45 protein-coding genes, 2 tRNA genes, 2 rRNA genes, 2 pseudogenes and 1 riboswitch (1 of these 52 cut by a window edge) are annotated in these 57,671 nt (G+C 39.0%); of the genes and pseudogenes, 21 read left to right on the forward strand and 30 right to left on the reverse strand.

What is annotated here, in order from left to right; genetic code table 11:
* Together ftsE and ftsY are read right to left on the reverse strand one after the other, a co-directional pair.
* Positions 1–82 carry the 5' portion of a cell division ATP-binding protein FtsE gene (gene ftsE / locus K6J66_RS01180; protein ID WP_032824366.1) on the reverse strand. The gene continues 575 nt to the left of window position 1, outside the view, so only the first 82 of its 657 coding nucleotides appear in the window; it begins with the start codon at positions 80–82; its stop codon lies off the left edge, out of view.
* Between the two features lie 18 nt (positions 83–100).
* Positions 101–1,303 (reverse strand): signal recognition particle-docking protein FtsY, encoded by a 1,203-nt coding sequence (ftsY, locus tag K6J66_RS01185; RefSeq protein ID WP_192876823.1) that lies wholly within the window; start codon positions 1,301–1,303, stop codon positions 101–103.
* Between the two features lie 96 nt (positions 1,304–1,399).
* Between ftsY and rsmD the strand changes: the two genes are divergently transcribed.
* Together rsmD and trmL are read left to right on the forward strand one after the other, a co-directional pair.
* Positions 1,400–1,981: a 16S rRNA (guanine(966)-N(2))-methyltransferase RsmD gene (gene rsmD, locus K6J66_RS01190; protein ID WP_110442536.1), complete on the forward strand. Its 582-nt coding sequence runs from the start codon at positions 1,400–1,402 to the stop codon at positions 1,979–1,981.
* Between the two features lie 10 nt (positions 1,982–1,991).
* Positions 1,992–2,474 (forward strand): tRNA (uridine(34)/cytosine(34)/5-carboxymethylaminomethyluridine(34)-2'-O)-methyltransferase TrmL, encoded by a 483-nt coding sequence (trmL, locus tag K6J66_RS01195; RefSeq protein WP_005685948.1) that lies wholly within the window; start codon positions 1,992–1,994, stop codon positions 2,472–2,474.
* A 48-nt stretch (positions 2,475–2,522) separates the two neighbouring features.
* Here trmL and K6J66_RS01200 read toward each other — a convergent pair whose 3' ends face one another.
* Positions 2,523–3,359: a glycosyltransferase family 25 protein gene (locus K6J66_RS01200; RefSeq protein WP_192876824.1), complete on the reverse strand. Its 837-nt coding sequence runs from the start codon at positions 3,357–3,359 to the stop codon at positions 2,523–2,525.
* A gap of 26 nt (positions 3,360–3,385) precedes the next feature.
* Positions 3,386–4,033 (reverse strand): 3,4-dihydroxy-2-butanone-4-phosphate synthase, encoded by a 648-nt coding sequence (gene ribB / locus K6J66_RS01205; RefSeq protein WP_021034691.1) that lies wholly within the window; start codon positions 4,031–4,033, stop codon positions 3,386–3,388.
* Between the two features lie 88 nt (positions 4,034–4,121).
* Positions 4,122–4,299: riboswitch (FMN riboswitch) on the reverse strand.
* Between ribB and nadR the strand changes: the two are divergent.
* Positions 4,276–5,517: pseudogene (nadR, locus tag K6J66_RS01210) on the forward strand (multifunctional transcriptional regulator/nicotinamide-nucleotide adenylyltransferase/ribosylnicotinamide kinase NadR); the annotation flags it as partial. It overlaps the preceding riboswitch by 24 nt.
* Positions 5,514–6,194, forward strand: a complete 681-nt coding sequence (locus K6J66_RS01215) for a metallophosphoesterase family protein (RefSeq protein ID WP_005655549.1) — start codon at positions 5,514–5,516, stop codon at positions 6,192–6,194. The pseudogene nadR and the gene K6J66_RS01215, both read left to right, overlap by 4 nt.
* 218 nt (positions 6,195–6,412) lie before the next feature.
* Here K6J66_RS01215 and K6J66_RS01220 read toward each other — a convergent pair.
* The 5 genes from K6J66_RS01220 to mutY all read right to left on the reverse strand — a co-directional run bounded on the left by K6J66_RS01220 (position 6,413) and on the right by mutY (position 9,280).
* A tRNA-Asn gene (locus tag K6J66_RS01220) sits at positions 6,413–6,488 on the reverse strand.
* A 2-nt stretch (positions 6,489–6,490) separates the two neighbouring features.
* Positions 6,491–6,566, reverse strand: a tRNA-Phe gene (locus tag K6J66_RS01225).
* A gap of 239 nt (positions 6,567–6,805) precedes the next feature.
* Complete coding sequence (gene mltC, locus K6J66_RS01230; RefSeq protein WP_005648474.1) at positions 6,806–7,879, reverse strand: membrane-bound lytic murein transglycosylase MltC; 1,074 nt, start codon at positions 7,877–7,879, stop codon at positions 6,806–6,808.
* Positions 7,880–7,893: 14 nt separating this feature from the next.
* Positions 7,894–8,166, reverse strand: coding sequence for an oxidative damage protection protein (locus K6J66_RS01235; protein WP_005648477.1), 273 nt, complete (start codon positions 8,164–8,166; stop codon positions 7,894–7,896).
* On the reverse strand, positions 8,144–9,280 hold the full coding sequence (gene mutY, locus K6J66_RS01240) for an A/G-specific adenine glycosylase (RefSeq protein WP_005655543.1): 1,137 nt from the start codon (positions 9,278–9,280) through the stop codon (positions 8,144–8,146). Before mutY ends, K6J66_RS01235 begins: the two co-directional genes overlap by 23 nt.
* 176 nt (positions 9,281–9,456) lie before the next feature.
* Here mutY and rpmE point away from each other — a divergent pair, with 176 nt between their 5' ends.
* Complete coding sequence (gene rpmE / locus K6J66_RS01245) at positions 9,457–9,669, forward strand: 50S ribosomal protein L31 (protein ID WP_005625828.1); 213 nt, start codon at positions 9,457–9,459, stop codon at positions 9,667–9,669.
* A gap of 77 nt (positions 9,670–9,746) precedes the next feature.
* Here rpmE and K6J66_RS01250 read toward each other — a convergent pair whose 3' ends face one another.
* Complete coding sequence (locus tag K6J66_RS01250; protein WP_005652337.1) at positions 9,747–10,430, reverse strand: 2,3-diphosphoglycerate-dependent phosphoglycerate mutase; 684 nt, start codon at positions 10,428–10,430, stop codon at positions 9,747–9,749.
* Positions 10,431–10,605: 175 nt separating this feature from the next.
* On the opposite strand from K6J66_RS01250, the gene envC reads away from it, so the two are divergent.
* The gene (gene envC / locus K6J66_RS01255) at positions 10,606–11,838 is read left to right on the forward strand and encodes a murein hydrolase activator EnvC (protein ID WP_110442534.1); all 1,233 of its coding nucleotides are present in this window, start codon (positions 10,606–10,608) and stop codon (positions 11,836–11,838) included.
* A complete protein-coding gene (locus tag K6J66_RS01260) occupies positions 11,838–12,680 on the forward strand; it encodes a divergent polysaccharide deacetylase family protein (RefSeq protein WP_110442533.1) in 843 nt (280 codons plus the stop codon). The genes envC and K6J66_RS01260 overlap by 1 nt, the downstream gene beginning before the upstream one ends.
* Before the next feature lie 29 nt (positions 12,681–12,709).
* On the opposite strand, the gene murQ is transcribed toward K6J66_RS01260, so the two are convergent.
* The 3 genes from murQ to purL all read right to left on the reverse strand — a co-directional run bounded on the left by murQ (position 12,710) and on the right by purL (position 18,844).
* Positions 12,710–13,621, reverse strand: a complete 912-nt coding sequence (gene murQ / locus K6J66_RS01265; protein ID WP_110442532.1) for an N-acetylmuramic acid 6-phosphate etherase — start codon at positions 13,619–13,621, stop codon at positions 12,710–12,712.
* Positions 13,622–13,630: 9 nt separating this feature from the next.
* Positions 13,631–14,779 carry an anhydro-N-acetylmuramic acid kinase gene (locus K6J66_RS01270; RefSeq protein WP_110442531.1) on the reverse strand — a complete coding sequence of 383 codons (1,149 nt, stop codon included), beginning with the start codon at positions 14,777–14,779 and terminating at the stop codon, positions 13,631–13,633.
* Between the two features lie 171 nt (positions 14,780–14,950).
* Entirely contained in the window at positions 14,951–18,844 is a 3,894-nt protein-coding gene (gene purL / locus K6J66_RS01275) for a phosphoribosylformylglycinamidine synthase (RefSeq protein ID WP_192876822.1), read from the reverse strand.
* Positions 18,845–19,186: 342 nt separating this feature from the next.
* Between purL and K6J66_RS01280 the strand changes: the two are divergent.
* Positions 19,187–19,429: pseudogene (locus K6J66_RS01280) on the forward strand (hypothetical protein); the annotation flags it as partial.
* A 62-nt stretch (positions 19,430–19,491) separates the two neighbouring features.
* Positions 19,492–19,989, forward strand: a complete 498-nt coding sequence (gene tpx / locus K6J66_RS01285) for a thiol peroxidase (RefSeq protein WP_005666256.1) — start codon at positions 19,492–19,494, stop codon at positions 19,987–19,989.
* 217 nt (positions 19,990–20,206) lie between these two features.
* On the opposite strand, the gene dapF is transcribed toward tpx, so the two are convergent.
* Both dapF and lexA read right to left on the reverse strand, forming a co-directional pair.
* Complete coding sequence (gene dapF / locus K6J66_RS01290) at positions 20,207–21,031, reverse strand: diaminopimelate epimerase (RefSeq protein WP_005655521.1); 825 nt, start codon at positions 21,029–21,031, stop codon at positions 20,207–20,209.
* 142 nt (positions 21,032–21,173) lie between these two features.
* Complete coding sequence (gene lexA / locus K6J66_RS01295; RefSeq protein WP_005648504.1) at positions 21,174–21,797, reverse strand: transcriptional repressor LexA; 624 nt, start codon at positions 21,795–21,797, stop codon at positions 21,174–21,176.
* 254 nt (positions 21,798–22,051) lie between these two features.
* On the opposite strand from lexA, the gene plsB reads away from it, so the two are divergent.
* On the forward strand, positions 22,052–24,484 hold the full coding sequence (gene plsB / locus K6J66_RS01300; protein WP_110442529.1) for a glycerol-3-phosphate 1-O-acyltransferase PlsB: 2,433 nt from the start codon (positions 22,052–22,054) through the stop codon (positions 24,482–24,484).
* A 79-nt stretch (positions 24,485–24,563) separates the two neighbouring features.
* Here the strand turns inward: plsB and K6J66_RS01305 are convergent, their stop codons facing one another.
* From K6J66_RS01305 to ansB, 3 genes are all read right to left on the reverse strand, one after another.
* A complete protein-coding gene (locus K6J66_RS01305) occupies positions 24,564–25,898 on the reverse strand; it encodes an NAD(P)/FAD-dependent oxidoreductase (RefSeq protein ID WP_005655515.1) in 1,335 nt (444 codons plus the stop codon).
* A gap of 203 nt (positions 25,899–26,101) precedes the next feature.
* Positions 26,102–27,424 (reverse strand): anaerobic C4-dicarboxylate transporter, encoded by a 1,323-nt coding sequence (locus K6J66_RS01310; RefSeq protein WP_005663174.1) that lies wholly within the window; start codon positions 27,422–27,424, stop codon positions 26,102–26,104.
* A gap of 157 nt (positions 27,425–27,581) precedes the next feature.
* Positions 27,582–28,631, reverse strand: coding sequence for an L-asparaginase 2 (gene ansB, locus K6J66_RS01315; protein WP_005652322.1), 1,050 nt, complete (start codon positions 28,629–28,631; stop codon positions 27,582–27,584).
* A 225-nt stretch (positions 28,632–28,856) separates the two neighbouring features.
* Between ansB and K6J66_RS01320 the strand changes: the two genes are divergently transcribed.
* Together K6J66_RS01320 and secB are read left to right on the forward strand one after the other, a co-directional pair.
* Positions 28,857–29,303, forward strand: a complete 447-nt coding sequence (locus K6J66_RS01320; protein WP_005648518.1) for a rhodanese-like domain-containing protein — start codon at positions 28,857–28,859, stop codon at positions 29,301–29,303.
* Between the two features lie 13 nt (positions 29,304–29,316).
* Entirely contained in the window at positions 29,317–29,826 is a 510-nt protein-coding gene (gene secB / locus K6J66_RS01325) for a protein-export chaperone SecB (protein WP_005630575.1), read from the forward strand.
* A gap of 161 nt (positions 29,827–29,987) precedes the next feature.
* On the opposite strand, the gene K6J66_RS01330 is transcribed toward secB, so the two are convergent.
* A complete protein-coding gene (locus K6J66_RS01330; RefSeq protein ID WP_038440213.1) occupies positions 29,988–31,640 on the reverse strand; it encodes a phospho-sugar mutase in 1,653 nt (550 codons plus the stop codon).
* Positions 31,641–31,879: 239 nt separating this feature from the next.
* On the opposite strand from K6J66_RS01330, the gene dnaE reads away from it, so the two are divergent.
* Complete coding sequence (gene dnaE / locus K6J66_RS01335) at positions 31,880–35,359, forward strand: DNA polymerase III subunit alpha (RefSeq protein ID WP_038440214.1); 3,480 nt, start codon at positions 31,880–31,882, stop codon at positions 35,357–35,359.
* A gap of 38 nt (positions 35,360–35,397) precedes the next feature.
* Here dnaE and ilvA read toward each other — a convergent pair whose 3' ends face one another.
* From ilvA to K6J66_RS01350, 3 genes are all read right to left on the reverse strand, one after another.
* A complete protein-coding gene (ilvA, locus tag K6J66_RS01340) occupies positions 35,398–36,939 on the reverse strand; it encodes a threonine ammonia-lyase, biosynthetic (RefSeq protein WP_038440215.1) in 1,542 nt (513 codons plus the stop codon).
* A gap of 80 nt (positions 36,940–37,019) precedes the next feature.
* Positions 37,020–38,858, reverse strand: coding sequence for a dihydroxy-acid dehydratase (gene ilvD, locus K6J66_RS01345; protein ID WP_038440216.1), 1,839 nt, complete (start codon positions 38,856–38,858; stop codon positions 37,020–37,022).
* Between the two features lie 41 nt (positions 38,859–38,899).
* Entirely contained in the window at positions 38,900–39,292 is a 393-nt protein-coding gene (locus K6J66_RS01350; RefSeq protein WP_038440217.1) for an ACT domain-containing protein, read from the reverse strand.
* A 244-nt stretch (positions 39,293–39,536) separates the two neighbouring features.
* Here K6J66_RS01350 and K6J66_RS01355 point away from each other — a divergent pair, with 244 nt between their 5' ends.
* Positions 39,537–41,063, forward strand: a complete 1,527-nt coding sequence (locus K6J66_RS01355; RefSeq protein ID WP_038440218.1) for a sodium-dependent transporter — start codon at positions 39,537–39,539, stop codon at positions 41,061–41,063.
* Between the two features lies 1 nt (position 41,064).
* Positions 41,065–41,160 (forward strand): methionine/alanine import family NSS transporter small subunit, encoded by a 96-nt coding sequence (locus K6J66_RS01360; RefSeq protein WP_005648534.1) that lies wholly within the window; start codon positions 41,065–41,067, stop codon positions 41,158–41,160.
* 131 nt (positions 41,161–41,291) lie between these two features.
* On the opposite strand, the gene lpxH is transcribed toward K6J66_RS01360, so the two are convergent.
* A complete protein-coding gene (gene lpxH, locus K6J66_RS01365; protein WP_038440219.1) occupies positions 41,292–42,005 on the reverse strand; it encodes a UDP-2,3-diacylglucosamine diphosphatase in 714 nt (237 codons plus the stop codon).
* An 85-nt stretch (positions 42,006–42,090) separates the two neighbouring features.
* Between lpxH and K6J66_RS01370 the strand changes: the two genes are divergently transcribed.
* From K6J66_RS01370 to lptD, 3 genes are all read left to right on the forward strand, one after another.
* Positions 42,091–42,813, forward strand: a complete 723-nt coding sequence (locus K6J66_RS01370; RefSeq protein WP_005692671.1) for a 1-acylglycerol-3-phosphate O-acyltransferase — start codon at positions 42,091–42,093, stop codon at positions 42,811–42,813.
* Between the two features lies 1 nt (position 42,814).
* Positions 42,815–44,224, forward strand: a complete 1,410-nt coding sequence (locus K6J66_RS01375) for a multicopper oxidase domain-containing protein (RefSeq protein ID WP_038440220.1) — start codon at positions 42,815–42,817, stop codon at positions 44,222–44,224.
* A gap of 119 nt (positions 44,225–44,343) precedes the next feature.
* The gene (gene lptD / locus K6J66_RS01380; protein ID WP_110442590.1) at positions 44,344–46,683 is read left to right on the forward strand and encodes an LPS assembly protein LptD; all 2,340 of its coding nucleotides are present in this window, start codon (positions 44,344–44,346) and stop codon (positions 46,681–46,683) included.
* Between the two features lie 87 nt (positions 46,684–46,770).
* On the opposite strand, the gene proS is transcribed toward lptD, so the two are convergent.
* From proS to cyaY, 3 genes are all read right to left on the reverse strand, one after another.
* Positions 46,771–48,489 (reverse strand): proline--tRNA ligase, encoded by a 1,719-nt coding sequence (gene proS / locus K6J66_RS01385; RefSeq protein ID WP_038440222.1) that lies wholly within the window; start codon positions 48,487–48,489, stop codon positions 46,771–46,773.
* 84 nt (positions 48,490–48,573) lie between these two features.
* Positions 48,574–50,433, reverse strand: a complete 1,860-nt coding sequence (gene recQ, locus K6J66_RS01390) for a DNA helicase RecQ (protein WP_038440223.1) — start codon at positions 50,431–50,433, stop codon at positions 48,574–48,576.
* A gap of 1 nt (position 50,434) precedes the next feature.
* Positions 50,435–50,740, reverse strand: a complete 306-nt coding sequence (gene cyaY / locus K6J66_RS01395; RefSeq protein WP_005665067.1) for an iron donor protein CyaY — start codon at positions 50,738–50,740, stop codon at positions 50,435–50,437.
* A gap of 97 nt (positions 50,741–50,837) precedes the next feature.
* On the opposite strand from cyaY, the gene lptM reads away from it, so the two are divergent.
* The 3 genes from lptM (at position 50,838) to K6J66_RS01410 (ending at position 53,081) form a co-directional block, all read left to right on the forward strand.
* Positions 50,838–50,954, forward strand: coding sequence for an LPS translocon maturation chaperone LptM (gene lptM, locus K6J66_RS01400; RefSeq protein ID WP_005665069.1), 117 nt, complete (start codon positions 50,838–50,840; stop codon positions 50,952–50,954).
* A gap of 47 nt (positions 50,955–51,001) precedes the next feature.
* On the forward strand, positions 51,002–52,249 hold the full coding sequence (gene lysA, locus K6J66_RS01405) for a diaminopimelate decarboxylase (protein WP_038440224.1): 1,248 nt from the start codon (positions 51,002–51,004) through the stop codon (positions 52,247–52,249).
* 205 nt (positions 52,250–52,454) lie between these two features.
* Positions 52,455–53,081 (forward strand): response regulator, encoded by a 627-nt coding sequence (locus K6J66_RS01410; protein ID WP_005652269.1) that lies wholly within the window; start codon positions 52,455–52,457, stop codon positions 53,079–53,081.
* 61 nt (positions 53,082–53,142) lie between these two features.
* Here the strand turns inward: K6J66_RS01410 and K6J66_RS01415 are convergent, their stop codons facing one another.
* The 4 genes from K6J66_RS01415 to K6J66_RS01430 all read right to left on the reverse strand — a co-directional run bounded on the left by K6J66_RS01415 (position 53,143) and on the right by K6J66_RS01430 (position 57,643).
* The gene (locus K6J66_RS01415; protein ID WP_005648547.1) at positions 53,143–53,583 is read right to left on the reverse strand and encodes a DUF2489 domain-containing protein; all 441 of its coding nucleotides are present in this window, start codon (positions 53,581–53,583) and stop codon (positions 53,143–53,145) included.
* 3 nt (positions 53,584–53,586) lie between these two features.
* Positions 53,587–54,147 (reverse strand): Der GTPase-activating protein YihI, encoded by a 561-nt coding sequence (gene yihI / locus K6J66_RS01420; protein WP_005669942.1) that lies wholly within the window; start codon positions 54,145–54,147, stop codon positions 53,587–53,589.
* A gap of 177 nt (positions 54,148–54,324) precedes the next feature.
* Positions 54,325–54,440: ribosomal RNA gene (rrf, locus tag K6J66_RS01425) — 5S ribosomal RNA — on the reverse strand.
* A 193-nt stretch (positions 54,441–54,633) separates the two neighbouring features.
* A 23S ribosomal RNA gene (locus K6J66_RS01430) occupies positions 54,634–57,643 on the reverse strand.
* Positions 57,644–57,671 lie beyond the last annotated feature (28 nt).

Raw genomic sequence — 57,671 nt, forward strand, 5'->3', positions numbered from 1 at the left:
CTGGAAGATGAAAATTCAAGCCTTGTAAGGCGGGCTGCGTTGCACCATGATAGGCTTTAGAAACATTTGAGAACTTAATCACAATTCTTCCTTATTCTTTTTATTCTTCTTCATGAACGAATAATGCCTCAATAAATTCTTTCGCATTAAACTCACGTAAATCTTCAATTTTCTCGCCTACACCGATATAGCGAATAGGCAACTTAAACTGATCGGCTATGGCAAAAATCACGCCACCTTTTGCCGTGCCATCTAATTTAGTTAGAGAGATCCCTGTTAAACCCACTGCCTCATTAAATAACTTCGCTTGGCTAATAGCATTTTGTCCCGTGCCAGCATCCAGCGTAAGCATAATTTCATGTGGTGCAGTTTCATCATATTTTTTCATAACACGAACAATTTTTTTCAGTTCGTCCATTAAGTTATTTTTATTTTGTAAACGACCCGCCGTATCCGCAATAAGAATATCAATATTGCGTGCAGCCGCTGATTGCATCGCATCAAAAATCACAGACGCAGAATCAGAACCCGTGCTTTGGGCAACAACTGGAATATGATTGCGTTCTCCCCAAACTTGAAGCTGCTCAACGGCCGCTGCACGGAAAGTATCGCCCGCAGCAAGCATCACTGATTTTCCTTCAGCCTGAAATTTACGTGCGAGCTTACCAATTGTCGTTGTTTTACCCACGCCATTTACGCCCACCATTAAAATCACATAAGGTTTTTTCGTGCTATCAATCTTTAACGGCTGTGCTACTGGCTCAAGAATATCCGCCATTTCTACTTTTAATTGTTGATATAAAAGCTCGGCATCTTGTAATTCTTTACGACTTGCATGTTCAGTCAAATTTTTGATGATTTTACTTGTTGTCGGCACGCCAATATCCGCAATTAAAAGTTGTTCTTCTAATTCTTCAAACAACTCATCATCAATTTTCTTTCCTAAGAAAAAGCTACGAAAACCGGCGCCAATATTTTGTTTAGTTTTCAGTAACCCCTTAACTAAACGACTAAAAAAGCCCCCTTCACTTGGTTTTTCGCGAGTTTCAATTTCAACAACGGGCTGAAGATCATCTTCTAAATTTTTCGCTTCGATGATTTCTTCGACTGGCTCAAGTGCGGTTGAAATTTCCTGTATTTTTTCTTCTTCGACTAAATCATTAGCTTCAAATTTTTCAATAGACGGCTCGACATCTTTAATCTTTTCTTCTTCAATTTTCGGCTCAATTTTAGGTTCATCTTGCTTTTTATTACGCCCAAATAACGATGCCCAAAATCCGCCTTTTTTATTTTCTTCAGCCATAAAATGCTCTCTTAACTGTAATTCGATAAAAATGTCGTTTATTCTAGCAAAAAATCGTCTAAACTAAGCACAATTTTCAATAAAAATCGGATCTTTATGAAAAAAATACAAACGCCAAATGCAAAGGGCGAGGTTCGCATTATTGCTGGGCTATGGCGAGGTCGAAAACTTCCAGTATTAAATTCTGAAGGCTTACGCCCAACTGGCGATAGAGTGAAAGAAACGCTTTTTAATTGGTTAATGCCTTATATCCACCAATCTGAATGTTTAGATGGCTTTGCAGGGAGTGGTTCGTTAGGTTTTGAAGCTCTTTCTCGCCAAGCGAAAAAGGTGACTTTTTTAGAACTAGATAAAACCGTCGCCAATCAATTAAAAAAGAATTTACAAACGCTCAAATGCTCATCAGAACAGGCTGAAGTGATTAATCAAAATAGTTTGGATTTTCTAAAACAGCCACAAAATCAACCGCACTTTGACATAGTGTTTTTGGATCCACCTTTTCATTTTAATTTGGCAGAACAAGCAATTAACTTGCTTTGTGAAAATAATTGGCTAAAACCCAATGCGTTAATTTACGTAGAAACAGAGAAAGATAAACCACTCATCACACCAGAAAACTGGACGTTATTGAAAGAAAAAACCACAGGAATGGTAAGATATCGTTTATATCAGAATTAGAGAGAAAATTATGTTAGATATTGTTTTATATGAACCAGAAATCCCACAAAATACCGGTAACATTATCCGCCTTTGTGCCAATACAGGATTTCGCTTGCACTTAATTGAACCCCTAGGTTTCACTTGGGATGATAAACGCTTACGCCGCTCAGGTTTGGATTATCACGAATTTGCGGAAATCAAACGCCACAAGACTTTTGCAGCCTTTTTAGAAAGCGAAAAACCCCAACGTCTCTTGGCACTCACAACAAAAGGCAGTCCAGCACATAGCCAAGTAAAATTTGAACTTGGGGATTATTTAATGTTTGGCCCAGAAACTCGTGGCATTCCGATGTCAATTTTAAATGAAATGCCGCTGGAACAAAAAATCCGCATTCCAATGACAGCCAATAGCCGCAGTATGAACTTGTCTAATTCGGTTGCAGTAACGGTTTATGAAGCGTGGCGACAATTAGGCTATAAAGGTGCGGTAAATTTACCAGAAGTAAAATAAACAAAAAAGTGCGGTTAAAATTTAATAAGATTTTTAACCGCACTTTTGTTATTTAAATGGAACTTGTTTTCCGAATATCCGTCTTTTTATTCTAATTAGTTCATTTTTTATTTTATCTAAAGGTTTAGCTGGAATTTGGTTTTTATGTACTTTTTCTCTGCCATTATGCAAACTACTCTCAAAATAATTTTTATCATGCAGAATAAAACTTTGAGTGCATATTGCAGGGGAAAGTTGCATAACTTTATAATCTTTTTGGCTTAATAATTCATCAAAAATTAGAGTGTCAATAGCAAGATAAAGTTGTTTATTTCTTATGTTATTCAATAAATATCTAGCACCCTTAGCTGTGATTGAATAGCCAGCCATTCCAGTATGCTTGAATTTCAATCGGGAAATATTTCTATTACATTTTATTTGCTCACGCTTTCCATAAATTATTTTTCCATGAGCTTCTAACTTCAATATATCAGTATCTTCAGGTATATAATCAATATTCAATAATTCTTTTGCATTTTCTCCCAAATAAATATCGTCTTCAAAAATATTAATATAATCTAAATTATTTTCTAAAACGAAATTCCATAAAACGATATGGCTTAATGCACAGGCTATCTCAGCATCACACAAAGTTGCTTTTGATGAACGATCAAAGGTTATATTAAATTTTTTAGCGGTTTCTTCAATAATATCGGGCGTAATAGCATCAAAAAATTCGAAAGGAATATTCTGCTTACCGAATTCTTCGGTAATGTGTTTTCGGCGTTTTTGTTCAGTAGTTAAACTGATAACATAATTGTGCTGAGCTGCATTATGCATAATAAGTAACCCAAATAAATAAAAAGTTGGAACAGTATAATATAAAAAGTGCGGTAAAAAAATCATAGAAATTTTCACCGCACTTCTTCGTTTTAAATATTATGTGCTAAACGATATTCAACTAAATCTTCAATGGTTAGCACAGAATAACCAAATTTCTTTGCAAATTCTACAATATCGGGGGTGCGAGCCATTGTGCCGTCATCATTCGTGATTTCACAAATCACACCTGCTTCTTTAAATCCTGCTAAACGCGCTAAATCAACGGACGCTTCAGTATGTCCACGGCGAGTAAGTACGCCACCATTTGCTGCACGAAGTGGAAATATATGACCAGGACGATGCAAATCTGTTGGAAGTGCATTATCAGCAATCGCCGTTTGAATAGTAGTTACTCGGTCTGCGGCAGATACGCCTGTAGAAACACCTTTCGCGGCTTCGATCGTTACAGTGAAAGCCGTTTTGTTTACGCTATTATTGTGTTCTACCATTGGCGGTAAATCGAGTTGTTGGCAACGTTCATCGGTAATACATAAACAAACAATGCCACTGCCATAACGAATTAATTTTGCCATTTGTTCTGGCGTGATTGTTTCTGCTGGGAAAATTAAATCGCCTTCATTTTCACGATCTTCATCATCTAAAACTAATACGCCATTTCCCTTTTTGAAGGCATTAATTGCGTTAAGTACGCGTTCTTCAGCGGTATTGCCGAATGGAGATAAAATTGACTGATTCATAGTAATTTCCTAATTTGAGATTTCAATTAAATACCAGAATCAGGGCTGAGAAATGCAAATAAAATGAACGATTTGGGAACCCAATTCGTTTTATTCTCTTTCATCCAGACTTTACTGTCGGCTTTGGAATTTCACCAAATCTGCTGACTTTAAAAGTGAAGTTCAGGACAATTTAGCAAAAAAAATTTGCCAAAAATTGACCGCACTTTTAAACGCTCGTGGGCTTTACCACCGGTAGGGAATTTCGCCCTGCCCTGAGAATGCGCGCTAAGTATAACGCAAAATACCTAGGCACTAAATCAGAACGTGAAAAATATTTTCATTTATCCTACAATAAACACACTCAATTCTTACGCTATCAAGAGCGGATTATGTCAAAAGCAAAAGAAAAAAAAGTCGGTGTCATTTTCGGGAAATTTTATCCTGTACACACAGGTCATATAAATATGATTTATGAAGCGTTCAGTAAAGTCGATGAACTACACGTTATCGTGTGTAGTGATACGGAGCGCGATTTGAAATTGTTTTACGATAGTAAAATGAAACGTATGCCAACCGTGCAAGATCGTTTGCGTTGGATGCAGCAAATTTTCAAATATCAAAAAAATCAGATTTTTATTCATCATTTGATTGAAGACGGTATTCCAAGTTATCCAAACGGCTGGCAATCTTGGAGTGAAGCAGTTAAAACCCTATTTCATGAAAAACATTTTGAACCTTCAATCGTATTTAGTAGCGAACCTCAAGATAAAGCGCCTTACGAGAAATACTTAGGTTTAGAAGTTTCGTTAGTCGATCCTGACCGCACTTTCTTTAATGTGTCCGCCACAAAAATTCGCACCACACCATTCCAATATTGGAAATTTATTCCGAAAGAAGCTCGTCCTTTCTTTGCCAAAACGGTGGCGATTTTAGGGGGAGAAAGCAGTGGTAAAAGCGTGCTAGTTAATAAGTTAGCCGCCGTATTTAATACCACTTCTGCGTGGGAATACGGGCGTGAATTTGTATTTGAAAAGCTCGGTGGCGACGAGCAAGCGATGCAATATTCTGACTATCCGCAAATGGCGCTTGGTCATCAACGATACATTGATTATGCCGTGCGCCATTCTCATAAAATTGCATTTATTGATACAGATTTCATTACCACGCAAGCATTCTGCATTCAATATGAAGGAAAAGCCCATCCTTTTTTAGACTCAATGATTAAAGAATATCCCTTCGATGTCACTATTTTACTTAAAAACAATACTGAATGGGTGGATGATGGCTTGCGCAGCTTAGGCTCACAAAAACAACGCCAACAATTTCAACAACTACTCAAAAAACTGTTAGATAAATATAAAGTTCCTTATATAGAGATTGAATCACCAAGTTATCTTGATCGCTATAACCAAGTTAAAGCAGTCATTGAGAAAGTGTTAAATGAAGAGGAAATCAGTGAATTACAAAACACAACCTTTCCTATAAAAGGGACATCTCAATGATTTTATTTGCTGGTGATCCGCACGGAAGCTATGATCACATTTACCCTTTTATAAAAGAACAGGAAAATGTCGCACTGATAATTTTAGGCGATTTACAGCTCACGACAGCAGATGAGTTGGATAAACTTGCGCAACATTGTGATATTTGGTTTATTCATGGAAATCATGATAGCAAAACCATTAGTGCTTTTAATGCAATTTGGGGTTCTAAGTGGCAATCACGCAATTTACACAATCGCGTAGTTGATATTCAAGGAACTCGCATTGCGGGATTAGGCGGTGTATTCCGCGGGCAAATTTGGATGCCACCAAATCGCCCCATGTTTTTTGATCCTATTCATTATTGCCAATATAGCCCACAGGAGAAGATTTGGCGAGGCGGTGTGCCTTTGCGTCATCGCACGTCAATTTTTCCATCAGATATTGAAATCTTAGAAAACCAACAAGCAGATGTGTTGATTTGTCACGAAGCCCCTAAACCACATCCGATGGGTTTCCAAGTAATTAATGATTTGGCAATGAAGATGGGGGTTAAGCTAGTATTCCACGGACATCATCACGAAAACTTTACTTATCGAACAAAGTATCCCTACAAAATCACGAATGTAGGTTTCCGCAGTCTTGCTGATGCAGAGGGAAATTATTTGCTACAAACCATCGACGATCGTGAAAAATAAATCTATTCCAAAATAAAAGCCGATTCATTTTTCTTCTTTAAGTTAAACGCAAGCGACTTAGGTCGCTTGCTAACATCAAAAATAAGAAGGCTCTCGCTCATTGATACGCCATTTTGAATTTTGATGCCTAGTTATAGTTACAAGACTAGAGAAGATTATATATTTTATATATAAGAAAGCAAAAAGCCGCTAAATCTCTTTAGCGGCCTTTCTAAATTTGGCTCCTCCTGCGGGACTCGAACCTGCGACATATGGATTAACAGTCCACCGTTCTACCGACTGAACTAAGGAGGAAATGGTGCCTCGAGGCGGAATCGAACCACCGACACGGGGATTTTCAATCCCCTGCTCTACCGACTGAGCTATCGAGGCGTTATCATTATTGGCTACTGCCTGACAACGGGGCGTATTAAACTATTTTTTCGGTTTTCGGTCAATAACTAAATTCAAAAAAAATGGAAAAAACATTTCATTTGAATAGTTAATCATCAATATGTTTATTAAAACAACGAAATAATAAAAAACTATTTTAAAATTTGCCGCACTTTTTTAATAAAAAATGCTCAATGGTGTTAGCCAGCGAGCATTTTTGATTATCTGAAAAAATTCAATTATCGTCTAACACGGAATTTTTTCTGTGCCTTATCAACTTTCAACAAATAATTGCGTGCTTGTGATGATGGGTGAACTGTCGTTAGAATGCGATAAACTTGTTCTGGATACATTTGATTGATTTTGTAAATCGCCGTATCCTTATCATTATCAAAAACACGTAACACTGCGCCTGCACCACTATTATATGCAGAAATCATGGCAAAACGTTTTGAGGTTGGATTCGTAATTCCATCTAAATATTGATTTTGTAAAATCCACAAATAAGATACGCCAGCATCAATATTATTCGCAGGATCATATAAATAACGCGTTGATGGCTGTCCACCTTTGCCTTTCATTGCAAATACATCTCGACCTGCTGTATGAGGCACGACTTGCATTAATCCAATAGCATTTGCGTAGCTAATCGCATATGGGTTAAAACTTGATTCTGTTTGCATAATGCCCAAAATCAAACTTTCATCAATGCCATAACGTTGTGCAGCTTTACGAATTAATGGTAAATATTTTCGTGCACGCACCTCTACGTGGTTTGCAATCATAGGAACAGAAACAAATTGCACGGTATGCCCATTCTGTAACCGACGTGTTTGCAATTTATTTTGAATCAAATAAGTGGCGAAATTACTTGCGATAACTTGATTAGCAATTTGTTGCCCTTGATGATCTACAACCTGCCCCAAAAGAAATGGACGAGAGCTAATCGGCACATCACCAGATGCAAATAAATCAATACCTTTTGCATCCGCTCCCATTAACAAGGTATGAACAATAGCATTATGTAATCGATTTAAATCTTGCTGGGTTTCAATAACGATATTACCTTCATCAAAACTCACATGGCTACGCGTATAAAAAGAATCTGTATATTTCACATAATCTTTACGGCTTGCCACTAACAATTCATTGACGCCCCAAATTCGGTCAATATTATGCGAGAACTGCCCTGTGAGAATATCTAACCCTTGCGTGTCTTTAGCAAAGGCTTCATCATAGTTAATACCTTGATTCGATGAATTACTACAAGCATACAAAAAAGGCAATAATGCCAATAATAAATATTTTTTCATTGTAGGATAGATAACTAATTTGATGGTGGAACATAACCTTCAATATGAACATCTTTACCTTCAAACAAAAAATTAACCATTTCTTGTTCTAATAATTTACGGTGCTCTGCATTCATCATATTAAGTTTTTTTTCATTCACAAGCATCGTTTGTTTCTTAATCCATTCGCCCCAAGCCTGTTTACTTACTGAATCAAAAATACGCTTCCCCAACTCTCCTGGATAAAGTTGAAAATCTAAGCCTTCCGCTTCTTTTTTGAGATATTCACAAAATACTGTTCTTGCCATAATGATTCCTTACAAATTGTATTAAAAGATTTTTCACAGGCTGAGCCAGCCCGATCGGTTCAGGATTTTGTGGATCATACCAATATTTGACCGCACTTGATAGGTTTGATTGGTATTCTTTTGTGCTTTCCATCACTTTTCGCCAGTCTAAATTAGCCTGCTCTACGCATAAAGTACTCTCCATTTCAGCATAAATTGGATGAATATCTAAATGAAAATGGCTGAATGTATGTCGAAAACTCGGCCATTCTTGATAATGCGTGACTTTTTCTTGGGCTAAAAAATGAAGCAACGAGGATTTATCTTCAAATTGTGGAAAACAAAATAATCCGCCCCATAATCCTGAGTTTTCTCGCTGTTCCAAACATACTTTGCCATTTTTCGACAAAATTAAAAAATAGGTAGTTTTTTCTGGCATCGCTTTTTTAGGTTTTTTAGCTGGAAATTTTTCCCAGTTTGTATTTTTATAAGCCAAACAATCTATATTTAACGGACAAAGATCGCATTTGGGCTTAGTTCGCGTGCAAACCATTGCACCAATGTCCATCATTGCTTGGTTAAAATCTGCCACACGCGTCGTAGGTGTAACTTGCTCCGTTAATGTCCACAAGCGATTTTCTACTTTTTTCTCGCCACTCCATCCCTCAATAGCAAAATAACGCGCCAACACACGTTTAACATTACCATCTAAAATTGGATAAGGCTGATTTAAAACAGAAGATAAAATGGCACCAGCAGTTGAACGTCCCACTCCAGATAACGCCCAAACTTGCTCAAAATTTGTTGGGAAATTTCCATTAAATTCATCCCGTACTTTTTGAGCGGCTTTATGTAAATTACGCGCTCGTGCATAATAGCCCAAGCCTGTCCATAAATGTAACACTTCATCTTGTGAAGCATTGGCAAGTGCGGTGATATTTGGAAATGTTTTGATAAACCGCTCAAAATAAGGAATTACCGTCGCAACTTGCGTTTGTTGCAACATCACTTCAGAAAGCCATACACCATAAAGCGTTTTATTTTGCTGCCAAGGCAAATGCTTGCGTCCAAACTTGTCGTACCAAGCTAAAACAGATTTGGCAAATGGCGCATTGATGGAAGATTTTGCTAACATAAAAAGAAAAGTGCGGTTAAAAATGCTGATGATTTTACACGAAAATAGAGCTTGTTTATCTGCATTTTTTCAGTATAATTCGCAACCTATTTGGTGCCAATTATGGCGTATTATTCACTCACGCGGTGTGGGGAGAAAGTTCCTATAGCGGCGTGGCTTCATTTTGAGGTTTTTCTATGAAACAAGGTATTCATCCAGAATATAAAGAAATTACTGCGACTTGTTCTTGCGGTAATGTGATCAAAACACGTTCAACTTTAGGCAAAGACATCAATCTTGATGTGTGTGGTAACTGCCACCCATTCTACACTGGTAAACAACGTGTTGTTGATACTGGTGGTCGTGTCGAGCGTTTCAACAGCCGTTTCAAAATTCCAAGCACAAAATAATTTGGACTTGCTTAAAAACCCCGCTAATTTGCGGGGTTTTGTTTTATACAGTTAGAACAACAATACGTTGAACTTAATTAAAGATAGTAATGTTCTACGTAATTTAATTTATCATCAAGTTTTAAAACTAAAGGCTGGCCTGTTGGAATTTCAAAATCCATAATTTCAGCATCAGAAATACCGATAATATGTTTTGCCAACGCACGAAGTGAATTTCCGTGAGCAACCACTAAAACACGTTTGCCAGAAAGCATTGCTGGTGCAATTTGATCTTCCCAGAATGGTAATGCACGTTCTAATGTTAATTTTAAATTTTCTGCGTTTGGCACAACATCAGATGGAATATTTGCGTAGCGACGGTCATTGTGTGCAGAATTTGGATCTTGTGGATCTAAATCTGGTGGAGAAATGTCGTAAGAACGACGCCAAATATGAACTTGTTCGTCACCGTATTGCTCCGCAGTCGCTTTTTTATCTAAACCTTGTAAAGCACCATAATGACGTTCATTTAAACGCCAGTTTTTTACTTGTGGAATCCATAATTGATGGGATTCTTCTAACACGATGTTACAAGTTTTGATTGCTCGAGTTAAAACAGAGGTAAATGCGATATCAAATTCATAACCTTTGTCTAACAGTTTTTTACCCGCAGCTTTTGCTTCTTCCACACCACGTTCAGTTAAATTCACATCACGCCAGCCTGTGAATAAGTTTTTCGCATTCCATTCACTAAAACCGTGACGGATAAATACTAATTCCATAAGAATCTCCTAATTTTTTCAAATAAAAAGAACGCACATTTTATAGCAAAAAATCCTTAGCTTTAAAAGTTAAAAGGGATGATTTCCTGATCTTTAGCAAAAAATAACCATCAAACTTTTTCGCCTTTTAACAAATATGATAAGATTTGCGAGTTTTACGAATTTAGGATGAATTATGTTGCGTTTTGGCGTTAATCAAAAAACATCATTATTATTAACCGCACTTTTAAGCTGCGGTTTATTAATATTTTCGCCTGTCAGCCAATCTTCCGATCTCAATCAAATTCAAAAACAAATTAAACAACAAGAATCTAAAATAGAGAAGCAAAAACGTGAGCAAACTAAGTTACAAGCAAATTTAAAAAAACACGAGAGTAAAATTAACAGTGTTGCGAGTGAACTGCTTGAAACCGAAATAAGTTTAAAGGAAATTCGTAAGCAAATTGCCAATGCAGATAAGCAGCTCAAACAATTAGAAAAACAGGAACGTGAGCAAAAAGCACGATTAGCCAAACAAATAGATATAATTTATCGTTCAGGCATTAATCCATCGCTGATTGAACGAATGTTTGCCCAAGATCCGACAAAAGCAGAGCGAATGAAAGTTTATTATCAGCATTTAAATCAAGTTCGGATTGAAATGATTAATAATTTAAAAGCAACGCAAGCACAAATTGCAGTACAAAAAAAGGCGGTTCTCTCTCAACAAAAGAATCACCGAAATCAACTTTCCACACAAAAAAAACAACAACAAGCATTGCAAAAAGCACAGCAAGAGCATCAATCTACACTGAATGAACTCAATAAAAATTTAGCCCTAGATCAAGATAAATTGAATGCACTAAAAGCAAACGAACAAGCACTTCGTCAAGAAATTCAACGAGCTGAACAAGCAGCCCGCGAACAAGAAAAACGTGAAAGAGAGGCACTTGCTCAACGCCAAAAAGCTGAAGAAAAACGAACATCAAAACCTTATCAACCAACTGTGCAAGAACGCCAATTACTTAATAGTACAAGCGGTTTAGGGGCAGCAAAAAAACAATATTCCTTACCAGTTTCTGGTTCAATTTTGCATACTTTTGGTTCTATCCAAGCAGGCGAAGTACGTTGGAAAGGTATGGTAATTGGCGCATCAGCAGGCACGCCTGTTAAAGCAATTGCTGCTGGACGCGTCATTTTAGCGGGATATTTAAATGGTTATGGTTATATGGTTATTGTTAAACACGGCGAAACTGATTTAAGTTTATATGGCTTCAATCAAGCTGTATCAGTGAAAGTTGGTCAGCTTGTTTCAGCAGGGCAGGTTATTGCTCAAGTAGGAAATACAGGGGAAATATCACGTTCTGCGCTTTATTTTGGTATTAGCCGTAAAGGAACGCCAGTAAATCCTGCAGGGTGGGTTCGTTGATGAATATTTTGATAAAAAGTGCGGTAAAAAATTTCATTGTTTTTTCTACCGCACTTTATGCCTCTTTTTCTTTTGCTCAAAGTAAACTTGCTATTGTTATTGATGATGTAGGCTATCATCTCAAAGAAGATGCGGCAATTTTTGCGATGCCACGTGAAATTTCCGTAGCAATTATTCCTGCTGCGCCCTATGCTCGAGCACGTAATCAAGAAGCAAAATCTCAAGGTAGAGATATTTTAATCCATATGCCGATGCAACCAGTAAGTGCAGTGAAAATAGAAGACGGTGGGCTGCATTTAGGAATGTCTGCAACACAAGTAAATGATCGGGTAAATACAGCCAAAAATATCGTGAATTATGCAATTGGCATGAATAATCACATGGGCAGTGCAGCTACAGCCGATCCCCAATTAATGACTTATTTAATGACCGCACTTCAAGAAAAACATTTATTCTTTTTAGATAGTCGAACAATAGGAAAATCTGTAGCTGGGAAAATAGCAAAAGAACAAGGCGTGCGTTCATTAGATCGCCATATATTTTTAGATGATAGTAACGAATTCGCAGACGTTCAACGTCAATTTAAAGCAGCAATTCACTATGCTAGAAAACACGGCTCCGCCATTGCAATAGGCCATCCTCGCCAAAATACGATTGCAGTTTTACAAGCAGGTCTTCGTAATTTACCCGAAGATATTCAATTAGTCGGAATGGGCAACTTATGGCGAAATGAAAAAGTAATCCCGCCCAAGCCATTTATTTTATTATTCAGCGAAATGCCCGCGCCAACTTCTATAGAACCTTTTGAGCCTGTAGGATTATTGCGTGGAATTCCAAAATAAAAACCTAATTTTTCAATCAGATTTTTGTCTTATTTAGAAAGCGCATTTCTCAATTTACCTTGATGTCTTTCTAACAATACTTTCGCTTCTGATTTTGATAAAGTGCTTAAAATCATCATAATCGCCAGTTTGGCATTTTGATCTGCTTCAATTAATGTCTGCTCAGCAAGCGTTTTATCACAATCCGTTGCTTGCATTACGATACGCACGGCGCGTGCTTTAAGTTTCTCGTTACTGGCTTGTACATCGACCATCAAATTTTCGTAACATTTACCCAATAAAATCATACTTGCCGTAGTCAGCATATTCAGCACCATTTTTTGTGCGGTACCAGATTTTAATCGGCTAGAACCCGTCAGTATTTCAGGACCAACAATAGTTTCTATCGCAATATCGGCTATCTCAGCCATCGCAGATTTTGGATTACTCGCAATAGAAATTGTCAATGCACCAAGCGATTTTGCATACTGAAGACCTGCAATAACATAAGGTGTGCGGCCACTTGCAGCGATGCCAACTAATACATCATTTTTTGAGAAATTTATACTTTGTAGATCCTCAAGTACAGCTTTCGTATTATCTTCCGCACCTTCAACAGGATGACGAATAGCACTTTCGCCACCTGCAATTATTCCTTTAACCATTTCCGTAGACACGCCAAATGTTGGAGGGCATTCTGACGCATCCAATACACCAAGACGACCACTGGTGCCTGCACCAATATAAATTAAACGCCCGCCTTGTTGAAAAGCCTGCACAATTTGCTCTACCGCCAACGAAATCTGCGGTAAACAGCTTTCAATCGCAAGTGGCACAAGTTTATCTTCTTCATTCATTAATCGAACAATTTCTAATGCACTTTGACGATCAATATCAACTGAATTCGGATTTCTTTGTTCCGTAATTAACGTGGATAAACTTTTTAATATAATGTCATTCATATTTTGACCTTAGTCTTTAGGAAAAATAGCCCCCAAACTAACCGCACTTTTTGCCCCAGTTACACTTGGTAGATTTGCAGGTAAATTGTTCATTCGACAATAAGCTAACCAAGCAAAAGCAGCGGCTTCTACATAATCAATATCAAAACCTTGCTCTGTCGTTGTGCTGACCTGCCAATCGAGTAAATTATCATGCAATCCACGCATAATTAAGCTATTCTTGGCACCACCGCCACATACTAGTAAACGTTTTGGTAAATTTGTTTGGAGCTGATTTAGTGCATTAACAATGCTTGTTACCGTCAATTCAACAAGCGTCGCTTGCACATCCTCTGGGCGAAAAGACATTTCAACTGAAAGTGCGGTCAATTTTTCCCTTATTTTTGCTATTTTGTGATTTAACCAAACAAGGTTAAATAATTCTCTCCCAGTACTCTTGGGTGCAGGTAAAGAAAAGAAAGGCTCATTGAGTAATTCATCAAGCAGAACTTTATTCACGTTGCCTTTTGCTGCCCACTCGCCATTTTCATCATAACGAAGCCCTTGATGTTTTTCGATCCATTGATCTAATAAGGTATTGCCCGGGCCTGTATCAAAGCCGATGACAGCTTGATTTGGAAACAAAATAGACACATTACTAATCCCGCCAATATTTAAAACAGCTGTAGCAAAATTAGAATTTGAAAATACCGCCTCGTGAAACGCTGGCACAAGAGGCGCACCTTGCCCACCCCAAGCCATATCCTTACGGCGAAAATCCCCAATAACCGAAATGCCTGTTTTAGCGGCAAGTAAATTCATATCGCCTAATTGCATTGTAAAGGGAAATTGTGAATTTGGAGAATGCCATACCGTCTGCCCGTGGCACCCAATAGCCTGAATTTGATTTGGCAAAAAAGCATTTTTCTGCAGAAAAGCATTGACACAATCACTGTATAGCAAGGCAAGTTTATGATCCAGTTCACCTAAATTTTGTAGAGTTGTTCCACCTACTTGAATAAGTGTGGTTAATTTCTGACGTAAATCTTCTGGCATAGGAAAAAAATCAGATAGGATAAGTTGAGGATCTTGAGAAAAATCAACCAACGCAATATCCACGCCATCTAAGCTAGTACCCGACATCATACCAAGATAATATTGAGGTTTCATATTAATCATTTCTATATTTCTATTTTGATGATTATATCGCTAACTTAACAATAAAAATAATTAAATCATCAAACAAAAACACAACTAAAAACAATTACATAAAATTGAAAATACCGAAGCACAGTGAAAATCTGCTAGATTTCCACCGCACTTTTTTAACCTTCAAGTCCATTTATTTCTTTAAAATACCATTCTTGCATTTCTGAATAATCTCATCCACGCACCGTCTTCTGTCCAGTTTTCTGGGTGCCAAGAGTTACTCACAGCACGGAACACACGTTCAGGGTGTGGCATCATAATAGCAACTCGCCCATCAAGATTTGTAATTGCAGTAATGCCCTCCGCAGAACCATTCGGATTGGCAGGATATAGTTCAGTGGGACTACCGTTGTTGTCAATATATTGTGCGGCAATGATGCCTTGTGCTTTTAAGCCTGCAAACTGTTCAACTGATTTAAACTTAACTTGCCCTTCCCCGTGAGAAACCGCAATGGGCATATGTGAGCCTGCCATTCCTGCAAACCAAACTGAATCCACTTCATTAATTTTCACTAAACTCACACGCGCTTCAAAGCGTTCAGATTTGTTGCGTACAAAATGCGGCCAGTTTTCTGTACCTGGGATAATTTCCGCCAAGTTAGAGATCATTTGACAACCGTTACATACGCCTAAGGTCAGTGTGTTTGGATTGATAAAAAACTGGCTGAATTGCTCGTGTAATTTCGGGTTAAATAAGATGGATTTTGCCCAACCGCCCCCTGCGCCAAGCACATCGCCGTAAGAGAAACCGCCACAAGCAACCATTGCATTGAATTCGGCTAAATTACGACGACCAATCATTAAATCAGACATATGCACGTCAATTGCATTAAAGCCTGCACGATCAAACGCTGCTGCCATTTCATAATGACTATTTACACCTTGTTCACGTAAAATTGCAATGGTTGGTTTTACACCTTTATTGATAAATGGCGCAGTAATATCTTCATTCACATCGTAAGTCAAAAATGCGGATAAGCCTTTGTCGTCAGGGTTTTTCTTAGCTTCAAACTCTTGCTCAGCACACTCTGGATTATCGCGTAAGCGTTGCATTTGGTAAGTTAATTCTGCCCAAATACTACGTAATTCAGAGCGTTTTTCGCTGAATAATTTATGGCTGCTGCGGCTGATCTCAAAGCGATCATCAACAGTTACCGTACCAAGTTGGTGAGTAATACCAAGCAAATTGTGAGCTTTCAACACCTCACGTACACTTTCTAATTGGCTATCGGCAACTTGGATAACCGCTCCCAATTCTTCGTTAAATAATACCGCTAAATCGTTGTCGCCTAAAGCTGAAATATCAACTTCTACCCCACAATGCCCTGCAAACGCCATTTCTGCAAGAGTTGTGATTAAACCGCCGTCCGAACGGTCGTGATAAGCCAACAATTTATCTTCTGCCACTAAAATTTGCATTGCATTGTAAAAATCTTTTAAGCGTTGAACCTTTACCACATCGGCAGGCTTGTCTCCTAACTGTTTGTACACTTGAGCAAGTGCGGTCGCACCTAATCGATTATGCCCTTCGCCTAAATCAATTAGCAATAAACTCGAGAAACCTTTGTCGGTACGAAGTTGTGGCGTAAGCGTTTTACGTACATCTTCTACACGAGCAAAAGCGGAAATTACTAATGAAAGTGGGGCAGTCACTGATTTTTTCTCGCCATTATCGATCCAAGTGGTTTTCATCGACATTGAGTCTTTACCCACAGGAATAGTTAAGCCTAACGCAGGACAAAGTTCTTCGCCCACAGCTTTTACTGCTTCATAAAGTCCCGCATCTTCGCCTGTGTGACCTGCTGCACTCATCCAGTTGGCAGAAAGTTTAATACGTTTCATCTCGCCAATGTGGGTGCCAGCAATGTTAGTAATGGCCTCCGCCACAGCTAAACGTGCCGAAGCCGAGAAATTTAGCAAGGCAACTGGAGAACGTTCGCCCATTGCCATTGCTTCGCCGTGGTAGCTATCCAGTGAAGCAGTAGTAACAGCCACATCAGACACGGGGATTTGCCAAGGACCCACCATTTGATCTCGTGCCACCATACCTGTTACAGAACGGTCGCCAATAGTAATTAAGAAAGTTTTTTCTGCAACAACGGGTAAACGTAATACACGGTGGAATGCTTCTTTTAATTGAATACATTCTGTTTTAAGTGGTTGATTTTCCACTGTTTTTGACAAAACCTCACGCGTCATTTTCGGCGTTTTGCCTAATAACACATTCATTGGTAAATCAATTGGATTATTATCGAAATGACTATCGTGCAAGATTAAATGTTCTGCTTGTGTTGCTTCGCCAATCACTGCAAAAGGGGCACGTTCACGCTCACAAAGTGCGGTAAATAATTCGAGGTTTTCTGGCGCAACGGCTAATACATAACGTTCTTGCGATTCATTACACCAAATTTCCAATGGCGACATACCTTTTTCATCACAAAGAATAGAACGCAGATCGAATTTTCCTCCACGCTTGCCATCGTGTACCAATTCAGGCATTGCATTAGATAAACCACCCGCACCCACATCGTGAATAAACAGGATTGGATTTTCTTCGCCTAATTGCCAACAGCGGTCAATAACTTCTTGGCAGCGGCGTTCCATTTCCGGATTTTCACGTTGAACAGAAGCAAAATCTAAATCTTCTTTTGATTTACCACTGTCCATCGAAGAAGCAGCACCACCACCTAAACCGATGTTCATTGCTGCCCCACCCAACACGATCAATTTAGCACCGATTGGAATTTCGCCTTTTTGAACCTGTTCGCCACGAATATTACCGATTCCTCCCGCTAACATAATCGGCTTGTGATAACCGCGTACTTCTTTTCCTGCAAAACTATTTACTTTTTCTTCATAAGTACGGAAATAACCTAATAATGCTGGGCGACCAAATTCATTATTAAATGCCGCACTACCTAAAGGCGCATCTATCATAATATCTAAGGCAGAAGCAATGCGATTTGGTTTAGACAATGGATTTTCCCAAGGTTGTTCAAAGTTTGGAATAACGAGGTTAGACACCGAGAAACCTGTTAAACCTGCTTTGGGTTTTGCCCCACGCCCCGTTGCCCCTTCATCACGAATCTCCCCGCCAGAGCCTGTTGCGGCACCAGGAAATGGCGAAATTGCTGTGGGATGGTTATGTGTTTCCACTTTCATTAAAATGTGCGCATCTTCTTGATGAACACGATATTGTCCATCAGGATCAGGAAACCAACGCCCGACTTTCGAACCTTCCATTACTGCAGCATTATCTTTATAAGCAGAAAGCACAAAATCAGGCGTTTTCTCAAAGGTATTTTTGATCATTTTAAACAGCGATTTATCCTGTTTTTTGCCATCAATAATCCAATCGGCATTAAAAATTTTATGGCGACAATGCTCTGAATTCGCTTGTGCAAACATATAAAGCTCCACATCCTGTGGATTACGCTTTAAGGCAGTAAAACTTTCCACTAAATAATCCATCTCATCATCTGCCAACGCTAAACCCAAGGCAATATTCGCCTGTTCTAATGCTTGACGGCCACCATTTAAAATATCAATGGTAGTTAATGCTTTGGGTTCTTGTTGAGTAAAAAGCAAGGCTACTTCTGTTTCGTGATTTAACACGGTTTCTAACATACGGTCGTGTAATAAATCTTTCAGCGTAGCCAATTCTGCTTCGGTTAAATCACGCTCAATATTGAAGTAATAGGCTATACCACGTTCAATACGATTTACCTTCGACAAACCACAATTGTGAGCGATGTCTGTCGCTTTTGAAGACCAAGAGGAAATTGTCCCCACTCGTGGAGTCACAATTAAACAATATCCTGCAGGCTTGAGTTCAGAAAACATTGATCCATAATGCAATAATGCTTGTAATTTAACGATTTCATCTTCTACAAGCGATGTTTTTTGTTCAACAAAATGCAAATACTCTGCATAAACTGACGTAATAGGCAATTGATATTGCTGGCATTTTTGTTGAAGTTGAGTTAAACGAAATTCAGAAAGAGCAGGCGAGCCACGAAAGGTTTTGACAGTCATATTGCAGTTCCGTATAAAAGAAAAATAAAAAAACAGACGTATTATAACGAACAAAGCAAACGTTTGCATTCAAAATAAAACAATAAGATTTATGTTCAAACATACTCCCTATTTTCAAAAAAAAGATTTTGTAATACAAAGCTTATACCCTCTCTACAACCGCTAAAAAATCAATCAATTACTTTATCTATTGCTAATAAATTTTAAAACCTTATGAACAGCCAGCCAAAGATAACCCAATTGAAGTATTTTTGTTTGATAATGTGATATAACAGACGTAAAATTACACACTTTCATAAACTCGGAAATTTTTATACTTTCAATTAATTTAAGGACATAACAATGAGCTTATTTTCAGAACCATCTAAACGTCGTTATGGCGTTGCAATTTTTTGCAGGTTTTATCTCTGCTTTCGTTAAATGGGGAGCGGAGCATCCTTTTCCACCGTGCAGCCCTATTGATTTCACGGATTTAACTGGATTGGGGTAACGCACATACTGTTTTCATTAGTCTTTGCTATTGGTTATTGTGTGGTGGCTGAAATTTTCCCGAAAATCAAATTCTGGATAGCTTTAATTGGTGGAAAGAATTAGAAAGCGTGGTATAGTTTAAACACTTTTCACTTAATCTAAATAAAGAGGATTTTATGACAGTTACATTAGCAGGAAACCCTATTGAAGTTGGCGGACATTTCCCTCAAGTAGGCGAAATAGTAGAAAACTTTATTTTAGTCGGTAATGACTTAGCCGATGTTGCATTAAACGATTTTGCAGGTAAACGCAAGGTCCTAAATATTTTTCCAAGCATCGACACAGGTGTATGTGCGACTTCAGTACGTAAATTTAACCAACAAGCGGCAAAATTAAGTAACACCATAGTGCTTTGTATTTCAGCAGACTTGCCCTTTGCTCAAGCTCGTTTTTGTGGAGCAGAAGGAATTGAAAATGCCAAAACAGTTTCAACTTTTCGTAACCACGCATTACACTCACAATTAGGCGTAGATATTCAAACTGGCCCGTTGGCAGGTTTAACTTCTCGTGCAGTTATTGTGTTAGATGAACAAAACAATGTTTTACACAGCCAGTTAGTTGAAGAAATTAAAGAAGAGCCAAACTATGAAGCTGCATTGGCAGTGTTAGCGTAGTAGATAGAAGATTTAAAACAAGAACCGCCGAGAGGCGGTTTTTTATTATGCTAATAATCTATTTCTTTGAGTAAAAAATCTAGAGATTGTATGAAAAATGCTTGTTCTGATTACTTAAAGTTATCAAACAGTTCAATAAAAATATATTTAGATACAAAATGTTTACGCTAATTTAAGAAAAACGCCTCATCTTTTTTAAGATAAGTGGGGAAAAATATTAAAGAGTTATAAACCCATCATAAATATGGGTCGCCTCGCCTGTCATATAAAGTGGATGACCAACACCATTCCATTCGATCATGAGCGAACCGCCCGGTAAATCTACTTGGACATTGTTGTTCAATAAGCCTTGCATAATTCCAACTGCAACAGCTGCACAAGCACCACTTCCACAGGCTTGAGTTTCGCCAGCACCACGTTCATAAACTCTAAGCTTAATATGTTCTTTGTTGATGATTTGCATAAAACCAGCATTGACACGCTCAGGAAAACGTTCGTGGCTTTCTAACAAAGGACCAAGCTGTTCAACATTTGCTGTTTGAATATCATCTACTTGTACAACACAATGAGGATTCCCCATTGAAACTGCACCACATAGTACGGTTTGAATATCTGTACGCAGAATATAATTTTTCTCAAATTTATTTGCGGTAAATGGAATTTTTGCTGGTTCCCAAATTGGTTCGCCCATATTCACACGAATTTGATTGTCATCTTTTACCGTCAAAACCATATTACCCTTTTGTGTGCTAACCGAGATGTCTTTTTTGTTAGTTAGCCCTTTTAATGTCACAAACCGAGCAAAACAACGAGCACCGTTTCCGCATTGCGAAACTTCGCTTCCATCAGCATTAAAAATTCTATAATGAAAGTCGAGTTCGGGATCGTAAGGAGCTTCAACAATTAAAAGTTGATCAAACCCAATTCCACAATGGCGATTGGCTAAACGTCGGATCGTTTCTGGAGTAAAAAACACATTTTGAGTGACTCCATCAACCACAACAAAATCGTTACCTAATCCGTGCATTTTGGAAAACTGCATTTTTCCACCCTTTGTATAAATTCAAGATTTTTGCATTATAAAGAGCAGCAAAAATCATGGCAAATAAAGAACTCTAGTATAAGCAAAGTGCGGTAAAAATACCGTAAATTTTTACCGCACTTTATTCATTCTTGGTATCAGATTACATCCAAGCGTTATTACGAATAATGCCTACTGCAATACCTTCAATTTCAAAATTTTTTTGTTCTTCAAGATTGACTACTATAGGATCAAATTCTTCATTTTCTGCGTGTAGATAAATGATAGAACCTTTTTTCTCAAGACGTTTTACTGTTACTTCATCTTCAATACGTGCAACCACAATTTGTCCGTTACGTACATCCTTAGTACTATGCACAGCTAATAAATCACCATCTAAGATACCAACATTTTTCATTGATAGACCATAAACTTTAAGTAAGAAGTCAGCCTGTGGTTTAAACATATCTGCATCTACTCGATATGTCGCTTCAATATGCTGCTCTGCAAGAATCGGTTCTCCAGCAGCCACGCGCCCTACAAGCGGTAAACCGTCAAATTCATCATTCGAACTATTGTCTAAAATACGAATACCACGAGATGCACCGGGAATGATTTCGATTGCACCTTTACGTGAAAGTGCTTTCAAATGTTCTTCTGCGGCATTTGCAGATTTGAAACCTAATTCTCGAGATATTTCTGCTCGTGTTGGTGGCATACCTGTTGTTTCCAAATGGCGTTTTAATAAATCCAACACTTCTTGTTGGCGTGCGGTTAATGGTCTCATATACACTCCTGTTTTTAAACACAGATAACTGGTATTGTATACAGATTGTGTAAAGTTGCAACTGTTATTTTTTAAATCTGTGTATTAAGTCACATTTTGTCGCCAAATTTTCTAAATTAGTTGAGATCGGATGTGTTAAAATATTTGAGTTTTTGGACGATAAAAACACCAAAGGGCTAAAAATAGTTCTATTCACAAACTACTTTTTAAACGTCTATAAGATCTACAAACTTATAACAAAGAGAAAATTTATTATGGCAAATTTTATAAATATGTATCGCCAATTATTGAGCTTGCCGCTGTCTGCATTGGTGAAAAATAATCCTATTCCCGCCAATCCAATAGAAGAGCTTTCACTTAATATTCATCAACCTATTGTTTATGTTTTGCCTTATACATCTCAAACTGATTTCGTTATTTTCCGCCGAAATTGCTTAGCGTTAGGCTTGCCCGATCCCGCAGAGAAAAATGAAATTAATGGCGTTAAGTTACCACGTTATGTATATTTAGACGAAGGTCGCCGAATTTTTAAATCAAAAGGTGCGAAAGACGAAACCACTACCATTTTCAATAAATATCTTGAATTACACCGCACTTCTGAAAGTTTAGATGTGCAACTTATTCCTGTTTCTGTTCTTTGGGGACGTTCTCCCGGACAAGAAGATAAATCAGATTTGCCTAATTTGCGTTTATTAAATGGTATACAAAAAACATTTGCAGCAATTTGGTTTGGACGTGATACTTTTGTGCGTTTTTCTCAAGCGGTTTCATTACGTTATATGGTAGTTGAACATGGCTCAGATGAAAAAATTGCACAAAAGCTGGCTCGAGTTGCAAAAATGCACTTCGCAAAACAACGTATTTCAGCGACAGGCCCTCGTTTACCAAATCGTCAAGCAATGTTTAATAAATTATTGCAATCAGAAGCAATCCGACGAGCAATTGAAGATGAAGCAAAATCAAAAAATATCAGTATTGAAAAAGCACAAAAAGAAGCATATAAAATTTTGGATGAAATTGCAGCTGATGTCAGCCATTCAAGTTTACGTGCAGTAGATCGTTTTTTACGTTGGCTTTGGAATAAACTTTATTCAGGTATTGATGTACAAAATTCGAATCGTGTCCGTAAATTAGCGTTAGAAGGTCATGAAATTGTTTATGTGCCTTGCCACCGTAGTCATATTGATTACTTATTGCTTTCTTATGTGCTTTATCATCAAGGTCTTGTTCCGCCACATATCGCGGCAGGGATTAACTTAAATTTCTGGCCTATAGGTAGAATGTTTCGTAGTTGGGGGGCATTCTTTATTCGCCGCACTTTTAAGGGAAATCGACTATATTCTGCCATTTTTCGCGAATATTTATCAGAACTATTCCATCGAGGCTATTCCGTCGAATATTTTATTGAGGGCGGTCGTTCTCGTACAGGTCGTTTACTGGCACCAAAAACAGGTATGATGTCAATGACACTTCAAGCATTGCAACATAGTCAAACTCGCCCCATTTCGATTGTTCCTGTTTACGTTGGTTATGAACACGTATTAGAAGTAGACACTTATGCTAAGGAATTACGTGGTGCAGCGAAAGAAAAAGAAAATGCGGGTTTAGTACTTCGTGTAATTAAAAAATTACGTAATCTTGGTCAAGGTTTTGTAAATTTTGGTGAGCCAATTACGCTTTCAAACTATTTGAGCCAACATTTCCCTGATTGGAAAGAGCAAAATCACGAAGAAAAACCACAATGGTTTACACCTGCGGTAAATAATATTTCTAAACAAGTAATGATTAATATTAACAAAGCAGCGGCAGTTAATTCAATGAACCTTGTGGGTACAGCACTACTTTCATCTCGTCAGCGAGCACTTTCACGTGAGCAACTGTTAGAACAACTTAGTAGTTATCAACAATTGTTACAAAATGTCCCTTATTCTACGGACGTAGTGCTACCAAATGTGACACCGCAAGCAATGTTAGAACACGTATTAGCTTTAGATCGCGTAGGTGTGTTAATTGAAAAAGATAATTTTGGCGAAATTGTACGCTTAGAACGTTCATCTGCTGTACTAATGACTTATTATCGTAATAATATTCAGCATCTATTCGTATTACCATCTTTAGTTGCGAGTATTATTTTGCATTACGAAGCGATCCAAAAAGATTTATTATTAGACGCGATTAGAAAAATTTACCCTTTCTTACAAGGCGAATTGTTCTTACATTTCAATGAAGATGAATTGAATGTACAAATCCATCAAATCATTAATGAATTTGCACGCCAAAGCGTTATTAATTCAAATGATAACTTCTTATCTATTAATAAATCAAAAGTACGAATTTTACAGCTTTGGTCTGCGGGAACGCGGGAAATCTTGCAACGTTATTACATTACTGTCACTATTTTACAAAAACAACCTGCTATTTCTCGAGCTGAACTTGAAAAAGAAAGCCAGCTTGTTGCTCAACGTTTATCAGTATTACACGGCATAAATGCACCAGAATTCTTTGATAAAGCGGTTTTTTCAAGCTTTATTGCAAACTTGAAAGAGCAACGTTACTTTGATGAATCTGGTTATACTGTTCTTGATAAAATAGAAGAATTAGCTTCAACGCTTTCCCATTTGATTTCAACAGAAATTTGCTTAACGGTGAAAGGAACAATTGAAAAATCCGAAGATCTTTCTTCATAAAACAATACTGAGGGCATCATTGATGCCCTTTCTTTTATATAAATGATTTAGATCGCATTTAACGAAAAATTATACTTAATCAATGCAATTTTAATCTTGGTTTTAAATAACGATTCAATTTATCAACGAGAATAATCAAACCAATTTTAATACAACCGTGCAAAGCATGTTGGTGCATTCGATACAAAGACACATAAGCAAACTGCGCAAATTTACCTTGAACGGTAAGTGGATTTTTACCAAACTTATTGGTTAGACTACCAAGTGCGGTAAAATTTGACAGAGAAACTAAAGTACCTTTATCGTTATATTTAAAAGATTTCAGTGGTTTATTTTCAAACAATGCAAAAATATTTTTTGCACAAGCCTTTGCCATTTGATGTGCAGCTTGCGCTCTTGGCGGAACCAATTTACCATTTGATTGTATAAATGCAGCACAATCGCCAATCGCAAAAATACTATCATCAACGGTAGTTTGAAGTGTATCTTTAACCACTAATTGATTGATACGATTAATTTCTAATCCATCAAATTGCTGCGTTACTGTTGAGACGCGAACCCCTGCTGCCCAAACAATAAGATCAGCTTTAATCTCCCTGCCATCTTTGGTAATAAGTGTATTTGGCTGCGCCTCAGTAATCATTGTGTTTAATTGCACATTGGCACCCATTTCCTTTAATTCATCTAACACAGCAGCAGATAAATTTTCAGGTAATGCTGGCAATAAACGTGTTCCTGCTTCGACTAAAGTAACTTGTAAGCAAGAACTATCAATTTTACCATAACCGTAAGAAGACAAATCTTCAGCGGCATGATAAAGTTCTGCGGTTAATTCCACACCAGTTGCTCCACCTCCCACAATAGCAATATTTACTTTATTTTCATCCACTAACTTTTGTTTAAATTCTTCTTCGCCAATGTCATCTAATGCGCGGTTTTCTGAAAATTTTAAAAATAATTCCAACAGTTTATGTTGAAAACGTAAAGCTTGTTTTGAACTATCTAAAAAAATACAATTATCAGCTACCCCTTTTGTGTTGAAATCATTAGATTTACTGCCAATGGCAATCACTAAATAATCGTAAGGAATTCGACGAGCAATGACAAGCATATCGCCCTCTTGTCCATAAACAGGTGCAAGTTCAACATATTTTTGCTCGCGATTAATACGTATAATTGAACCTTGCTCAAAACTGAAAAAATGATTTTTACCGTGCGCACGATAACTTAAAGAATCAATGCCATCATCCATTACGCCTGTTGCAATTTCATGCAATAAGGGTTTCCATAAATGGGTGGCATTACGATCAACCAGCGTCACTTTAGCTTGTTTTTGACGACCTAATTTATTACCCAAAAATGTTGCTAATTCAATACCGCCAGCACCCCCACCAACGATCACGACGTTTTTCATAAAGCTCTCCTAAAAGTTTAAATTGTTAAAAATGTTACATTAATGTAATGATAACATAACAACGAAACAGGGCGGAAAACTTTCATAAAAATAACCGCACTTATATATCAAAGTGCGGTTATTTTTTTGAGTTATTTTAAGTTGATATTAGAACAACAAAAACGGTGCTATTTCAGCACCGTTCTTTGTTATCGAATCACATTTTAAAGAATAACGTGAGAAAGACCTAAACCGATTAATAAGCAGAAAAGCATGCTCAATAAACCCGGAAGCATAAAGCTGTGGTTTAAAATGTATTTACCAATTTTGGTTGTACCTGTGGTATCGAAGTCAAGAGATGCGATGATTGGGCCGTAGTTAGGGATGAAGAAGTAACCATTTACAGCAACAAATACACCGATTAATACAGGTGCAGGAATACCTAATGCGATACCAAGTGGGAACAATGTCGCTACTGTTGCACCTTGGCTGTTTACTAATACTGAAAGTACAAATAGAGCGAAAGCAAATGCCCATGGTGCAGTTTCAACTAACCCTTTCACCATTTCTTTTACTTCAGTAATGTGTGCCTGCATTAAAGTGTCGCCTAACCAAGCAATACCGAAGATTGCGATTACTGCGCGCATACCAGCATGGAATACAGAACCTTTGGTAATCGCTGTGCCGTCTGGTTTACAAGTTAAGATAATCAATGCACCAATTGAAAGCATAATAATTTCAATGGTATGTGCCATTCCCATTGGTTTTCCATCAAAAACAGGTCGAATAGAAGGAGCTGCACCCATTAACACGACAAGTAAAGCACCAAATAAGAATAAAGAAACAGAAATTTTAGCTGTTTTGCTCACTTCTACTTCTTTGACTGAAGTGGTAGAAGCAAAAATATCTGCATATTTTGGATCATTCAAACGACGTTGATATTCTGGATCATCTTTTAACTCTTTACCCATTTTATTAACAAATAAGCAAGCAAGGAAAAGTCCTAGAATAGTTGAAGGAATGGTTACCATTAAAACATCGCCAAGATGAATGCCTTGTGGCTCAAGGTAAGCAACCACAGCCACCACCGCTGCAGCGATTGGGCTTGCTACGATAGCAAATTGTGATGCAATTACCGCCATTGACATTGGGCGTTCAGGACGGATACCGTTTTGACGGCTCACTTCAGCGATAACTGGCAATACAGAATATGCCACGTGACCAGTACCCGCTAAGAGAGTGAATAACCAAGTTACTGCTGGCGCAATAAACGTAATGTGTTTAGGATTACGACGTAAGATTTTGGTTGCGATTTTGATCATGTAGTCTAAACCGCCAGCTGCTTGCATTGCTGCCGCGGCTGCCACTACAGCCATAATCATAAACATAACATCAATAGGTAAACCTGCTGGTTTCAAGCCAAAGCCAAAAGAAAGAATGGCAAGACCTAAACCACCAAATACACCTAAACCGATACCACCTACACGCGCACCCACAAAGATACACAATAATACGATGGCAAATTGTAGTAAAAACATTGCAGACATACTGCCCCCCTAAGTTAATAAAAAAACACTTTATTTTATTTGTTGAAACGGCGTGTAATATAGCAACAAATAGGTAGAGATTCCATAACTTGGATCAATAAATTGTGGTCAAAAGTGCGGTTATTTATAACCGCACTTTTGTTTATTACAATTGATCTTAGAAGTCTTCGAAATATTGTTGAATTACTTTTGGATCTTTAGTTTGAGTTAAAGCTAATTGCAAGAGCACGCGGGCTTTCTGTGGATTTAAAGTACCTGATGCTACAAAGCCATATTTACTATCATCAACTTCAGCGTCACGAGTTGTATAACCCGTTGGTACACGAGAAGAACGGACTACAACGACGCTATCTTTTGCGGCTTTTTCTAAGCGATCTAAGTGTGCGGCATTAACATTTCCATTGCCAACTCCTGCAGATACAATCCCTTGATAGCCAGCATTGAGTAATGCGTTTAATGGTTCGACAGGTGCATTTGAATAAGCATAAATAATCCCCACTTTGGGTAGGCTATCTAACTTTTCTACATTAAACGGAGTGTTGATGGTATGTTTGCTTTCTGGGGAACGTTCATAGTCCACTTTGCTGTTATGAATATAGCCTAGAGAACCATAATTTGGTGAATGGAACGTTTGCACTGCGGTCGTACTGGTTTTTGTTACATCGCGAGCACCTAGTACTTCATTATTCATTGCGACTAAAACACCACGACCACTTGATTTTTTGTCTGCTGCGACAACGACAGCATTGTAAAGATTTAATGGGCCATCAGCACTTTTTTCTGTTGCAGGACGCATTGCGCCAACGAGAACAACCGGTTTTTCACATTTTACGGTTAAATCTAAGAAATAAGCCGTCTCTTCCATGGTATCTGTACCATGGGTAATGACAAATCCATCAGTACTTTTACATTGAGCATTGATGGCTTTTGCCAGTTTTAGCCAGACTTCGTCATTCATGTCTTGTGAACCTATTTTTACAATTTGCTCACCTTTAATGTTGGCAATATTTTTCATTTCTGGTACAGCTTCAATTAAAGTATCAATACTTAATTGTCCAGCTTTATACGCAGAATTTACCGAACTTTGCCCGCTTCCTGCAATGGTACCACCCGTTGCCAAGATTGTAATATTTGGTAAGTCAGCTGCATTTGCTATTGAAACACCTAGACCAAATAAAGTACATAAGGCTAATTTAGTTAATTTCATAGATTTCTCCTAAGATGAATAAAAATTTCTCCAAAGTAGTCTAACTAAATTAAGTTATTTATAAACAATGGAAAAACAAATTTATGATCTCGATCACATAATTTTTTTTGTTGATTGTATAACCTTTATGCAAGTACGGAATTTAAGCATAATTTTTTTGAAAGATAACCCAAGTGCGGTTATACTTGAGCCCTATTTTGACGTACTTAATCAGTAGAGAAAACAATGCAAGAATTTATCTCAATGGCAACAGAGTTTGCTCAAAAACATACGCTTTTAGCGGTTTCTTGGTTTGCGATTTTCGTAATGGTAATTTATACATTCTACAAAGGCGCAACGAGTAAATTTAAAGTAATTACGCACAATGAAGTTATTCGGCTAATAAATTCCGATGAAGCCATTGTGGTAGATTTACGTAGTCTTGAAGAATTTCAACGTGGACATATCATTAATAGTATTAATGTGCTTCCAAGCGAAATTAAAAATCAAAACATCGGAAAATTAGAGTCGCATAAAGAGAAAGCTCTTATATTAGTCGATACAAATGGTACTTCAGCCTCTGCTTCTGCAGTATTTTTAACCAAACAAGGTTTTAATTCTGTATTTGTATTGAAAGAAGGCCTTTCCGCGTGGGTAGCAGCAAATTTACCTTTAGTTAAAAAACATAAATAATAAGGAATAGAAAATGTCAGAACAAAAACAAGACGTTGCAGCAACAGAAGAACAACAACCCGTTCTCCAAATTCAACGTATTTATGTGAAAGATGTGTCTTTTGAAGCTCCAAATCTTCCACATATTTTCCAACAAGAATGGAAACCAAAACTTGGTTTTGATTTAAGCACCGAAACAACCCAAGTTGGCGATGACTTATATGAAGTGGTATTAAACATTTCTGTTGAAACTACACTTGAAGATAGTGGTGATGTCGCATTTATTTGCGAAGTTAAACAAGCAGGCGTATTTACTATTAGCGGTTTAGAAGATGTTCAAATGGCGCATTGTTTAACTTCTCAATGCCCGAATATGCTTTTCCCTTATGCGCGTGAATTAGTGTCTAACTTAGTAAATCGCGGTACGTTCCCTGCATTAAACTTATCTCCAGTAAACTTTGATGCATTGTTTGTTGAATATATGAATCGCCAACAAGCAGAAAATGCAGAAGAAAAATCTGAGGAAGAACAAACTAAACATTAATTAAATGGTAAAACAAAAGGCAAGCTAGAAATGATCTGCACCCCAAAAGCTGGATTAAATAACCAACTAACTAAGGTGCAGATTTTTTATGACCAAATACCACACCCTTTTCAAACAACAAGTCAATGCACCGTTTGACGTATCCATATCCCATTGTGCAATTAGCAGTCTTGTTTGCCATAAGCATCTTGGCGAAGAATGTGACGAACACCTTCATCAAATTCTGCTAGTACGCGATCTGCATCTTTTGGATCTTTACCGCGCGCATCTAAGTAGAATTTAATTTTTGGTTCAGTACCTGAAGGACGAGCAATTAAGCGTCCGCCATTTTCCAAGTTAAATACAAGGATATCGCTTTGACGATCTGTTTTAGTATGATCGATAAATTGTGCCACTTTCACGCCAGCGATTTCTGCTGGTGGATTGTTACGAAGTGCGGTCATTAATTTTCCGATTTCTGAAAGATCGCTGACTCGAATAGAGATTTGTCCACTCACATAAGCACCAAATTCTTTGGTAAATTCATCAGCATAATCTGCTAAAGTTTTGCCTTGTTTTTTCAAGTTACGCACAAGATCTAAGAACACGATTGCTGCAGAAATACCGTCTTTATCGCGTACTTTGTCTGGATCCACTAAATAGCCTAATGCCTCTTCAAAACCAAACAATAAGTCAGATACTTTACCGATATATTTGAAACCGGTTAAGGTTTCTTCTGATTGGAAGCCGTATTTTTTCGCAATTTCAGCGAGTGCAGGAGAAGAAACAAGTGAGCAAGCCAATGTGCCTTGTTTACCTTGATATTGTTTTGCTAAGTACCAACCTAAGAAACAGCCTACTACGTTGCCGTGTAATGATTTCCAGTTGCCTTGTTCATCAGGCACAGCAACGGCTAAACGGTCTGCATCTGGGTCATTCGCAATGATAAATTCAGCGTTCTTTTCTTTTGCCACTTTAATTGCTAAATCCAATGCGCCTTTTTCTTCTGGATTTGGGAAATTCACCGTTGGGAATGTGCCATCTGGCCAAACTTGATCTGCCACTACGTGGGGTTGTGGTAATCCTGCTTTTGCCAGTGTTTTACTTAAAACTTCATAGCCCACACCGTGCATAGCGGTATAAACATAGTTAATGTCGCAAGCGGGTTCTTTAGCTAATGATGCAGTTTTTGTAATGTACGCATCTACCACTTCATCATTTAACACCACATAATTATCGCTACGTGGTAAATCTTGGATATTGCCAGCCGCAACTTTATCAATTAATGCTGCGATGTCTTTATCTGCCGGTGAAACGATTTGACCGCCACCATTTGCTTTACCTAAATACACTTTGTAGCCATTATCTTCTGGTGGGTTATGGCTTGCTGTTACCATTACACCTGCAGTGGTATCAAAATATTGGATAGCATAGGCTAAAACTGGCGTAGGTAATTTGCGTGGTAATAAATAAGCTTTTACGCCTGCACCCACCATAATTTCAGCGGTGTCACGGGCAAAAACATCAGAGTTTTTACGGCCATCGTAACCAATAACGATTGATGGTTCTTTATCGTAACCTTTTAAATATTCCGCTAAACCACCAGCAGCTTGAGAAACTAACACTCGGTTCATCCCCATTGAGCCAGCTTGTAAACGACCACGTAAACCTGCCGTACCAAATTGTAAACGACCATCAAAACGCGCATGTAATTCTACTTCTGCCGCTTTATCTCCGCCTTTTGCTGCATCTAAAAGTGCGGTTAATTCTGCACGAGTTTCTGTGTCAGGATCTTGGTTTAACCAATGTTGTGCAACCTCAAAAAGTGTTGTCATAGCGTTATCCTTATTCGTTGAAATAAATAAAAAAATCGCCGTTAGACTAGCGGAAATCTAACAAAATGAAAACGGCTAATTATCAATTTTTTGATCTACTTAACATTTTTTATTCACGCAATCGGTTATCCGAGCCAATTTGGGAACACTATTTGTAGCATAAGCATTTGTTTGAAAAATTCGCTATAATACCGCCTTAATATTTACGGCAAAATTTAACCGCACTTTAAGGATTTTCAATGTCATCCCAACCTCGCTTCGTCCATCTTCGCACACACACAGATTTTTCGATGATTGACAGTATCGTCAAAGTGAAGCCTCTTGTGAAAGCTTGTGCAGCCAATGAAATGGTTGCTATGGGATTAACGGATTTTACTAATTTTTGTGGTGTGGTTCGTTTTTATGGCGAAATGCTTTCTTCGGGTATGAAGCCCATTATCGGGGCAGATGTAAAAGTAAAAAGCCCATTATGTGGCGATGAATACTTTGATCTTACTTTGCTGGCTAAAAATAATGAAGGCTATAGAAATATTACTTTATTGTTATCAAAGGCTTATCAACGCGGTTATAACGATTTACCTTATATCGATCAAGATTGGTTAATTGAACATCGCGACGGCGTGATTATTTTATCAGGGGGAACGCAAGGCGATGTGGGTAAAAAATTGTTGAAAGAAAACGTAGCCGAAATTGAAAGTGCGGTCGATTTTTACCAAGAATTTTTTGCCGATCATTTTTATTTAGCATTAAGTCGTACAGGTCGCCCAAATGAAGAACGTTACATTCAAGCAGCGTTGAAATTAGCAGAACGTTGTGATTTACCATTGGTCGCAACTAATGATGTGATGTTTTTGAATGCAGAGGATTTTGAAGCCCACGAAATTCGCGTAGCGATTCACGATGGCTATACTTTAGACGATCCTAAACGTCCGAAATATTATACCTCACAGCAATATTTTCGTAGTGAAGAAGATATGTGTAAGCTGTTTGCAGACATTCCTTCCGCTCTCGAAAATACCTTATTAATTGCGCAACGTTGTAGTGTCACTTTACGCCTTGGTCAATATTTCTTACCTCAATTTCCAACTGGCGATTTAAGTACAGAAGATTTCTTAGTGCAAAAATCCAAAGAGGGCTTGGAAGAACGTTTAGCTTTTTTATTCCCTGATGAAAAAGTGCGGTTAGAAAAACGACCAAAATATGATGAACGCTTGCAAGTTGAGCTAGATGTAATTAACCAAATGGGGTTCCCAGGTTATTTCTTGATCGTAATGGAATTTATTCAATGGTCTAAGGATAACGATATTCCAGTAGGGCCAGGTCGTGGTTCTGGTGCGGGTTCATTGGTGGCTTACGCATTAAAAATCACTGATTTAGATCCGTTAGAGTTTGATTTGCTATTTGAACGTTTCTTAAATCCAGAACGTGTGTCTATGCCCGATTTCGACGTGGATTTTTGCATGGATGGTCGCGATCGCGTGATTGAACACGTTGCTGAAACCTATGGTCGTGGCGCGGTATCACAAATTATTACCTTTGGTACAATGGCGGCGAAAGCGGTTATTCGAGATGTAGGGCGAGTGCTGGGGCATCCGTATGGTTTCGTTGATCGTATTTCGAAATTGATTCCTCCCGATCCGGGTATGACCCTTGCGAAAGCATTTGAGGCCGAGCCGCAATTACAGACTGCCTACGATAGCGATGAAGAAGTGCGAGCATTGATTGACATGGCGCGCAAGCTGGAAGGTGTGACACGTAATGCAGGTAAACATGCAGGTGGCGTGGTCATTTCGCCAACCTTAATTACTGATTTTGCACCGCTCTATTGTGATAATGAAGGCTTACATCCAGTTACTCACTTTGATAAAAATGATGTGGAATATGCAGGGCTTGTGAAATTTGACTTCCTAGGCTTGCGTACTCTCACTATCATTAAATGGGCATTGGATATGATTAATGTTCGTATGGTGCGTGAAGGCAAGCCTCGAGTAGATATTGCCGCCATTCCACTTGATGATCCTGAATCTTTTGAATTACTTAAACGTTCCGAAACCACCGCCGTGTTCCAGTTGGAATCACGAGGTATGAAAGATTTGATCAAACGCCTGCAACCTGACTGTTTTGAAGATATTATCGCATTGGTAGCATTGTTCCGTCCGGGTCCGTTACAATCGGGTATGGTAGATAACTTTATCGACCGTAAACACGGGAGAGAAGAAGTATCTTACCCTGACGCAGAATATCAACATGCAAGTTTGAAACCTATTCTTGAGCCGACTTACGGCATTATTTTGTATCAAGAACAAGTGATGCAAATTGCTCAAGTGCTTGCTGGCTATACGCTGGGTGGGGCTGACTTATTGCGTCGAGCAATGGGTAAAAAGAAACCAGAAGAAATGGCAAAACAGCGTTCTGTATTTAAAGAAGGTGCGGAGAAAAACGGCGTTGATGGCGAGCTATCTATGAAGATTTTCGACTTGGTGGAAAAATTTGCTGGCTATGGTTTTAATAAATCTCACTCCGCTGCTTATGCCTTGGTGTCTTACCAAACCCTTTGGCTTAAAACTCATTTCCCTGCAGAATTTATGGCTGCAGTGATGACATCTGAAATAGATAATACGGATAAAATCGTAGGTTTGTACGACGAATGTTTGCGTATGGGCTTAAAAGTGACGCCACCAGATATTAATATCGGAAAACACCATTTTAGTGTCAATGAACAAGGCGAAATTGTGTATGGGATTGGCGCGATTAAAGGCGTGGGGGAAGGCCCGATTGAAGCACTTGTGACGGCAAGAAATGAAGGGGGGATTTTCAAAGATTTATTCGATTTATGCGCTCGTGTAGATTTGAAAAAAATTAACCGCCGTACCTTTGAAAACCTAATTATGTCGGGTGCCTTTGATAAATTAGGGCCACATCGCGCCGCACTTTCTAAGAATTTGGAAGATGCACTTAGAGCTTCCGATCAGCATGCGAAAGATGAAGCAATAGGACAAACGGATATGTTCGGTGTGCTGACTGAAACCCATGAAGAAGTGGAAAATGCCTATGCTAATACACCACCTTACACTGAAAAACAAATTCTTGATGGCGAACGAGAAACCTTAGGTCTTTATTTAAGCAGTCATCCTGTTAGCCGTTATTTGAAAGAACTTTCCCATTACACATCGACGCGGTTGAAAGATCTCGCACCAAATCGCCGTGGACAAATTAGCACTGTGGCGGGATTATTGGTCGCATCACGAATTGCAATCACAAAAAAAGGCAATCGCTTAGGCATTGCCACATTAGATGACCGTTCAGGTCGCTTAGATTTAACATTATTTGGTGAAAGTCTAGAACAATTTGGTGAGAAATTACAAAAAGATACAGTGATTGTTGCTTCAGGGCAGGTGAGCTTTGATGATTTCTCTGGTGGCTTGAAAATGACGGTGCGCGAGTTAATGACCTTAGATGAGGCTCGTTCTCGTTATGTCAAATCCTTGGCTATTAGTCTTTCTGAGCATCAAATTACACCAAGTTTCATTAAACAACTTAAAGCATTACTTGAGCCAGTGAGTGGTGGAACGTTGCCGATTAATGTGTATTATCAAAGTCCGAAAGGTCGTGCGTTGTTACGTTTAGGCGTGCAATGGTCGATCATTCCAACAGATGAAATTCTGACGGAATTGGTGAATTTACTCGGCGAAAGTGCGGTGGAATTAGAGTTTGAATAAGACAAAGGCGTGAAAAATATCACGCCTTTTTTATAGGATTAACGTAAGAAATAACGATAAGATTTGCTTTCTGTTACATCTTCAAAAACATAATTGAGTTGGGCAAGTACCTGTTCAAATTCTGCTTGTTCGCGTTGTTCAATTTGGAACCCAGCAAGGATATTTCCATAGTCCGCGCCGTGGGCACGATAGTGAAATAATGAAATATTCCAACGATTTTGCAAGGTTTCCAAGAATTTTAATAAGGCACCTTTTTGCTCTGGGAATTCGAAGGTATATAAACGTTCGTTATCATTTGATGCGCGCCCCCCCATTAAATAGCGAACATGCGTTTTCGCAATATCATCATCAGACATATCCTCAACATCAAAACCATTTTTCGTGAGGTCTGCAATAATATCTGCTTTTTCTTGCTCATTTGTCGTTCTTACCCCAACAAACACACAAGCGCGTTTATCATCTGCATAACGATAACTGAATTCGGTTACAGCTCGGTTACCTAATACATAAGCAAATTTTAAGAAACTACCTGGTTGTTCAGGCATGGTTACGGCTAATAAAGCCTCTCGATTTTCACCAATTTCACAACGTTCAGATACATAACGTAATGTGTGGAAATTCAAGTTCGCGCCAGACAAAATTGCCGCCATATTTTTGCCTTCAATATGGTTTTGTTTTACATATTTTTTCAAACCAGCCAAACCTAATGCACCTGATGGTTCTGCAACAGCACGAACGTTCTCAAACAAATCTTTCATTGCTGCACACACTTCGTCACTATCGACCAATACCATATCGTCAAGATATTGCTTACATAGACGGAATGTTTCGTCGCCAATGCGTTTTACGGCAACGCCATCTGCAAATAATCCAACGTGCGTTAAATCTGTTGGTTCGCCTTTATCGAGAGCGGCTTTTAAGCATGCAGAATCCTTTGATTCTACACCGATGATTTTAATTTCTGGCATAAATTGCTTAAGCAAAATTGCTACACCTGCAGCTAAGCCACCACCGCCGACTTGTACAAACACATAATCCAAATCTGCCACTTGTTGTAGCATTTCCATCGCTAACGTGCCTTGTCCAGCGATCACTAATGGATGATCGAATGGAGGAATAAATGTCATGTTTTTTTCTTTTGAAAGCTCGATGGCTTTTGCTTTGGCTTCATCGAAATTAGCACCGTGCAACAACACCTCACCACCAAAACCACGCACTGCATCCACTTTAATGCTTGGGGTGTTTTGTGGCATAACAATTAATGCTTTTAAGCCTAATTGTTTCGCCGATAATGCCACGCCTTGTGCATGGTTACCTGCAGATGCCGCTATTACGCCTGCTGCTTTTTGTTCCTCTGAAAGGCTAGAAATCATTGCGTAAGCGCCGCGTAGTTTAAAACTATTTACTGGCTGACGGTCTTCTCGTTTAATCCAGATATTATTGTGCAGTCGTTCAGAAAGTTTTCCCATTTTTTGTAAAGGGGTCACTTGCGCAGCTTCATATACGCGCGAACCAAGTTTAACAATGGCATTGATATAATCTGATTGAGAAGGTTGAGGATTGGTGAGTAAGTTTTTCATAGTGTTTGTTTTGATGATGAAGTGCGGTTAGTTTTTCCTTTGTTTTATCCCCCTCTTATGAAGGAGGGGGAACCGTTAAATTATTTTAATAATGTTTTATCGCGTACCGCACCTTTGTCCGCTGAGGTCGCAAAGTGGCCGAATACTTTCAATGCGAAAGAGACTTCACGCTCACGGTGAGCTGGCTGCCAACCTTTTTGATCTTGTTCGGCTCTGCGTGCTGCGAGTTCATCATTACTCATTTCTAAGTTAATTGCACGATTTGGAATATCAATGTTGATAATATCGCCATCGCGTACTAAGCCAATTGCACCGCCAGAAGCAGCTTCTGGCGAGGCATGTCCAATAGACAAGCCTGATGTACCACCAGAGAAACGGCCGTCCGTTAATAAAGCACATTTTTTGCCCAAGCCCATCGATTTTAAGTAACTGGTTGGATACAACATTTCTTGCATACCTGGTCCGCCTTTAGGGCCTTCGTAACGGATAACAACGATATGACCTTCTTTGACTTTGCCACCTAAAATGCCTGCAACCGCATCTTCTTGGCTTTCAAATACGATTGCCGTGCCAGTGAATTTCCAAATAGATTCATCTACACCAGCGGTTTTAACAATACATCCGTCTTCAGCGAGATTACCGAATAATACGGCTAAGCCACCTTCTTGCGAAATTGCATTTTCTTTATTGCGAATACAACCGTTTACACGATCATTATCGACGGTATCCCAGCGACAATCTTGTGAGAATGCTTGAGTTGTGCGGATACCTGCAGGACCTGCACGGAAGAATTTATGTAATTCTTCATCTTGATTGCGAATAATATCGTATTGGTCTAGTTGTTCTCCCATGCTCATTCCAAGCACGGTGTGTGTATTTTTATGAATTAATCCAGCGCGATCTAATTCACCCAACAATCCCATAATACCGCCTGCACGGTGTACGTCTTCCATATGATATTTATTGGTGTTTGGTGCAATTTTGCTTAAACAAGGCACTTTGCGCGATAAACGGTCAATATCTTCCATTTTAAAATCCACGCCTGCTTCTTGTGCTGCCGCTAATAAGTGTAAAACAGTGTTACTTGAACCACCCATTGCGATATCGAGGCTCATTGCATTTTCAAAGGCATCAAAAGTACCGATTGAACGAGGCAATACGCTTGCATCATCTTGTTCGTAATAACGTTTGCAAAGCTCGACAATTTGACGGCCTGCTTTTAAGAATAATTCTTTGCGGTCAGCATGAGTCGCCAACATAGAACCATTACCAGGTAAAGATAAACCTAAGGCTTCAGTTAAGCAGTTCATTGAGTTAGCGGTAAACATGCCAGAGCAAGAACCACAAGTTGGACACGCACTGCGTTCGATGGCATCAATACGTTCATCTGACACATTCGGATCGGCTGCCTCAATCATCGCATCTACTAAATCTAAGCGGATTAATTGATTAGAAAGTTTAGTTTTACCTGCTTCCATCGGGCCGCCTGAAACGAAGATAGTTGGAATATTTAAACGCATTGCCGCCATTAACATTCCTGGGGTGATTTTGTCACAGTTGGAAATACACACCATCGCATCAGCACAGTGCGCATTGACCATATATTCCACGCTATCAGCGATTAAATCACGGCTTGGTAAAGAATAAAGCATTCCACCGTGACCCATTGCGATACCATCATCCACCGCAATGGTGTTAAATTCTTTTGCTACGCCGCCCGCTTTTTCAATTTCTGCAGCAACAAGCTGTCCCATATCTTTTAAATGCACATGCCCTGGTACGAATTGCGTGAAAGAGTTTACCACCGCAATAATCGGTTTACCAAAGTCATTTTCTTTCATTCCTGTTGCACGCCATAAGGCACGTGCACCTGCCATATTACGACCTTGTGTGCTGGTCGCTGAACGTAGTTTTGGCATAAATAATCTCTCCGAGTAAAATTTAGGGTTCGTTTGTATGATTAATTAACCATTAAAACATCCGGCAGCTTAACCAACTGATTCACTAATAGATCTAAAGTGCGGTCAGATTTTACGGTGATTTTTAACCGCACTTGGGTTTCAATGAGTGTCATTTCCATTGTTGTAACGGTAAATCCGCAGTGACGTGCTACGCGTAACATGTGTTGCGCTGACCACATTTTATGCTGCCCCACATCAGTACAAATTACCGCATTATTTGGTTTGCGATTAGAAGCCATTGCAGCCCCTTGTTCATTACGACAAAGTAAGTAATCTAAGCCTGCGTCATAAAGGGCATCGTAGGTTGGCATAATTGCGCCACCAGGATAGCCGAAAAGAGTCGTGACATGGTGTGCTTTCAAGCACGCCATAATGAGTTGTGCGCCTGTCATTGTGTTTGCGTCCTGTTGTTTTTATTTTGGGATAAGTTCAGCATTGTAGCGAAATTTCGAGTCATTGGTAGGGCTTGGCACGAAAAAAAACGAAAAAAGTGCGGTGAAAATTGGCTTGCTTTGAATATTCCTGTTCTTCCCCTAAAAAATTCGTGAATTTTTACCGCTCTTTTGGCTTATTTATTGACTGATGATTAGATTTCATTATATTGAAACTCTTTTCATTTTTTACATAGGATAATTTATGGCTCACTCAGCCCCAAAAGCACAAAAACGTGAGACTTTTTCTGGTCGTCGCGCATTTATTCTGGCAGCAATTGGTTCTGCCGTTGGTCTTGGTAATATTTGGCGTTTTCCTTACACCACTTATGAAAACGGTGGTGGCGCATTTATTATCCCTTACCTTATCGCGTTGTTAACCGCAGGGATTCCTCTTTTATTCTTAGATTATGCCATTGGGCACCGTCATCGTGGTGGTGCGCCACTTTCTTATCGTCGTTTTAGCCCGCACTTTGAAGTGTTTGGCTGGTGGCAAATGATGGTGAATGTCATCATCGGATTATATTACGCTGTAGTATTAGGCTGGGCAGCAAGCTACACATATTTTTCTTTCACTGGAGCTTGGGGCGATAAACCCATTGATTTCTTCATCAGCGAATTTTTAAAAATGGGCGATATTAAAAACGGTATCAGCTTTGAATTTGTTGGTATGGTAACCGCACCATTAATTGCTATGTGGATTGTTGCCTTAGGCGTACTTTCTATGGGCATCCAAAAAGGAATTGCTAAGGTATCCTCTGTATTAATGCCAGTGCTTGTTGTGATGTTTATGGCACTTGTGATTTATTCCTTATTCTTACCCGGCGCAGCAAAAGGTTTAGATGCATTATTTACACCAGATTGGTCGAAACTTTCTAATCCAAGTGTATGGATTGCCGCTTATGGACAAATCTTCTTCTCTCTTTCAATCGGCTTTGGGATTATGGTGACTTATGCCTCTTATCTCAAAAAACAATCCGATTTAACGGGAAGTGGCTTGGTTGTAGGTTTTGCTAACAGTAGCTTTGAAGTGTTAGCGGGTATCGGCGTATTTGCAGCATTAGGTTTTATTGCAACAGCACAAGGTCAAGAAGTCAGTGAAGTGGCAAAAGGCGGAATTGGTTTAGCATTTTTTGCGTTCCCAACCATCATCAACAAAGCACCATTTGGCGAAGTGCTAGGCGTGTTGTTCTTCGGCTCATTAACCTTTGCGGCATTAACTTCATTCATCTCAGTTATCGAAGTAATTATTTCCGCAATTCAAGATAAAATTCGTATTAGCCGTGGAAAAGTGACATTCATCGTGGGTGTACCGATGATGATAGTTTCTGTCATCTTATTCGGCACGACAACAGGCTTACCAATGTTAGATGTGTTCGATAAATTCGTGAACTATTTCGGTATCGTTGCCGTAGCATTTGCTTCTTTAATTGCGATTGTGGCAAATGAAAAACTCGGTTTATTGGGTAATCACTTAAATGAAACTTCATCTTTCAAAGTGGGTTTCTTCTGGCGTTTATGCATTGTATTAACGAGTGGTGTTTTAGCATTTATGCTTTTCAGTGAAGGGGCAAAAGTCTTCTCTGAAGGTTACGAAGGTTATCCAAACTGGTTTGTAAACACCTTTGGTTGGGGGATGTCGATTAGCTTACTTATCGTGGCATTTTTCCTTTCTCGCTTAAAATGGAAAAGCGAAACCAAATTAACGATTGATGAAACTAAAGGAGAATAAAATGACTACTGGTGCAATTATTATGATGATCATAGCCCTTACCTTATTGTGGGGAGGATTAATTTACGCGTTGCTTCGCTTACCGAAAGAAAACTAATCCTAAATTAACCGCACTTTTATCTGTATCTAAAAGTTGGGCTTATCCGCCAGCTTTTAGGTACGATTTTATGGATAAATATTATTCTAGTATCATTAAGTAAAATAACGAGTTTTTGCTTTACCGCACTTCTAATCTTTAATAAAACCAAATTCTCCGCTTTCATCAATTTTTAAAATTGATGCATAATTTTTTCGCCAATCCCCTAATACAATTCGGGTAAATCCTTCTTGTTGATGAATTGCCTCACGGTGTGTGTGTCCGTGAATTAATAAATTCACTCCAAACTCTTGTAGTTTTTCTGTCGTAAAGGCTTGGTTTACATCCATAATTTCCTGTGATTTGGCTTGTTTATCTTGATTACTCTTTGCCCGAATTTTCTCCGCAATTTTCAACCGCACTTTTAATGGCAAGCACAAAAACAAACGTTGTAGCCATTTTTGATGAACTCTACGACGAAACTGTTGATAAGCCACGTCATCAATGCAAAGTGTATCACCATGACAAAGTAAGATTTTTTTATCATAAAGTGTGATTAGTTGATAATCAGGTAAAAACTGAATCCCTGTTTCTTTTGAAAAACGTTCGCCAATCAAGAAATCACGGTTACCGTGCTGAAAATAACATTGCACACCTTGATTACTTACAGACTTAATTAAATCTTTAACTTGTTGAATCAATGTAGACTGCTCGTCATCACCAATCCAAAAATCAAAAAGATCACCCAAAATGTAAAGCCGTTCAGCCTGTGGTGCAAGATTCTGCATAAAATCGACAAAAAGTGCGGTCAATTCTGGCTGAGTTTCGCTTAAATGCAAATCAGAAATAAAATAGCTATGTTTCATAAAAATTCCACGATTTTTGTTTAGATTAGCACATATTGAGATCGAATTTGCTATACTTTAACGAAATTTTGTATAGGGCATCCTTATGTTAAAACTACTTCGAATTTTCCTTGTATTAATCTGCTGTATTCTAATTTGTGTACTGGGTACGATTTATTCTTTTATCCGTTTTAAAAATCCAAGCAACGTAGGCATTGTTGCTCGTTGGTTTGGGCGTTTATATCCACTTTTTGGCTTAAAAGTAGAACATCGTGTTCCTCAAAATCAAGAGCAGATTGGCCGTGCCATTTATATCGGTAATCATCAAAATAATTATGATATGGTGACAATCTCTTATATGGTGCAACCTCGTACAGTAAGCGTGGGTAAAAAAAGTTTAATTTGGATCCCCTTCTTCGGCATTTTATATTGGGTAACGGGCAATATTTTCTTGGATAGAGAAAACCGCACAAAAGCACACAGTACAATGTCGCAACTCGCACAAAGAATTAATGAAGATAATTTATCTATTTGGATGTTCCCAGAAGGCACTCGCAGTCGTGGCCGCAGTTTATTACCCTTTAAAACGGGTGCATTTCATGCGGCAATTTCAGCAGGTGTACCGATTATTCCAGTGGTGTGTTCAACCACCCATAACAAAATTAATTTAAATCGTTGGGATAATGGCAAAGTGATTTGCGAAATAATGGAGCCGATTGATGTTTCAGGCTATACCAAAGACAATGTTCGAGATCTTGCGGCTTATTGTCATGATCTAATGGAAAAACGCATTGCCGAACTTGATGAAGAGATAGCAAAAGGAAACTAAAATGCCACGCCTGTCCCGCCGTCAATTATTAAAAACAGCTGCAATTTCTACCGCACTTTCCACAGTGCCAGCACCATTGTTAGCGGCAAGCCGTGAAAAACTAGTTGTGCCGCCACTAATTGAAGTCCGTCGCGGTCGCCCGATTGTATTAACAATGCAGGAAATGAATTATCCGTTAGATGGCTCACACAATGTGACAGTATGGGGATTCAACGGTAATTATCTTGGCCCTACCATTAAAATCAAATCAGGTAGCTTTGCCAAACTTAATTATCATAACAATTTGCCACAATCAGTTGCTTTATCTATTCAAGGTTTACAAGCATCAGGCGAACTGTTTGGCGGGGCAGCTCGAGTTCTCAAAAAAGGCGAGTCTTGGGCGCCCATCGTGCCTATTGAACAACCCGCAGCAAGCTGTTGGTATCGTTCTGCGACATTAGCCAATTCAGCCTATCAAACCTATCGTGGCTTAGTTGGAATGTGGTTAATTGAAGATGAACAAAGCCTAAAAGCGAATCTTCCCAATAAATACGGCGTAGATGACATTCCATTGATTTTACAAGATATGGAATTTAACAATGATGGTCTCCAATTATTCAAACAAAATCAACCGCACTTTGTAGGCAATCGCTTATTAGTGAATGGTATTGAAGCGCCATATTTAGATGTCGCACGGGGTTGGATTCGTTTACGTTTGCTCAATGCATCATTGGCTCGTGCTTATGATTTACGCTTGGATAATGATCAAGAAATGCTGCTTATTGCACAAGATTTAGGTTTCTTACCAAAAGCTAAATCGGTCAAATCTTTGGTTCTCTCGCCAGGAGAACGTGCAGAAATACTCGTTAATATGAATGAAATTGACAACGTATCTCTCATTAGCGGAAGTAAACGTAGCTTGTACGACAAAATTAAAAATATGTTGTTCTCAGGCGATGAACTGGCAGATAACACCGTCCTTGAATTGCGTGCCAAGGGAGAAATGTCAGCATTTAATAAACAACCGAATCTAACTTTCGAAACGGATGCGCCAGCAATGTTACAACAAGCCGTTGCACAAACTCGAGAATTTAATATTGATGTCACAAACGGTTTAATAAACCAAAGACGTTTTGACCCACGCAAGGTTGATGTTATGGCTCGTAAAGGCACCATTGAACGCTGGATTTTAAATGCAAGTTTACCTGTTGGATTTACTATTCAAGGTGCCAAATTTGTGGTGGAAAGCCAAGGAGAACATCAATTTCAAGCAGAAGAATTAGCTTGGAAAGATACAGTTTGGGTAAAAAACAAAACTCAAATTTTAGTGAAATTTGATCAAGTATCTTCTGGCAACTACCCATTCTTATTTGGAGTATCGAATTTAATGTTAGAAGATATGGGCTGTCTTGGCGTATTGATGGTTCAATAGACAAAAAATTTAATCATAACCCAGTGGATATTCTATTAATCGCTTCTTGAAAAATATTACTCGCCTTGCGCTTTTTCCAGTATAATCTGACCAATTTTCTGACAAATTAAAACAAGACGATGAATAAAAAACACACTTTAATTTCACTTGCTATTTTGACCGCACTTTATAGCCAACAAAGTTTGGCGGATTTGCATGAACAATGTTTAATGGGCGTGCCAAAATTTAGAGGTGAAGTCGTGACGGGTGATGTGAATTCTCTGCCTGTATATATTGAAGCGGATAATGCAGAAATTAATCAGCCAAATGATGCTACCTATCAAGGTAATGTAGATTTGAAACAAGGCAATCGCCATTTGTTAGCGCAATCCGTGCAGGTAAAACAATCTGGAAACCAGCCAACGCCTTTGCGTATGGCTTATGTCCGCAATGGATTTGATTATAAAGATAATCAAATCAATATGTTGGGTAACGATGCAGAGTTTAATTTAGATAGTCACGATGGCAATTTAACAAATTCAGAATATGAATTTGTCGGTCGTCAGGGACGTGGCAAAGCTGATAATATAACACTGCATAATAATTATCGTGTAATGAAGAATGCAACCTTTACGTCCTGTTTGCACGGCGACAATGCTTGGGCAGTAGATGCGTCAGAAATCCGTCAATACGTGAAAGAAGAATATGCTGAAATGTGGCATGCTCGTTTCAAAGTACATGGCGTTCCCGTCTTTTATACCCCTTACTTACAATTACCCATTGGAGATCGTCGTCGTTCTGGCTTATTGATTCCAAGTGTGGGGACATCTAGCCGAGATGGCCTTTGGTATGCACAACCCATTTATTGGAATATCGCACCTAATTACGATCTTACTTTTACCCCAAAATATATGTCTCGCCGTGGTTGGCAAGCAAATGGGGAATTTCGCTATTTAACCTCTATTGGCGAAGGTAAAGTGGCGGGCGAATATCTAGGTGGCGATCGTTACTCTGAATATGCTAGTAATAATCGAAAACGTCATTTGTTCTATTGGAATCACAATTCTAGTTTTTTACAAAATTGGCGTCTAAATATTGATTACACCCGAGTAAGCGATAAACGTTATTTCAACGATTTTGATTCTATTTATGGACGCAGTACAGATGGTTATGCGAACCAATATGCTCGTATAGCCTATTACCAACCCAATTATAATTTTTCTCTTTCTGCGCGTCAGTTCCAAATTTTTGATGATATTGTAAAAATCGGCCCTTACCGTGCAGTACCACAATTAGATTTCAACTATCACAAATATGATTTGGCGAATGGATGGTTAAATTTCAAATTACATTCACAAGCAGTTCGTTTTGATAATGACAGTGAATTGATGCCAACTGCATGGCGTTTCCATGCAGAGCCTAGCCTAAATTCTTTAATGTCAAATAAATACGGCAGTTTGAATATTGAAACGAAACTTTATGCGACTCGCTACGAGCAGAAAAAAGGTTCAGGAAAAAATGCAGAGGACGTACAAAAAACTGTAAATCGAGTTATTCCACAATTTAAAGTTGATTTACAAAGCGTATTAGTGCGTGATACAAAGTTCTTAAAAGACTATACACAAACTTTTGAACCGCACGTACAGTATTTATATCGTCCTTACCGAAATCAAAGCAATATTGGTTCAACACTTAATAATGAATATTTAGGATTTGGTTACGACTCAGCATTAGTACAACAAGATTACTATTCGCTATTCCGCGATCACCGTTATAGTGGTTTAGACCGAATTTCATCGGCGAATCAAGTTACCTTGGGTGGTACAACGCATTTTTATGATATTGATGGCGAAGAACGCTTTAATTTATCAGCTGGTCAAATTTATTACTTAAGTAATTCTCGTATTGATGAAAACCCAGCAAATAAAACCCCGACTTCATCATCTGCTTGGGCATTAGAATCTAATTGGAAAATTAGTGATAAATGGCATTGGCGTGGTAGCTATCAATTTGATACCCATACCAATTCAACATCATTAGCGAATACATCACTAGAATATAATCCTGAAAAAAATAATTTAATTCAGTTAAATTATCGATACTCTAACCAAGAATATATTGACCAAAACTTGGGTAAATCGGCTAAACAAGATATCCAACAAGTGGGATTGGTTGTAGGCTGGGAAATTGCCAATAATTGGGCTGTAGTAGGACGCTATTATCAAGATTTGGCTTTAAACAAACCTGTAGAACAATATCTAGGCATTCAATATAACAGTTGCTGTTGGGCTGCAGGTGTTGGTGTAAAACGCAATGTCACAAACCACCAAAACCAAACACGTAATGAAATTATTTATGATAATAGCATTGGCATAACCTTAGAATTAAGAGGTTTAGGCAGCAATGACCATCAAAGTGGCATTCAAGAAATGCTAGAAAAAGGAAAACTTCCTTATATTCGAGCATTTAGTTTGGATTAAATATTGTTCAATATAAACGTTAGATCAACAAAAAGAGCGGCTATTTCTAGCCGCTCTTTTGTCACAATATACAAAATAAAATACTGATTAGAGATTACCTAACTTTTCATTTAAAACACTGAGCAGCTGATCTTTACTAATCATTTCTTTTTCACCCGTACGGCGGTTTTTGTATTCAATCTCTCCATTGTCTAGGTTTTTCTCGCCGATTATTACCATATGCGGCACACCGATAAGTTCCATATCGGCAAACATCACGCCTGGGCGTTCTTTACGATCATCAAAAATCACATCAACGCCTTGTGATTGTAAAGTGCGGTAAAGTTCTTCAGCGTATTTTTGTACGCTTTCAGATTTGTGCATATTCATCGGCACAATCGCCACAGTGAATGGGGCGATTTCGTCTGATGGCCAGATGATACCGCGATCATCATGATGCTGTTCAATTGCTGAAGCCACCACACGAGTTACGCCAATACCGTAACAACCCATTGTCATCACAAGTGGTTTACCGTCTTCGCCTTGAACGGTCGCTTTCATCGCTTCAGAGTATTTTTTGCCCAATTGGAAAATATGTCCCACTTCAATACCACGTTTGATTTGAAGCGTGCCTTTACCATCTGGACTTGGATCGCCTTCAACAACATTACGTAAATCAAATACTTCTGGCATTGCAACATCGCGTTCCCAGTTGACATTGAAGTAATGTTTTCCATCGATATTCGCACCACAACTAAAATCAGACATTAACGCCACAGTGCGGTCAATAATTGCAGGAATATTAAGATTTACCGCACCTAACGATCCCACGCCCGCACCAATTTTCGCTTTGATTTCAGTTTCGTCCGCAAACTCAAGGGGATCTGCCACTAACGGGTGTTTTTGTGCTTTGATCTCGTTTAATTCATGGTCGCCGCGAATAATCAACGCAACAAGTGGTTGATTTTTGTCTGCACCTTTCACAATCAAGGTTTTCACGGTTTTTTCAATCGGCAGATTAAATTGTTCTACTAACTCCGCAATGGTTTTCGCATTTGGTGTATCCACCAAGGTCATTTCTGCGGTTGGAGCTTGGCGTTCGCCTATAGCAATTGCTTCTGCAAGCTCAATATTCGCGGCAAAATCCGATTCCGTTGAGAACACAACATCATCTTCCCCGCTTGAAGCTAACACTTGGAATTCGTGAGAAGCTGACCCCCCGATTGAACCTGTATCCGCTTGCACCGCACGGAAATCTAAGCCTAAACGGTTAAAAATGTTACTGTACACTTGATACATCACATCATAGGTTGCTTGCAAACTTTCTTGGGTAGTGTGGAAAGAATACGCATCTTTCATAATAAATTCACGCGAACGCATTACACCAAAACGAGGGCGCACTTCATCACGGAATTTCGTTTGAATTTGATATAAGTTAAGTGGGAGTTGTTTGTATGAAGAAACTTCTCGGCGGACTAAATCTGTAATCACTTCCTCGTGAGTTGGCCCAAGTACAAAGTTACGGTTTCCGCGGTCTTCAAAACGAAGCAATTCAGGGCCATATTGCTCCCAACGACCAGACTCTTCCCATAATTCCGCAGGTTGCACAACTGGCATTAATACCTCAATGGCACCACCTTTGTTCATCTCTTCGCGAACAACTTTTTCCACTTTTTTCAATACGCGAATACCCGTCGGTAGCCAGTTATATAAACCTGATGCCATTGGGCGAATCATACCTGCACGCAACATTAATTGGTGGCTCACTACCTGAGCATCATTTGGCGTTTCTTTTAGGGTGGAAAATAAATATTGACTTGTACGCATTGTTTAACCTTAAATTCTAAGAACTGAAAAAATTGGCGCAAGTATAACAAAAAGTGTGGTCATTTTTAACCGCACTTTTAACACTTAGTCATTATTTTGCGCATTCGCCAAAATTACCTTATGTTCTTGAATCAATGCCATAAACGGCTGCCCAAACCGCTCTAATTTGATAGAGCCCACGCCATTAATTTGCAACATTTCAATATTGCTTGTTGGCATATATTGTGCCATTTCTTGCAACGTCGCATCATTAAAGACAATGTACGGCGGAATATTTTCTTTATCGGCAATTTGTTTGCGTAAGAAACGCAAGCGTGCAAATAAATCCTTATCGTAATTTGCAACACCTTGACGTTGTGGATTATGAGCAATTTTACTGATTGCAGAAATACGAGGCATTGCCAATTCTAACGGTTCTTCGCCTTTCAAAATCACTTTCGCACTTTCAGTAAGTTGCAACGTTGGATTTAATTCACTAATAACCTGTTGCACAAAACCCAAATGAATAAGCTGACGAATGACAGACTGCCAATGCTCTTTACTTTTATCTTTTCCAATGCCATACACTGAAAGTTTATCATGTTGGCGTTCAATAATTTTCTGATTGCGCATGCCACGCAGCACCGCAATCACATAATGTGCACCAAAACATTGTCCCACTCGATAAATAGTAGACATTACTTTTTGCGCATCGACTAAACCATCATATTTTTTAGGAGGATCAAGGCAAATATCACAGTTATTACATGGTGTTTGTCGATGCTCGCCAAAATAATTGAGAAGAACTAAACGGCGACAAGTCTGGCTTTCCGCAAATTCCCCAATAGCTTCTAATTTATGCTGCTCAATCTGACGCTGTGGCGTTTCTGGTTTTTCTAAGAGAATTTTTTGTAACCAAGCGTAATCAGCTGGTTCATAAAACAAAACCGCCTCGGCAGGCAAATCATCACGTCCTGCTCGACCTGTTTCTTGATAGTAAGATTCAATGCTACGTGGTAAATCAAAATGGGCAACAAAGCGCACATTGGATTTATTAATCCCCATTCCAAAAGCAATGGTTGCGACTACTACTTGAACATTATCACGCTGAAAATCCTGTTGCACACGTTCACGAATTGCCGTTTCCATTCCCGCGTGGTAAGCAGCAGCAGAGACACCTTTATTGCGTAAACTTTCCGCAATTCGTTCAACCTTGTTTCGGCTGTTGCAATAAATAATCCCACTCTTACCCTTTTGAGCCAACACAAAACGTGTCAGTTGCTCCATAGGTTTGTATTTTTCTTCCAAGGTATAACGAATATTTGGTCGATCAAAACTACCAATGTATTTGTGCAGATTTTTCAGATTAAGATGCCGCAGAATATCTTGTTGAGTCGCATAATCTGCCGTTGCCGTAAGTGCCATAATCGGCGCATCAGGGAAACTGGCTTTTAAACCACCAAGCTGGGTATATTCAGGGCGAAAGTCATGCCCCCATTGAGAAATACAATGTGCTTCATCAATCGCAATAAAGCAGACTTTGCTATAAGAAATAAGTTGAAAGAAACTGTTCGTCATCACTTTTTCTGGCGACACATAAAGTAGTTTAAGTTGCCCAGAAATAAGCTTATTTTGTACTTGTTGCTGCTGTTCTAAAGTCTGACTAGAATTAAGAAAATCCGCCTCAATTCCATTAGCTTGCAGCTGATCCACTTGATCTTTCATCAAGGAAATCAGCGGAGAAATCACTAAAGTTAAACCATCAAAACAAAGTGCGGGAATTTGGTAACAAAGCGATTTACCATTCCCCGTTGCCATTACCACCAAAGCATCTTGTCCATTTAAAGTGGCATTAATGACTTCTTCCTGCCCTTTACGGAAAGATTGATAACCAAAAATTGATTTCAAAACAGAAAGTGCGGTCGGTTTTTCTATTATTTTTGATGGTAAAGGAGAATCCAGCATTTTAGAACTGCACGTTCTCGCCATGTGCAGCACAGGCTTCAACGAAACAATCCCAAAAACGTTGCCCGTCATTAGAAACCCAGTCGCCATTTTTAAAAGCAAAATGAAAACCACCTAATTTACTTGCAATCCAAAGCTCAAGCAGCGGTTCCTGTTTGTTAATCACTATTTGTGTGCGATTATCAAAGGTGATTGTAAATACTGAACCTTGCGTTTCGCAATCCACATCTGCGCCTTGGTTTTCCAATTCTTCTTCAATTTTTTGCCAAACATGTTCAATATTTTGGTGAAATTCTGCAATATTCATAAAATGTTCCTGTTTAAATCTGATAGAATGCTGCAAATTATAAAGCCTTTCTCAAGCTTGTGAAAGGCGGATTTACCGATAAGTAAGAGAGAGAAAAATGAAAAAACTACTATCAATTTTAGTGCTTAGTGCAATTTGCATTGTGACAACAGGATGCGGCGTAAAAGGTTCTTTATATTTTCCTGAAAAAGATCAAGTTCAACAAACTCAATAATCTATTATCTAATATCATTCCCAAAATAACTAAAACAGGCACACAACATGAATTTCTTCCAATATAAACATAACAAACTTTATGCCGAAGATATGCCAGTTCAACAACTTGCTGAACAATTTGGCACGCCTCTCTATGTATATTCTCGCGCAACACTTGAACGTCATTGGCACGCTTTTAACTCTGCTTTCGGTAAGCACCCTCACTTAATTTGTTTTGCCGTAAAATCTTGCTCAAATATCGGCGTATTAAATATCATGGCAAAACTAGGTTCAGGTTTCGATATTGTCTCGCAAGGCGAACTTGAGCGTGTACTGGCAGCAGGTGGCGATGCATCAAAAGTGGTCTTTTCTGGCGTTGCGAAATCTAGAGAAGAAATTATGCGAGCATTAGAAGTTGGAATCCGTTGCTTTAATGTGGAATCAGTTTCTGAACTCAAGCACATTAACCAAATCGCAGGAGAAATGGGTAAAATCGCACCTATTTCTTTACGTGTAAATCCAGATGTTGATGCACATACACACCCTTATATTTCAACAGGATTAAAAGAAAATAAATTTGGTGTAAGCGTAAATGAAGCTCGAGAAGTGTATAAATTAGCCTCAACGCTACCAAACATAAAAATAACAGGGATGGATTGCCACATAGGCTCACAGCTTACCGAATTACAACCATTCTTAGATGCAACAGATCGATTAATTGTCCTAATGGAACAATTAAAAGAAGATGGAATTACATTAAAACATCTCGATCTGGGCGGTGGTTTAGGCGTGACTTATACGGATGAAACACCACCGCATCCAAGCGATTACGCAAATGCATTATTAGAAAAACTAAAAAATTATCCTGAACTTGAAATTATTCTTGAACCTGGCAGAGCAATTTCTGCCAATGCAGGAATTCTAGTAGCAAAAGTACAATACTTAAAAAGTAATGAAAGCCGTAATTTCGCCATTACCGACACAGGAATGAACGATATGAGCCGACCAGCATTGTATGAAGCCTATATGAACATCGTAGAAATTGACCGCACTTTAGAAAGAGAAAAAGCCATTTATGATGTTGTGGGACCAGTTTGCGAAACGTCTGATTTCTTAGGCAAACAACGGGAACTTTCAATTGCCGAAGGGGATTATATTGCTCAATGTTCTGCTGGTGCCTATGGAGCAAGTATGTCATCAAACTATAACTCAAGAGCCCGCACTGCAGAAGTTTTAGTAGATGGCGATCAATCCTATCTAATTCGTCGTCGAGAAACCTTACAGGAACTTTGGGCATTAGAATCGACCATTTAATATTTCTTATCTTAAAAAAGAGCGGTAAAAAATTATCTATTTTTCTACCGCACTTTTTCTATTTTTATCCATCAATAAACCTACCTCAAATAGTAAGTTTGTGATATAAATCAAATTTTTTTCTATTCTAGATTGGCATAGAATTGAATTCTTTATAAAATGTCATGCTTTTTAAAGTGGACTTCTAACCACTAAAGGGGAAATTATGCAAGATAAGCTAAAAGTTTTATTAATTGACGACCATCCGTTAATGCGTCGTGGCATTAAACAACTTGTAGAATTAGACGATAACTTTGAAGTAGTGGCTGACGTAAGCAGCGGCACAGAAGGGATTTCTGTGGCATTACAAACATCACCTGATGTGATCATTTTAGATCTCAACATGAAAGGACTTTCTGGGTTAGATACACTCAAAGGATTACGTGCAGAAGGCGTTGATGCACGAATCTTAATTTTAACAGTATCTGATGCAAAAAATGATATTTATACTCTAATTGATGCTGGTGCAGATGGTTATTTGTTAAAAGATACTGAACCTGATACATTGCTAGAGCAAATCAAGCGCATAGCACAAGGCGAAGTCATTCTGAGTGATTCTATTAAAAATTTATTATTAGAACGTACTCACGAAGATAATCCGTTAGACAGCTTAACGGATCGCGAAATGGGCGTACTTCGTCAAATTGCAACTGGCTTATCAAACAAACAAATTGCAGCACAACTGTTTATTTCAGAAGAAACCGTAAAAGTACATATCCGTAATTTATTACGTAAATTAAATGTTCATTCTCGTGTTGCAGCAACGGTATTATTTTTTGAACAAAATCGTTAAAAATAATCATAAAAAATGCGCTAGGAGAGACTTAGCGCATTTTTCTTTAAAATTATAATATTTAAATTAGCTCAATAGATTTAATATCTTCTAATAAAATATACAATTCTTGTTTAATATTTTTTTCAAACTGTGCTTCTGCACTTTCTCGAGCTAAATCCAGACGCATTCTTTCTCTTTTCTCAAGTAATTTACGGTCATCATGTGTAGGCATATCACGCACCACTTCATATAAATTAGCCATCGCAGGATAAGATGATAAATTCTTACCAAAAGGCCTTAATAGCATAGTAAGACGAATTACGCCTTCAGAAAGATTACATTCTCCAGACTGCATTGCACGAGCAATAATATCAATGCTCTCTTTTAATCGTATAACCCGATTATTCTTAGCTTTAGCAATCAATTCCTTTTGAACTTTTAACTGCTTTAATAAACGGATTGCATATAGAGTCAATCCAGTTACCAAGAAAAGTGCGATGACAAAAAATATCCAAATCATAGATTACCTAAATTGATTAATATCCATACGCTCGAAAGTGCGGTATAAATCATCTTCGCTTTCATCTTCGTCTTCAATGCCAAGTTCTTCCATTAACTCAGAAATTCGATCTAAGCATTCATCTACAAATTGTTGATCTGATTTACTAATAGTTTTACCCGCATCTAAAGCATCCAATAATTCATTAAGAATTTCATTATTTTCCAGATTTTCAAGCTCTTTCATTGGATCTTGTTTTTTAGCCTGTTTTATTACAGGAATTACTTGACCTTTTTCAGGCTTATTAACAAATTCAACAACTAACGGTATCTTTTTCTTACTACCAATTTTTGGATCTTTAATTTCATTTTGAAGTTTATTCGCTTTTTCTTCAACCGCACTATGACGAGATCCTGAAGCTAAACCTTTATGCTTACGTTTTTTCTTATCTTCACGAGCTTTAGCATCCAATTCATAACGAGTAAGCTTTTTACCAGAGCGTGCTTTTGTTATATCTATTTTTTTATCTGCTTTGCGAATTGGCATAATATCTGTAATTCGACGTGTTTTTTTCTTACGAGCCATAGGGTACCTTTCTTAAAATTTTGTGGATTGTATCACTAGTACGTATTTTTCTCACTAACAAACATAAACTTTATCTAAACTTATTTTGTTAAAGTATAAACTTCTAAAAAACAAAAACCCCATATCTTTCGACACGGGGTTCTTCTGTTTTTATTTAACTTAGATAAGTATTTGCTAACCTGGCGGTGCCCTACTCTCACATGGGGAAACCCCACACTACCATCGGCATTACAGCGTTTCACTTCTGAGTTCGGTATGGTCTCAGGTGGGTCCACCGCACTATCGCCGCCAGGATAATTCTTTGATAACTCGTCTTTTCTTTTATCTCTCGTCTCTTTTATCTTTCGTTACTCAGTCTTTCCTCTACCTTTCACTCGTTCTTATTGGCCACAAGCTGAATCCGATTTTCTTTCTATTAAGTCTTCTTATTTAATTTGTTTGTCTAGCCTTCTCTTTCGCTCTTTCACAAAAACACTTGAGCGTTGTATAGTTAAGCCTCTCGGGCAATTAGTATCTGTTAGCTCAATGTATCACTACACTTACACACCAGACCTATCTACGTCGTAGTCTACAACAACCCTTACTGACTTAAAGTCAGGGATGACTCATCTCTTGGCAAGTTTCGTGCTTAGATGCTTTCAGCACTTATCTCTTCCGCACTTAGCTACCCAGCAATGCCTCTGGCGAGACAACTGGAACACCAGTGATGCGTCCACTCCGGTCCTCTCGTACTAGGAGCAGCCCCAATCAATCATCCTACGCCCACGGCAGATAGGGACCGAACTGTCTCACGACGTTCTAAACCCAGCTCGCGTACCACTTTAAATGGCGAACAGCCATACCCTTGGGACCTACTTCAGCCCCAGGATGTGATGAGCCGACATCGAGGTGCCAAACACCGCCGTCGATATGAACTCTTGGGCGGTATCAGCCTGTTATCCCCGGAGTACCTTTTATCCGTTGAGCGATGGCCCTTCCATTCAGAACCACCGGATCACTATGACCTACTTTCGTACCTGCTCGACTTGTCTGTCTCGCAGTTAAGCTTGCTTATACCATTGCACTAACCTCACGATGTCCGACCGTGATTAGCAAACCTTCGTGCTCCTCCGTTACGCTTTGGGAGGAGACCGCCCCAGTCAAACTACCCACCAGACACTGTCCGAGACCACGTTTCGTCATCTTCGTTAGAACATCAAACGTTAAAGGGTGGTATTTCAAGGTCGCCTCCACAATGACTGGCGTCACTGCTTCAAAGGCTCCCACCTATCCTACACATCAAAATTCAATGTTCAGTGTCAAGCTATAGTAAAGGTTCACGGGGTCTTTCCGTCTAGCCGCGGGTACACCGCATCTTCACGGCGATTTCAATTTCACTGAGTCTCGGGTGGAGACAGCCTGGCCATCATTATGCCATTCGTGCAGGTCGGAACTTACCCGACAAGGAATTTCGCTACCTTAGGACCGTTATAGTTACGGCCGCCGTTTACTGGGGCTTCGATCAGGTGCTTCTCTTGCGATTACACCATCAATTAACCTTCCAGCACCGGGCAGGCATCACACCCTATACCTCCACTTTCGTGTTTGCAGAGTGCTGTGTTTTTAATAAACAGTTGCAGCCAGCTGGTATCTTCGACCGGTTCAACCTTCAGGGGCTAGCCCTTACAATCTACGCCGGCGCACCTTCTCCCGAAGTTACGGTGCTATTTTGCCTAGTTCCTTCACCCGAGTTCTCTCAAGCGCCTGAGTATTCTCTACCTGACCACCTGTGTCGGTTTTCAGTACGGTTTAGTAAAGCCTTTCGCTTAGTGGCTTTTCCTGGAAGTGTGGTATCAGTTACTTCAGCTCCGTAGAGCCTCGTCATCATCTCTCTGTGTTAAGGAAGTCCGGATTTGCCTAAACTTCCCACCTACCAACTTAAACGCACATATCCAACAGTGCGATAACCTAACCTACTCCGTCCCCACATCGCAGCTTTACCAAGTACAGGAATATTAACCTGTTTCCCATCGACTACGCTTTTCAGCCTCGCCTTAGGGGCCGACTCACCCTGCCCCGATTAACGTTGGACAGGAACCCTTGGTCTTCCGGCGAACGGGTTTTTCACCCGTTTTATCGTTACTTATGTCAGCATTCGCACTTGTGATACGTCCAGCCCACCTCTCGATGAACCTTCTTCCGCTTACACAACGCTCCCCTACCCAACAGGCGTATCACTAATAATCCTCACTCTAAGATGCCCGACTCAACGTTCGGGTTGCTTGAACAACCTTTCATGTCGCTTCGCACCATTCTAGCTTGTTAATCGTAAGGCGTATTAGTGATACGCCTGATGCCGCAGCTTCGGTGCTATATTTCAGCCCCGTTACATCTTCCGCGCAGGCCGACTCGACTAGTGAGCTATTACGCTTTCTTTAAATGATGGCTGCTTCTAAGCCAACATCCTAGCTGTCTAAGCCTTCCCACTTCGTTTCCCACTTAATATAGACTTGGGGACCTTAGCTGGCGGTCTGGGTTGTTTCCCTCTCCACGACGGACGTTAGCACCCGCCGTGTGTCTCCTGAGTATCACTCTTTGGTATTCGTAGTTTGCATCGGGTTGGTAAGCCGGGATGGCCCCCTAGCCGAAACAGTGCTCTACCCCCAAAGGTGTCACCTCAAGGCTCTACCTAAATAGATTTCGGGGAGAACCAGCTATCTCCCGGTTTGATTGGCCTTTCACCCCCAGCCACAAGTCATCCGCTAATTTTTCAACATTAGTCGGTTCGGTCCTCCAGTTAGTGTTACCCAACCTTCAACCTGCCCATGGCTAGATCACCGGGTTTCGGGTCTATACCTTGCAACTCTTCGCCCAGTTAAGACTCGGTTTCCCTTCGGCTCCCCTATTCGGTTAACCTCGCTACAAAATATAAGTCGCTGACCCATTATACAAAAGGTACGCAGTCACCCTTTCAGGCTCCCACTGCTTGTACGTACAAGGTTTCAGGTTCTATTTCACTCCCCTCACCGGGGTTCTTTTCGCCTTTCCTTCACAGTACTGGTTCACTATCGGTCAATCAGGAGTATTTAGCCTTGGAGGATGGTCCCCCCTTCTTCAAACAGGATATCACGTGTCCCGCCCTACTTCTCGTTAGCTTAGTACCACAATATGGTTTTTAGATACGGGATTATCACCCTCTTTGATTGTGCTTCCCAACACATTCTCCTAACCATACTGTTATCACTTACTGGCTCTTTCGCTTTCGCTCGCCGCTACTGACGAAATCTCGGTTGATTTCTTTTCCTCGGGGTACTTAGATGTTTCAGTTCTCCCGGTTTGCCTCAACAAGCTATGAATTCACTTGTTGATAGTAGATTCTTCATCTACTGGGTTTCCCCATTCGGATATCTTGGATTAAACGCCTCTTATCGACTCATCCAAGCTTTTCGCAGATTAGCACGTCCTTCTTCGCCTCTGATTGCCAAGGCATCCACCTTGTACGCTTAGTCACTTAACTATACAACCTCAAATGTTTTCTATCACTT

This window comes from Haemophilus influenzae, assembly GCF_019703545.1.
GTDB classification, from domain to species: Bacteria; Pseudomonadota; Gammaproteobacteria; order Enterobacterales; family Pasteurellaceae; genus Haemophilus; species Haemophilus influenzae_E.

Excerpts from the sequence above, each read along its gene's own strand:
- ftsY (WP_192876823.1), bottom strand. The coding sequence starts at position 1,303 with ATGGCTGAAGAAAATAAAAAAGGCGGATTTTGGGCATCGTTATTTGGG.
- rsmD (WP_110442536.1), top strand. The coding sequence starts at position 1,400 with ATGAAAAAAATACAAACGCCAAATGCAAAGGGCGAGGTTCGCATTATT.
- trmL (WP_005685948.1), top strand. The coding sequence starts at position 1,992 with ATGTTAGATATTGTTTTATATGAACCAGAAATCCCACAAAATACCGGT.
- K6J66_RS01200 (WP_192876824.1), bottom strand. The coding sequence starts at position 3,359 with ATGATTTTTTTACCGCACTTTTTATATTATACTGTTCCAACTTTTTAT.
- ribB (WP_021034691.1), bottom strand. The coding sequence starts at position 4,033 with ATGAATCAGTCAATTTTATCTCCATTCGGCAATACCGCTGAAGAACGC.
- K6J66_RS01215 (WP_005655549.1), top strand. The coding sequence starts at position 5,514 with ATGATTTTATTTGCTGGTGATCCGCACGGAAGCTATGATCACATTTAC.
- mltC (WP_005648474.1), bottom strand. The coding sequence starts at position 7,879 with ATGAAAAAATATTTATTATTGGCATTATTGCCTTTTTTGTATGCTTGT.
- K6J66_RS01235 (WP_005648477.1), bottom strand. The coding sequence starts at position 8,166 with ATGGCAAGAACAGTATTTTGTGAATATCTCAAAAAAGAAGCGGAAGGC.
- mutY (WP_005655543.1), bottom strand. The coding sequence starts at position 9,280 with ATGTTAGCAAAATCTTCCATCAATGCGCCATTTGCCAAATCTGTTTTA.
- rpmE (WP_005625828.1), top strand. The coding sequence starts at position 9,457 with ATGAAACAAGGTATTCATCCAGAATATAAAGAAATTACTGCGACTTGT.
- K6J66_RS01250 (WP_005652337.1), bottom strand. The coding sequence starts at position 10,430 with ATGGAATTAGTATTTATCCGTCACGGTTTTAGTGAATGGAATGCGAAA.
- envC (WP_110442534.1), top strand. The coding sequence starts at position 10,606 with ATGTTGCGTTTTGGCGTTAATCAAAAAACATCATTATTATTAACCGCA.
- K6J66_RS01260 (WP_110442533.1), top strand. The coding sequence starts at position 11,838 with ATGAATATTTTGATAAAAAGTGCGGTAAAAAATTTCATTGTTTTTTCT.
- murQ (WP_110442532.1), bottom strand. The coding sequence starts at position 13,621 with ATGAATGACATTATATTAAAAAGTTTATCCACGTTAATTACGGAACAA.
- K6J66_RS01270 (WP_110442531.1), bottom strand. The coding sequence starts at position 14,779 with ATGATTAATATGAAACCTCAATATTATCTTGGTATGATGTCGGGTACT.
- purL (WP_192876822.1), bottom strand. The coding sequence starts at position 18,844 with ATGACTGTCAAAACCTTTCGTGGCTCGCCTGCTCTTTCTGAATTTCGT.
- tpx (WP_005666256.1), top strand. The coding sequence starts at position 19,492 with ATGACAGTTACATTAGCAGGAAACCCTATTGAAGTTGGCGGACATTTC.
- dapF (WP_005655521.1), bottom strand. The coding sequence starts at position 21,031 with ATGCAGTTTTCCAAAATGCACGGATTAGGTAACGATTTTGTTGTGGTT.
- lexA (WP_005648504.1), bottom strand. The coding sequence starts at position 21,797 with ATGAGACCATTAACCGCACGCCAACAAGAAGTGTTGGATTTATTAAAA.
- plsB (WP_110442529.1), top strand. The coding sequence starts at position 22,052 with ATGGCAAATTTTATAAATATGTATCGCCAATTATTGAGCTTGCCGCTG.
- K6J66_RS01305 (WP_005655515.1), bottom strand. The coding sequence starts at position 25,898 with ATGAAAAACGTCGTGATCGTTGGTGGGGGTGCTGGCGGTATTGAATTA.
- K6J66_RS01310 (WP_005663174.1), bottom strand. The coding sequence starts at position 27,424 with ATGTCTGCAATGTTTTTACTACAATTTGCCATCGTATTATTGTGTATC.
- ansB (WP_005652322.1), bottom strand. The coding sequence starts at position 28,631 with ATGAAATTAACTAAATTAGCCTTATGTACTTTATTTGGTCTAGGTGTT.
- K6J66_RS01320 (WP_005648518.1), top strand. The coding sequence starts at position 28,857 with ATGCAAGAATTTATCTCAATGGCAACAGAGTTTGCTCAAAAACATACG.
- secB (WP_005630575.1), top strand. The coding sequence starts at position 29,317 with ATGTCAGAACAAAAACAAGACGTTGCAGCAACAGAAGAACAACAACCC.
- K6J66_RS01330 (WP_038440213.1), bottom strand. The coding sequence starts at position 31,640 with ATGACAACACTTTTTGAGGTTGCACAACATTGGTTAAACCAAGATCCT.
- dnaE (WP_038440214.1), top strand. The coding sequence starts at position 31,880 with ATGTCATCCCAACCTCGCTTCGTCCATCTTCGCACACACACAGATTTT.
- ilvA (WP_038440215.1), bottom strand. The coding sequence starts at position 36,939 with ATGAAAAACTTACTCACCAATCCTCAACCTTCTCAATCAGATTATATC.
- ilvD (WP_038440216.1), bottom strand. The coding sequence starts at position 38,858 with ATGCCAAAACTACGTTCAGCGACCAGCACACAAGGTCGTAATATGGCA.
- K6J66_RS01350 (WP_038440217.1), bottom strand. The coding sequence starts at position 39,292 with ATGACAGGCGCACAACTCATTATGGCGTGCTTGAAAGCACACCATGTC.
- K6J66_RS01355 (WP_038440218.1), top strand. The coding sequence starts at position 39,537 with ATGGCTCACTCAGCCCCAAAAGCACAAAAACGTGAGACTTTTTCTGGT.
- K6J66_RS01360 (WP_005648534.1), top strand. The coding sequence starts at position 41,065 with ATGACTACTGGTGCAATTATTATGATGATCATAGCCCTTACCTTATTG.
- lpxH (WP_038440219.1), bottom strand. The coding sequence starts at position 42,005 with ATGAAACATAGCTATTTTATTTCTGATTTGCATTTAAGCGAAACTCAG.
- K6J66_RS01370 (WP_005692671.1), top strand. The coding sequence starts at position 42,091 with ATGTTAAAACTACTTCGAATTTTCCTTGTATTAATCTGCTGTATTCTA.
- K6J66_RS01375 (WP_038440220.1), top strand. The coding sequence starts at position 42,815 with ATGCCACGCCTGTCCCGCCGTCAATTATTAAAAACAGCTGCAATTTCT.
- lptD (WP_110442590.1), top strand. The coding sequence starts at position 44,344 with ATGAATAAAAAACACACTTTAATTTCACTTGCTATTTTGACCGCACTT.
- proS (WP_038440222.1), bottom strand. The coding sequence starts at position 48,489 with ATGCGTACAAGTCAATATTTATTTTCCACCCTAAAAGAAACGCCAAAT.
- recQ (WP_038440223.1), bottom strand. The coding sequence starts at position 50,433 with ATGCTGGATTCTCCTTTACCATCAAAAATAATAGAAAAACCGACCGCA.
- cyaY (WP_005665067.1), bottom strand. The coding sequence starts at position 50,740 with ATGAATATTGCAGAATTTCACCAAAATATTGAACATGTTTGGCAAAAA.
- lptM (WP_005665069.1), top strand. The coding sequence starts at position 50,838 with ATGAAAAAACTACTATCAATTTTAGTGCTTAGTGCAATTTGCATTGTG.
- lysA (WP_038440224.1), top strand. The coding sequence starts at position 51,002 with ATGAATTTCTTCCAATATAAACATAACAAACTTTATGCCGAAGATATG.
- K6J66_RS01410 (WP_005652269.1), top strand. The coding sequence starts at position 52,455 with ATGCAAGATAAGCTAAAAGTTTTATTAATTGACGACCATCCGTTAATG.
- K6J66_RS01415 (WP_005648547.1), bottom strand. The coding sequence starts at position 53,583 with ATGATTTGGATATTTTTTGTCATCGCACTTTTCTTGGTAACTGGATTG.
- yihI (WP_005669942.1), bottom strand. The coding sequence starts at position 54,147 with ATGGCTCGTAAGAAAAAAACACGTCGAATTACAGATATTATGCCAATT.